Below are 56,379 nucleotides of genomic sequence, written 5' to 3'. Positions count from 1 at the left end.
TTCGGCCCGGGCGACCGGCTGCGGCGCATCGACTGGCGTACCACGTTGCGGACGCGGCAGCTGCACGTCGCGCGTACGCTGTCCGACCGCGACGCCGAGGTGGTGCTGCTGCTGGACGTGCTCACCGAGGCCGGCCGGTCGGGCGGGATCGCGGGCGAGGCGAGCGTGGTCGACACGACGGTGCGGGCCAGCGCCGCCATCGCGGAGCACTACCTGACCCTGGGCGACCGGGTCTCCCTGATCGAGTACGGCGCGAACGACCGGCGGCTGCGCCCGGCGTCCGGCCGGCGGCAGTTCATGATGGTGCTGGAGTGGCTCCTCGACGTCTACCCCCACCAGGTCGTACGCGTCGCGGGCGGGTCAAGGCTGTCCGCCGCGATCTCGCCGAACGCGCTGGTCGTGGTCATGACGCCGCTGCTGGACGCCCGGTCGGCGGACATGATCGCCGGGCTCGCGCGGGCCGGCCGGTTCGTGGTGACCGTCGACACCCTCCCGGCCGGCATCGGTACGCAGACCGCCAACGCCTGGACGCCCGCCGCGTTCGGCATCTGGCGCTTGGAGCGGGCCAACACGATCGGACAGCTGCGCGAGCACGGCGTACCGGTGGTGAGCTGGCAGGGGGCCGGCAGCCTCGACCTGGTGCTGCGGGACGTCGCCCGGATGGCCGGGCGCGCGCAGGGTGCCGGGGTACACCGGTGAGGAGGGCCCGATGACCAAATTCCTGGAGGCGATCAGCCGGATCACGCCGGCGACCGTTCTGGTCCGCGGCCTGGTCTTCGTGTTCACCTTCATCGCCCTCGTCCTGGCGATCCCGTCGTTCATGTTCGGCGTGACCCCGCTGTCGGTCGCCGCGCTCGCCGCCCTCGTGACCGCCCTCGCCCCCGGTACGCGGATGGTCACGATCGTCCTGGCCGCGGGCCTGTTCGGCTGGGTCGCGGGGTGGCTGGGCCGGCTCGGCGAGCTGAGTGCCGTGCAGCTCGTCCTCTTCGGGAGTGTGCTCTTCCTCGCACACTCGTCGGCGTCGCTCGCGGCGCTCATCCCGTTCGATGCGGTGGTCTCGCCGGAGGTTCTGCTGCGGTGGTACCTGCGGGCGTTCGCGATCGCCGGCGGCTCGGCTCTCGTGGGCCTCGTGTTGATCGTGGGGGCGTCGCTGACCTCCGGAATCAACGGCACGGCGCTGGCGTCCCTGGCCGGTCTGGCGGCCGCGGCGGGACTGATCGCCGTCCTCGTACGCCTGCTGCGGCGGCGTACGAACAATTGATCGGACAGCTTGTTCCCAGGTGTGCGCCATCACAAGTTTTCGCATCTGAACCGCCCTGCAAATGTCAACGGGCGAAGATAATGACGTGAAACCTCAGCGCATCCTTGTGGTCGGTGCCGGACATGTCGGGCTTTACGCAGCCCTGCGACTGTCCCGGAAGCTCAGTTCCCGCGAGGCCGAGGTGATCATCGTCGATCCCCAGCCCCATATGACCTATCAGCCGTTCCTCCCCGAGGCGGCGGCCGGAAACATCTCCCCGCGTCACGCTGTCGTGCCCCTGCGGCGAGAGCTCAAGCGCTGCAAGATCGTCGCGGGCGAGGTGACGAAGGTGGCGCACACGGCGAAGACGGCGACCGTGCAGCCTTACGTCGGTCCCGCGCTGGAGATCGAGTACGACCACATCATCGTGGCGCCCGGCAGCGTCTCGCGTACGCTGCCCATCCCCGGGTTGCGGGAGAACGGCGTCGGCTTCAAGACCATCGGCGAAGCCATCTACCTGCGCAACCATGTGCTGGAGCGGCTCGACGTGGCGGCCAGCACCACCGACCCGGCCGTGCGCAGCCGGGCCCTGACCTTCGTGTTCATCGGCGGCGGGTACGCCGGCATCGAGGCGCTCGCCGAGATGGAGGACATGGTCCGCGACGCGATCAACCGGTACTACCCGGAGCTGACCCCGAAGGACACCCGCTGGGTGCTCATCGAGGCCGCCAAGCGGATCCTGCCCGAGGTCGGACCGGAGATGGGCGCGTACACGGTGACGCAGCTGACCAAGCGCGGCATCGACGTACGCCTCGACACCCGCCTGGAGTCCTGCGTCGACGGAGTGGTGAAGGCCTCCGACGGCGACGAGTTCCCGTCCGACACGATCGTGTGGACGGCGGGCGTCAAGCCGAGCCCGATGATCGAGGCGACCGACTTCCCGCGCAGCCAGCGCGGCGCCATCACCTGCCTGCCGACCCTGCAGGTGGTCGACGGCGACCGGATCGTCGAGGGCGCCTGGAGCGCGGGCGACTGCGCGTCGGTCCCGGACATCACCGGCACCCCGGACGTCAACGGCCAGCTGCCGTTCTGCTCGCCGAGCGCCCAGCACGCGGTACGCCAGGCGAAGCGGGCCGCCGACAACATCCGCAACGTCATCCGGGGCCGGGAGGTCCGCCCGTACCGGCACAAGCACGTGGGTTCGGTGGCGAGCCTCGGCCTGCACAAGGGCGTCGCGCACGTCTACGGCGTGAAGCTGCGCGGCTGGCCGGCGTGGATGATGCACCGGACCTACCACATGAGCCGGATCCCGTCGACCAACCGCAAGGTACGCGTCATCGCGGACTGGACGCTCGCGCTGTTCCTGCGCCGCGAGGTCGTGCCGCTGGGCAGCCTGCACACCCCGCGCGAGGCGTTCGACGAGGCCGCGGCCTCGACCCCGCCCCGCAGCTGACACTCAACGAGAAACGGCGGGCCGCGATCGCGGCCCGCCGTTTCCGTATGCACAGCTGTTCTAGCTGATTCGCCAGACGGTCGCGTCGCCGATCGTCTGGCCCGGGCCGAGCAGCCCCTCCAGGGTCGTCTCCAGCGCCGCCCGGTTCGGCGTGTCGGTCAGCGCCACGCAGTCCGCCTGCCACACCGCCAGGTCGTGCTTGGCGATCGCCCGGTCGTCGTCGTTGACGTCGCGTACCTTGCCGGTGCGGGTCACCTCGTCGATCAGGGCCGAGGTCTGCCGCCGCGGGATGCCGATCGACGCGTTGCCCCAGCGCCCGTACGGTCCGATGAAGAAGCCCTCCGGCATCGAGAACGCCACCCGGGTCGCCGCGGCGTACCGCATCGGCTCGGGCTCGGGCGGTGTCGCCATCGGCACGGGCACGATCACCCCGCCCTCCGGCGCGCACTGCCGCCACAGCCCCTCGCTGTAGAACCGCGGGATCTCCGCGCGCTCGACCGTCGGCAGCGGCCGCGGGGTCAGCGGCACCAGAGCCGCGAGCACCAGCACGGGTACGCCGAGAGCCGTGCCCCGGATCGGCCGCGGGGCCGCCGAGCGAGCGTGGTCCCAGGCCAGCACGAGGACGAGGGCGATGAGCGGCACCGACGCCAGCGCGAAGCGCATGGGCAGCGCCCCGTCGACCACGGGCAGGCCCTGGATCAGCCGGTACGGGCCGGGAACGTGGGTGTTGTGGTGGGCTACCACGATCCGCGGGCCGAGCGAGAACAACGCCATCACCAGCGCCCCGATGCCGCTCGCCAGCGCGACCGGGTTGCGTCGCAGCCACACCGTGGCGGCGGTGGTCACCAGCAGCAGCGGCCAGCCGAAGAACGTGTTCAACTCGGTGTACCCGGTCGACAGGCTGGCCGAGTCCGCCGAGCCGGCGATCGACAGCGGCGAGAACGCCGGGAAACTGGCCAGGTCCGCGTAGAAGTAGTACGGGCTGAACGGCCCGTCCGGCACCGCCTGCGGCCCGTGGAACTGCATCCACAGCGGGTACGCGAGCAGCACGACCGCCACCCCGGCGGCCACGCCGATACCGCGTCCGAAGCGGGCGATCAGCGGCCGGCCCGGCTTGGTGACCCACGCGTACGCCCCGGCGACGAACAGCAGCGTCAGGGCGGTCAGGAAGAGGGTCTCCTCGCCGATGAGCACCTGGAGGCAGACGAGCAACGCGAGGGCGACCCCGCTCGTGGCCGTCCGGCGCCGGTCGTCGGCCACGGCGGCCCGCCACATCCGCACGACCGCCCAGACGATCGCGGGCACCAGCCACTGCGCGGTGATGTGCAGGTGCGCGTTGGACTGCGAGATCATCCCCGGGGCGAAGCCGCAGAGCGCCGCCCCGGCGACCGAGGCCGGCCGGCTCGCCCGCAGCGTACGCGTGAACAGGAAGTACCAGGCCGCGGCGGTGGCCGCCAGGTTGACGGCGACGATGACCGCGAACGTCGTGGCCGCCCCGTACGCGAGCGTGACCGGTGTGAAGACCGCGCCCAGCGCGATGACGGTGGTGTTGGCGAGCAGGTTGACCCCGAACGGCGCGTTGAGCCGGTCGGTGACGAGGTGGAAGCCGCCGCTCCAGATCTTGGTGTCGTAGGTCAGGAACCACTCGTAGAGCGTCTGGTCGTCGGGGTTCTGGGCGAGCGCGCGGCCGGTCGGGTCGGCGAGCAGGCCGTGCGTGAGCCAGATGGCGAAGGCGCCGAAGCCGGCAAGGATGAGCAGATCACGCAGCAGCGGTACGCCGACCCACCGCCGGGTACGCGCGCGCAGCCCACCCAGTGGACCGTCACCGGCCTCGGTGATGCCGCTGTCAGCGCCGGAATTTTCCGAGATTTCGACGGAATGCGGTGGTGGCGTGCGGGGCGGAGCAGTGCGCGTCACGGTGCGACCCTATCGTCCCTTCGCTCTCGGCACGCGCGCCGATGGCCGATCCGTGTGAATCCGCACTCGTGATCATCGTTGCGTGGGCCGAATCATGTCCGCCGTCGCGGCGCCCGTGCGATAGCGTGAGACCGCACCGCCGCCGGTCGCGCCCGAATGGCGAAATCGGTATACGCAGGCCACTTAAAATGGCTCGCCGCAAGGCTTGGGGGTTCGAGTCCCCCTTCGGGCACCGACACCGCAGCCCCGGACCGGTCACGGTCCGGGGCTGCGTTTCGTACGTCAGCTCAGGCTCACGCCTTGTGCTGGACGGCCGCCGGAGCGCCCTTCTCGAAGAGCTCGTGGCCGGATCCGCCACGGATGCCCTGGACCGCGATCGTGCCGAGGCTGCCCGCGGTACCCGGGTACAGCCAGTAGCTGCCGACCGCGTCGATGACGACGCCGGTGGTGCCGTTGTTGTTGTAGACGTTGAACTGGCTGCCGGCCAGGAAGGTGAGTCCCTGGTTGGCGGCGACCTGGCCCTTGGCGAGGTTCAGGTTGCTGACCTCGGGCTTGGGCAGGTCGGACGGCCACGCGGTGAGGTAGGTCGCCGCGGTCGGCGTGACGCCCGTGATGTTCAGGGCGAGCGCCTGGGTACCCGCGGGAGCGACCTCAGCCGGAACGGTGACCGCGCCGGTCTGCGCCGTGCCGAGGTTGGCCCCCAGACCCTGGCCGATGCGGCTGTCCACGATCCGCTGCGGAGCCGCCGGGGTGAACCGGAGACCGTCGGAGACCGTTCCGTCGTCGATCAGGCCAACGACATCGATGATGAAGTTGGTGTCCTGCAGGGTGAGGACGGTGATCGACGGCAGGTCGGTGTAGCCGGGGTCGCAGAGGTAGCAGGGGCCGACCGGGACCACGGCCAGGTTCGGCGTGATCTCCTTGGCGAGGTAGTTCACCGTCGAGGTGCTGGGGATGTTGTTCGGGTCCCCGTTCCACGCGGTGAGGTAACCACCCTTGGGGCCGCCGATGGCGGTGATGTTGACGATGACCGCCCGCAGGTGCGAGTTGAAGTCGGCGCCGAAGTTGAACGCGAACTGACCCCACTCGTCGGAGTGGAGCGGCTGGCCCCAGTCCGTGCGGCTGTCGAACTTGCGGTACGGCTCGACGGACTGGAGCTGGCCGCCGACGCTGCTGAGTCCGTTCGCGCCGTACCAGCCGCTCACGTCGGCGATGATGTGCGTCGAGGCGGACGCGTAGATGTCCACCTTCCCGCCGGTGCCGACCTGGACGGTGACGGAGTTGGAACGGGTCCAGCCCTTGGCGAAGTTCAGCGACGACGCGGTCGGACGGACCGCGGCGCCCGACGGGTAGGCCGTCAGGAAGCCGGGGCCGGTGGTGCCGGTGACCGTCAGGTTGAGCACGACCGCCGAAACACCGGTGCTGGGTACGCCGCCGCGGCCGGTCACCTGGAGGTGAACGGTGCCGCCCTTGCCGACGATGCCCTTGGTGACCCCGTTACCCGTACGGGAGTCGAGGATGCGGGCCGGGTTCACCGGGAAGTACGTGCCGCCGCCCTCCTTGACGCCGGTGGCGGTCACGTCGGCCGTGAGGGAACCGGCCGCCGTGTTGGCCACGACGTTTAGGGTGGCGGCCTGCGCGCCCGCCGTGACGGGGTTCGCGGTGACCCGGATGGTGCAGGTCTGCCCGGTCGTCAGGGTGGCGCCCGTGCAGGTGTTGCCCGTGACCGAGAAGGCGGCCGCGTTGGCGCCGGTGAGCGATACCGCTCCCGGGGTCAGCGACGTGTCGCCCGTGCTCGTGACCGTCACGGTCTGAGACGTGGAGTGGCCGATGTTCACCTGGCCGAAGGCCAGGCTGGTGGGGCTGAGGCTCGCCTCGGCGAGACCGTCGGCCGCGTGGGCCGCGGTAGCCGGGATGCTCCCGACGGCCGCGATGAGGATGGCGCCGAAGACGGCGCTGCGAAGGGTGCGCAACAGAACCCCCGATTTTCTTGGCGAGAAGCGCATTCCAGCAGCGGAACCTAAGTCATACCGAGGATCCTTCGCAAGGCAAAAGATCTGCTGTGGACCGAACGGCCCGCCGACTCAGCCGAAAGGGCCGCGTACCGGATCGAGGAGAATGTCACCAACCACATCCGACAAGCCGACAATCGGACGAAATGGAGTGCAGGGTAGATGAGCAAGATCACAGCGCGGCATGCCCTCACCCGGCAGGTGGACCTGCTCGTGGGCCAGGTCGCCCACTGGCCTTCCCCGCGCTGGCGCGATCGTGGCGAGACCGTGTACGCGCTCGTCCAGGACTTCGCCGACGCGGGCGCCGAGGCGGAGGGGCGGCCGCGCCGGGGCGTACCACGGCTGGCCGACGCGAACCTGCCCGACCAGTTGCGGGTGACGGTCGCGGACGCGCTGGCGGCCGGCGTACCGGACGAGGAACTCGCCCGGCTGGCCGGCCGCGTGGAGGCTGTGCGCAGGTCGCTTTAGGTCTGTCGCAGACCCTAGGAGAGCCGTTCCAGGATCATCGCCATGCCCTGGCCGCCGCCGACGCACATCGTCTCGAGGCCGATCGACTTGTCGTTCCACTGAAGATTGTTGATGAGTGTGCCGGTGATCCGGGCGCCGGTCATGCCGAACGGGTGGCCGACGGCGATCGCGCCGCCCATCACGTTGACCTTGTCCAGCGGCAGGCCGAGCTCCCGATAGGACGGGATGACCTGGGCGGCGAACGCCTCGTTGATCTCGGCCAGGTCGATGTCGTCGATCGACATCCCGGCGCGGGCGAGGGCCTGGCGGGTCGCGCCCACCGGGCCGATGCCCATGATCTCGGGGCTCATCGCGGTGACACCGGTCGAGACGATCCGGGCCAGCGGGGTGATGCCCAGCTCGCGGGCTTTCGTGTCGGACATGACGATCACCGCGGCCGCGCCGTCGTTGAGCGGGCAGCAGTTGCCGGCGGTCACCCGGCCGTCCGGGCGGAACACCGGCTTCAGCCCCGCGACCGCCTCCAGGGTCACGCCGGCCCGGGGGCCGTCGTCCGCGCTCACGACCGTGCCGTCGGGCAGCTCGACCGGGGTGATCTCGCGCTGCCAGAAGCCCGCCGCGATGGCCTTCTCCGCGTTGTTCTGGCTGCGTACGCCGAACTCGTCCATGTCGGCCCGGGTCACGCCGTACAGGTCGGCGAGGTTCTCCGCGGTCTGGCCCATCGACATGTAGATGTCGGGCAGCTCGCCGTCCTCGCGCGGGTCGTGCCACGTCGCCGCGCCGCCCTCGGCGCGCTTCGCGGTCCGGGCCACGGCGTCGTCGAACCGGTGGTTGCGCCACGTGCCGCCGACGAGTTCCTGCGCCTCCGGCGGCAGGCCGTCCGCGCTGCCGCGGGCGAACCGCGAGACCATCTCGACACCGGCCGAGATGAAGACGTCGCCCTCGCCGGCCTTGATCGCGTGGTACGCCATCCGCGTCGACTGCAGCGACGAGGCGCAGTAGCGGGTGATGGTCGCGCCGGGCAGCGTGTCGTAGCCCATCAGGGTCGCGACGACCTTGGCCATCTGGTGGCCCTGCTCGCCGCCGGGCATGCCGCACCCGAGATAAAGATCTTCGATGGTACGCGGATCCAGCTGCGGCACCTTGTCCAGAGCCGCCTGGATGATCGTGGCGGTGAGGTCGTCGGCCCGAAGATCCTTCAGCGAACCCTTGACCGCCCGGCCGATGGGCGAGCGCGCGGTGGCGACGATGACGGCTTCAGTCATCCTCCGAGATTACTTATGAGTAACCTGGCCGCGCCAGAGGGTGTGACTTTCTTCGGTGCCGTGTCCGGGCCGGGCGCGATCAGGGCAGTGTCGGGCTGACCCCGGCCGCGTCGGCCACCGCCGGCATCAGCGCGTACGCCCACACCCGATACCCGTCGGCCGACGGGTGGTACCGGTCCGAGCACAGCGTCGCGGGGTCGGCCCGGAACACCGGACCGGTCTCGGTGGCGAGGTCGACGACGGCGCCGCCCGCCGCGCGTACGGCCCGCAGTTGCGCACGGGCGACGCGGCGGCCGAGATAGGCCACGACCTGGCGCAGCGGCGGCGCTATGGCCCGGGCGGCGCCGAGGTCCGGGCAGGTGCCCACGACGACCTCGACCCCGGCCTCGCGCAGGCGCCGGACGGCGGTCCCCAGGTGGCCCGCGGCCTCGCCGGGGGAGCGCAGGCCGATGACGTCGTTGGCGCCGACGAGGATGACCGCGACGTCCGGGCGGTCGCCCAGCAGCGCGCGGGCGACCTGGGTGGCGAGGTCGGCGGAGCGGGAGCCGGAGACGCCGACGCTGGAAAGCTCGACCCGCCGGGCGGCCCCGCCCGGCGCCGCGAGCAGCGCGGCGAGCTGGCCGCCGACGGTGTCCTTGACGGTCTCCACGCCGACGCCGAGCGCCGACGAGTCCCCGAGCATGACCAGGCGCAACGGCGGCGCGTTGTCCTCGCCGTGCCGCGTTCGCAGGTTCAGGCCCAGCGCGGGCTGCGCGTACGTGCGCCGACGCGCGAGGACGGCCTCGGTCGTGAGCAGCACAGCACCGCCCACCGTGCCCGCGACCAGGGCGATCGTCGCGGCCTTGCCCGCCCGCCGGACCAGGCTCATGAGGTCAGTCCCTCCGCTCGCACGTCGGCCGGGCGTACGCCGACCGGGTGGAGACCCGCCCCGGGCCGGACGTGGACGCCGTGTTCCGGGCGCAACGCCTCCCGGACGCGGTGGCGCAGTTCGGCCCAGCGCCCGCGCGGACCGCGTTCGCGGCCGCCGACCTCGACCCCGCTGACCTCCGTACCAGGGCGGCGAACCGCCTCGGCGGCCGCCTCCGGCAGCGACCGTACCCCGGATGTGGCGGTTTGCGCAGCCGGACGATCGTCCTGTCGATGCACCGCGGCCACGGCCGTCGGCAGCAGCACGGCCGCTGCCAGCGCGTACCCGTCCGCAGAGGGGTGGAAGCGGTCGTCGGCGAACAGGCGCTGCGGATCCCGGGCGAACTTCGGCCCCAGCAGATCGCCGAGCGACACCGTCCGGCCGCCGGCCTCGACCACCGCGACCGTCTGGGCCATCGCCATCTGCCGGCTCCAGCGCCGTGCCACCCACCGCAGCGGCGGGCGGATCGGTTGCACCGCACCGAGATCCGGGCACGTGCCGACCACCACCTCGGCCCCGGCCGTACGCAGCGCGCGTACCGCCTCGACGAGATGGCGTACGGCCACGTGCCGGTGACCGGGGCGGGTGACGTCGCGGGTCACGTCGTTGGCGCCGATGAGGATCACGCCCAGGTCCGGCGCCGTCCCTTCGAGCGCGACCTGGACCTGGTGGCGCAGCTCGTCGGAGTGCGCGCCCACCACCGCCAGCACGCGCAGGTCGACCGGCCGGTGCAGGCGGCGGGCCAGCCCGGTCGCGATCAGCGCGGCGAGCGTCTCCCGCGGACGGCGTACGCCGAAGCCGGCCGCCGACGAGTCGCCCAGCACGACGAGCGACAGCGGCCGTCCGGGGAACCGGGGACCGTAGCGGCCGTCGGCCCGGGGCGGCGGCGCCTCGGCCAGCGGAATGATCCGCTTGGCCGCCTCGGCCTGCCCGAACAGTACGCCGACCCCCACGAGGCCGGCCCCGACCAGCAACCCGCCGGTGTACGCGGCGGTCCGTGCGATCTTTCGCCCAGCGGTGCTCATGGACCTTCCCGAGTAACGTGGATGTTCGGAACCTCCACGACCTAGGTTAGCGAGGGCACATGGGACGGACCATGAGGCGTACCGCGGCGCTGACGGCGTTGTGGCGGGCGGTGACCGCCGCCCATCGAGGCGGACCGGGGCTCGGTGCCCGGCTGATGGCCGCGCCGCGGCTCATCTTCCACTCCGTGACCGGGCGTTACGACGGTTTCAGCCGGGTCGCGCTGATGAGCGTGGCCACGCTGTACATCGTGTCGCCGATCGACCTGATCCCGGAGATCCCCTTCGGGCTGATCGGCCTGATCGACGACACCGTGGTGCTGGCCTGGCTGGCCGGGGCCTTCCTGTCCGAGACCGACCGGTTCCTGGAATGGGAGCGGATCGCCAAACCGGACAAGCGGGCACGAAGCCGCGTACACGACACGCCACCGCCCCGGTACGCGCCCGAGGACGTGATCGACGGTCAGGTCGTCGACTAGGCGACGTAATACGCTTACCCGATGCGATATGTCGACAACGTTGTTGATCTGATCGGCGACACCCCGCTGGTCCGGCTGCACAGCGTGACCAAGGGTGTGACGGCGGCCGAGGGGCCGATGGTGCTGGCCAAGGTCGAGTACCTCAACCCGGGCGGTTCGGTGAAGGACCGGATCGCCACCCGCATGATCGACGCCGCCGAGCAGGAGGGCCTGCTGCGCCCGGGCGGCACGATCGTCGAGCCGACCAGTGGCAACACCGGTGTCGGGCTGGCCCTCGTGGCGCAGACCCGCGGCTACCGCTGCGTGTTCGTCTGCCCCGACAAGGTCAGCGAGGACAAGCAGAACGTGATGCGCGCGTACGGGGCCGAGGTCGTGGTCTGCCCGACGGCCGTGGCGCCCGAGGACCCGCGCTCCTACTACTCCGTCTCCGACCGGCTCGTACGCGAGATCCCCGGCGCCTGGAAGCCCGACCAGTACTCGAATCCGCACAACCCGCGGTCGCACTACGAGACGACCGGACCGGAGCTGTGGGCGCAGACCGAGGGGCGGATCACGCACTTCGTGGCGGGTGTCGGCACCGGCGGCACCATCTCGGGCGTCGGCCGCTACCTGAAGGAGGTCTCGGGCGGCGCGGTGAAGATCATCGGCGCCGACCCCGAGGGCTCCGTCTACTCCGGTGGGACCGGCCGGCCGTACCTGGTCGAAGGCGTGGGCGAGGACTTCTGGCCGACCACGTACGACAAGTCCGTCTGCGACGAGATCATCGAGGTCACCGACCGCGAGTCGTTCGAGCTGACCCGGCGGCTCGCCCGCGAGGAGGGCCTGCTCGTCGGCGGTTCCTGCGGGATGGCGGCGGTGGCGGCGCTCAAGGTCGCGGCGAGCGCGCCGGCCGACGCGGTGATCGTGGTCCTGCTGCCCGACGGCGGCCGGGGCTACCTGTCGAAGATCTTCAACGACGACTGGATGTCCCGGTACGGCTTCCTGGCCGCCGAGGGGCCGACCGTGGCGGACGTGCTGCGGGCCAAGTCGGCGGGCATGCCGTCGCTCATCCACGTCCACCCCTCCGAGACCGTCCGCGACGCGATCGACATCATGCGCGAGTACGGCGTCTCCCAGCTGCCCGTCCTCAAGGCGGAGCCGCCGGTGGTGACCGGTGAGGTGGCCGGCTCGATCGCGGAGCGGGACCTGATGGACGCGCTCTTCGCCGGCCAGGCCCACCTGCACGACATGCTGGACAAGCACCTGTCGCCGGCGCTGCCCATGATCGGCGGCGGCCAGCCGGTCGCCGAGGCGGTCGCCCTGCTGGCCAAGGCCGACGCGGCGATGGTCCTCGTCGACGGCAAGCCGACCGGCGTCGTCACCCGGCAGGACCTCCTCACGCACCTCGCCTGAACCTGTACGTCCACGTGGGAGGGTCCGCTGCGGCGGGCCCTCCCACCTGCGTACGGTCACCTTCTCGGGCGACGTGGCGGACGTCGGACAGTTTGTCCGAGTGTGACGCTTGACCAAGGCGTTGACTTCCATGTCAGGAACACCGCTCCACGGGGCGCCGTCGGTGCTCCGCCCGGGGGGAGGAAGTCAGTGATCAGCGTCGCCGATCCGCTGTCCGGCAGCGGCAACGCCGCCGGGGACACCGGCAGCACCGCCGAACCGACGGACGTCCTGGACCGTCTGCTGTGGCAGGACGCGCAGCACCTGCTCGCCCGCCACACCCCGCTCGACGGCCTGGACACGCCCGACGACGCCTGCTCCTGGTGCGGCCACTCCTGGCCGTGCCCGCCGCGACGGCTCGCCGAGCGCGCCGCGGCCGCGTCGACGCGGACCTGGCAGCAGGCCTGGACCGTCCGGCACGACCTGAACAGCCTGCGCGCACTGCCCAGCATGCGTACCGGCGCGTCCCCTGCCCACCGAGGAGCGTTCTTCGACTCATGAGCACGGGTGCCCCGCCGTCCGCCGGACCCGTCCCCCGGATCCGACCGACGACGAGGGAAACCCAGTGAGCGGCGACGTGTACGCGCCCGCCAGCGCTCACGTCCCGCGACACCCGTCCCGCGGTACCGGGTAGGCCGCCTCCGCCGACCCGCACAGCACCTCCGGCCAGGAGCTGACCGCGTAGCGGACGGGTTCGTTGGGCGGGAGTACGCACAGACCGGTTCCCCGCAGTCCGGTCGGCGTACCTCCCGCCCAACTTTTCTTTCAGGTGTTTCCCAGGCGCTATCGACGGGTCACGCACGACTCCTACGTACGGTCGGCGCATGGGACACGATCACGAGGGTCAGCGGGTCAGCCGCCGTGCGGTCTTCGCCGGAATCAGCTCCGTCGGCCTCACCGGCCTGCTCGCCGCCTGCGGCGCGGACGGTCCGGGCTCGGTGACGACGTCCACCGGCGCGACCGTCACCCCGCAGGCGAGCACCGCGGCCGACCTCACCGACCTGTTCGCGGGGGCCGGCACCTGCACCCTGACGAAGACGACGACACAGGGCCCGTACTACTTCGACGCCGACAAGATCCGCAGCGACATCCGCGAGGACCGGCCCGGCACGCGGCTACGGGTGGCCATCAAGGTGCAGGACAGCGAGACCTGCAAGCCGCTGTCCGACGCGGTCGTCGAGATCTGGCACTGCGACGCGGCGGGCGCCTACTCCGGCGCCGAGTCGATGTCGCAGGGCGGCGGCGGTGCTCCCGGCGGCGGTGCTCCTGGTGGCGGTGCTCCTGGTGGCGGGGCTCCCGGTGGTGGCGGGACCCCGCCGTCCGGCGCTCCCCAGGGCGGCGGGATGCAGGGCGGCTCCTCGGAAGACGACGGCTCGATGGACCTCAAGCCGCAGGACGACAAGCGCTACCTCCGCGGTGCCCAGGTCACCAACGCCGACGGGATCGTCGAGTTCACCACGATCTGGCCGGGCTGGTACCGCGGGCGTACCGTGCACATCCACGCGATGGTCCACTTCTCGGACAAACGGGTACTGACCACGCAGATGATGTTCGACGAATCCCTCAACACCACAGTCTTCACGAACGCCCCGTACGCGAGCCACACCGGCCGGGACACGTTCAACGACAAGGATTCGATCTACCAGGACTCGATGCTCATGAAGGTCACGCAGCCGGCCGACGGGTATCTCGGGGTGATCGTCTTCGCCGCCGACTCCGACAAGGACGGCAGCTGATCCGATTCCAGGTCAACCGCCGGCTGTGAATTTCGCCCAAGCGTCGACGGCCTGCTGCAGATCCATCGCGGCAACCTCCTCGCGAGGCAGGCGGACTGTGTGGATCAGTCGCGTCGCCAGCCAGTCCGGCACGGGCTCCGGTGGCGACGGAGGCGGGAAGCCTGCGATACCTTCCGCCTGCCGGCCCAGCCGCTCGATCACGTCGCCGAGCGCGGTCAGCTCGGGCCGTGTCACGGCTGCGGCGCGTACGCGAGCCGACGCTTCCGCGTACACCTCGGCGTCGGCGCGGGCGCCCACGGCCCAGATCTCGCAGATCTCGATCACGTCGGCGTTGACCCGGTAGACGATGCGCCAGGTGTTGTTGCCGACCACGAGTTTGCGGAAGCCGGCCAGCTCGCCACCCAGCGGATATCCGGCGACGACGTTGGTCTCCAGCAGGAGGATCTTCTTCAGGACCCGGGGAACGACCTCCGGGCCGAGACGGCGCAGGTCGTCGATCGCGTCGTTGGTGAACCGGATGTCTGCCACAGTCACTCGTCCGGCAGTTCGGCCAGGGACTCCCGGGTATGGCCGTATGCCCGCAGCACCTCGTCGAAGCTGGTCCGCTCGCCGGTGTCGGAAACCTGCCGCGCCAGCGCCAGGGCGAGATCCCGCAGGTCCTCGGCAGCTTGAGCCAGTTCTTCCAGCCGGTGGTACGCGATCACGGCCGCGACCGGCCTTTTGTGCCGGGTGACCACGACATCCGTACCCTGCTCGGCCTCGGTGACGAGGCCGGCGACGCCTCGCTGTGTGGCCTCGGTGACCGACATCTCCTGAGGATGGACAAGGATCGTCATACCGATAACTGTACAGAATTCTGTATAGAAAAACGCCCCGCTCCGAGAGGGGAGCGGGGCGTTTCATCAGATGGCTAGGCGGTCTTGGCTACGCCGACCGGGCAGGTCATGCCGTTCGGACCGATTCCGCAGTATCCGTCCGGATTCTTGGCCAGGTACTGCTGGTGGTACTCCTCCGCGTAGTAGTACTCCGCGAGCGGCCCGATCTCCGTCGTGATCTCGTCGTACCCGGCGCTCTTGACGATGGGCGCGAACGCCTCGCGGGACGCCTGCGCCTCGGCCAGCTGCTCGGGCGTGGTCGTGTAGACCGCCGAGCGGTACTGCGTACCGACGTCGTTGCCCTGGCGCATGCCCTGGGTCGGGTCGTGGTTCTCCCAGAAGACCTTGAGCAGGTCGCCGTAGCTGATCACGGCCGGGTCGAACACGATCCGCACGGCCTCGGTGTGCCCGGTGAAACCGGAGCAGACCTCGTCGTACGACGGGTTCGGCGTGATGCCGCCGGCGTAGCCGACGGAGGTCGAGTAGACGCCGGGGAGCTTCCAGAAGAGTCGCTCGGCGCCCCAGAAACAGCCCATGCCGACGATCGCGACCTGGGCTCCGTCAGGCTCGGGGCCGGTCAGGGGAGTGCCGAGGACGTAGTGGCCGCCGGCGACTCGCATCGGGGTCTCCCGGCCGGGCAGGGCCTCGGCCGCGGTCGGCAACTCGAGCTTCTTGCGCCACACGAACATGGGATGACACCTCCGGGTGTGCTGGTGCGGCGTAGCGCCGCTGTTCAAAGTCTGCCCGACTAGGCTGAGGTGATGTCTTACGGTTTCGAGACGCTCGCCATCCACGCCGGCCAGGAGCCGGACGGGCGTACCGGCGCGGTGATCCCGCCCATATTCCAGACCTCGACCTTCGCCCAGGATGCTGTCGGGGCGCCGCGGCTGGGTTACGACTACTCGCGGAGCGGCAATCCGACCCGCGACAGCCTTCAGGAATGCCTGGCGGCGCTCGAAGGCGGACGTCACGGGCTGACCTTCGCCAGTGGTCTCGCCGCTGAGGACACCCTCCTTCGCGCTGTGTGCAAGCCGGGTGACCACGTCGTTATTCCCGACGACGCGTACGGCGGGACCTATCGGTTGTTCGCGAAGGTCGCGCAGCCCTGGGGGATCGACTTCACCCCGGCGCGGCTGACCGACGTCGACGCGGTACGCGCGGCCGTCACCGACAAGACCAGGTTGATCTGGGTCGAGACGCCGACGAATCCGCTGCTGGGGATCGCGGACATCGCGGCGCTGGCGCAGGTGGCCCGGGACGCCGGGGCGCTGCTGGTGGTGGACAACACGTTCGCCAGCCCGTACCTGCAGCAGCCGCTGGCGCTGGGGGCGGACGTGGTCGTGCACTCGACGACGAAGTATGTCGGCGGACACTCCGATGTGGTCGGTGGTGCCCTGGTTCTGAACGACGAGACGGTGTTCGAGCAGGCGAAGTTCCACCAGAACTCGATGGGCGCGGTCAACGGCCCGTTCGACGCCTGGCTGACCCTGCGCGGGGTGAAGACCCTGGCCGTACGCATGGACCGGCACTGCGACAACGCCGAGCGGATCACGGAGTACCTGAGCCGGCATCCGAAGGTGGCCAAGGTGCTCTATCCGGGCCTGCCCGATCACCCGAACCACGAGGTGGCGGCCAAGCAGATGCGCCGGTTCGGCGGCATGATCAGCTTCCGTACCGGCGATCCGGCGAGCGCGGAGGCCGTGTGCAACCGGGCGAAGGTGTTCACCCTCGCGGAGTCGCTCGGCGGGGTCGAGTCGCTCATCGAGCACCCCGGCCGGATGACGCACGCGAGTGTCGCGGGTTCCGCCCTGGAGGTGCCGGCCGACCTCGTACGCCTTTCCGTGGGCATCGAGACCGCGGATGACCTGCTCGCGGACCTGGAGCAGGCGCTGGGCTGACCCACCGTCCATGCACGAGCGTTGCGCCCCGGGCCGAAGTTGGCGCGGGGCGCTCGCCGTCTCCGGCGGCCCACCGCGGGTACAGTGGTCCAACGCACTGCTGGGGAGGAGTGGGTCCATGTCGGAGACCTGGGTGGGGGCGACCGGGAAGCAGATAGCCCGCGCCGTGCGGCGGGGCGACATCTCCGCGACCCAGGTCGTCGCCGATCATCTGGACTACATCCATTCCCAGGACGGGCAGATCGGCGCCTTCCGGGCGCTGCGCGAGACCGAGGCCACCCTGGAGGCGGCGAAGGTCGACGATCAGCCGGATCTCGGGCATCTCCCGCTGGCCGGCGTACCGGTGGCGGTCAAGGAGAACACCGCCGTCGCGGGCCTGCCCACATGGAACGGCTCGGCCGCGGCCCGGTCCACTGTGGCCGAATCCGACCACGAGGTCGTCCGCCGCCTGCGCGGCGCCGGCGCGATCATCGTCGGCGTCACGCGCATGCCCGAGCTGGGCCTGTGGGGGACCACCGACGACGCGTCCGGCATCACGCGCAATCCCTGGAACCTCGACCGTACGCCGGGCGGATCGTCGGGCGGCTCCGCCGCCGCCGTCGCGGCCGGGCTCGTGCCGATCGCGCACGGCAACGACGGCATGGGCTCCGTACGCATCCCCGCCGCCTGCTGCGGACTCATCGGGCTCAAGCCCGGGCGCGGGGTCGTGCCGTCCCAGATCGGCCTGGACTCCTGGTTCGGGCTGACCGAGAACGGCGTCTTCGCGACGACCGTCGCCGACGCGGCCGTCGGCTTCCACGTGCTCGCCGGGCGTACGCCGGGGAAGCTGGAGCACCCGCCGCGCCTGCGGGCCGCGATCTCGCTGCTGTCGCCGGTGGCCGGTTCGAGCGCCGACGACGATGCCAAGAATGCGGTCTCGATCGCGACGAAACTGCTGGTGGACGCCGGGCACGACACGGTGTCGGCCGATCCGGGCTACCCGTTCAACCTCGGCCTTCGTGGCCTGGCCACCTGGTTCGGGGCCGCCTGGCGCGACGCCGAGGCGGCCGGCCTGGACCTGTCCACATTGCAGCGGCGTACGCAGCGCCACCTCAAGGTCGGCCGCTGGGCGCTCCAGCGCGGCTACGTACGCGAAGCCGACCGGATCAACTTCCGGGCCCGGTGCGAGGGGTTCTTCAACGACGGCCCCTACGACATCCTGCTCACGCCGGCCCTGGCCCGTACGCCGTTGCGGGCGGCCGAGTGGTCGAGCCGGTCCTGGCTGAGCAACGTGCGCGCCAACATGAAGTACGCGCCGTTCGCCGCCCCGTGGAACATCTCGGGTTTCCCGGCCCTGACCGTCCCCGTGGGCGTACGCGCCGACGGCATGCCGCTCGCCGTTCAGCTCGTCGGGCCGCCGGGCAGCGAACTCGTCCTGCTCGCCGTGGCCGGCCAGTTCGAGATGCAGCAGCCGTGGCGGCGGCACGCACCGGGCTTTCCGCGTACGGTCAAAATGGCCTGATGGTCATCAAGAGCGTGATGAGCGCGAAGGCCAGCAGGACGACGATCCCGGCGCCGTAGACGCGGCCGGTGATCGCGTCGAGCCGCTCCTTGAGCTGGAGGTCGCCGCCGGTGGCGGTGAGCGCGGCCGTGTCGGGGGTGGCCTCCAGGACGCCCTCGGCGACCATGTTCGCGGCCTTGCGTAACGCGGGCACCGCGTAGAAGAAGACGAGTCCGAGCGCGACGACGTAGAGGGTGCTGGAGATGATCACCCACGGGTCGCCGAACTTCACCTTCCCGCCGCTCGCCGACACCGTGAGTACGCCGAGCAGGGCGGTCAGGATCGAGCCGAGGCCGTAGAAGCTCATCTGGTTCGCGGCGGCGCGGACCCCGTCGGCGCTGCGCCGGGCGATGGCCCGGCGGCCCACGAAGGGCGCGCTCATCAGCGGGCCGATCAGCATGACGGCGCTGAGGACGTGCAGTGCCTTGACGAAAGTCATCACGAATCGGATCATAAGTCGCGAATCGCCCGGTACGCCGGAGGCCGCTGTCCCCGGTCTCCCGAAGGGTGGGACGATCAAGCCGTGACGCTGATCAGCCTCGAAGACATCGAAGCCGCGCGGAAGCTGCTGACCGGCGTTGTCCGGACCACGCCGATCGAACCCTGCCGGCCGTTGACCGCCAAGCTCTCCGGCCCGGTGTGGCTGAAGTGCGAGAACCTCCAGCGGGCCGGCGCGTACAAGGTGCGGGGGGCGTACACGCGGATCTACCGGCTCACCCCCGAGGAGCGCGCCCGCGGCGTCGTGGCGGCCAGCGCCGGCAACCACGCCCAGGGCGTCGCCCTCGCGGCCACCGCGTGCGGCGCGCAGTCGACCGTGTTCATGCCGATCAACGCGCCGCTGCCGAAGGTCTCCGCGACCAAGGGCTACGGGGCGCACATCCAGCTGGAAGGGGCCACCGTCGACGAGGCGCTGGTCGCCGCGCAGGAGTTCGCGGAGCGTACCGGGGCGATCTTCATCCATCCGTTCGACCACCCGGACGTGATCGCCGGCCAGGGCACGGTCGGCCTGGAGATCCTCGAACAGGTCCCGGACGTCAAGACGATCATCACCGGCATCGGCGGCGGCGGGCTCATCTCCGGCGTCGCGGTCGCGGTCAAGGCCCTGCGCCCGGAGGTACGCATCGTCGGCGTACAGGCGGCCGGTGCGGCGGCGTTCCCGCTGTCCCTGCGGGCCGGGCAGCCGATCAGGCTGGACACGCTGGCCACGATCGCCGACGGCATCGCGGTCCTGCGCCCGGGCGACATCACGTACGCGCATGTCAGCAAGCTGGTGGACGACGTCGTCACGGTGACCGACGAGGAGATCTCGCGCGCCCTGCTGATGCTGCTCGAACGCTGCAAGCTGGTGGTGGAGCCGGCGGGCGGGGTCGGCGTGGCGGCGCTGCTGAGCGGGGCGGCCGAGGTCGAGACGCCGGCGGTCGCCATCCTGTCCGGCGGCAACATCGACCCGCTGCTGCTCATGCGGGTGATCGAGCACGGACTGGCGCTGGCCGGCCGGTTCCTGCGGTTCACGGTGCGCTGCGACGACCGGCCGGGACAGCTCGCCACGCTGCTCTCCCTGATCGCCGAGCACCGCGCGAACGTCGTGGACGTCGCCCACCAGCGGCACGACGCCAACCTGCGGCTGGGCGAGGTCTCCGTGGCTTTCTCGGTGGAGACCCGGGGATCGGAACACTCCGATCGGCTGCTCGGCGCCCTGCGGTCGGCCGGGTACCTGGTCGTCCTCTGAGCCGGTGCCCGCCCGCGCCGTGGCGGTCTACCATCATCTGCCTCGGCCGGGTGATCGACCGGGGGTGATGCGTCGATCTCAACGATGAGGGCGTGATGAGCACAGCCTCCGCAACGCATTTTCCGCAGGTCAGGCCAGCCACCGAGGGCCGCTCGCCACGGGACTGGATCGCGCCGCTCTTCCCGGACACCCCGGCTGCCGTACCGCACGCGTGGCACTGGCCGGCCGGCGTACTGCTGGTGCTTGGCGGGGCCGCCGCCAGCCTGCTGCGCGTCAACGGGCACGGCGCGTGGGACTCGATCTGGGCGCAGGACGCCAGCGTCTACCTCTCCGACGCGCTCACGCGCTCCCCGGCCGCCGCCCTCACCACGCCCGTCGGCGGCTTCCTCCCGCTCGTCCCGCGGCTGCTGGCCGAGGTCGCCACCCTCTTTCCGGTCGAGTGGGCGGCCGCCGTGGCGAGCACGCTCGCCGCCCTCGTCACGAGCGCCCTCGCGCTGCTCGTCTACGTCGCGAGCAGTGCTCACCTCTCGTGGCGGCTGTCACGCGTACTGGTGGCGGCACCGCTGGTGCTCGCGCCGATCGGGCAGGGCCGCTTCGGCCCTGACAGCGGCTCCGTCATCGACAACCTGGCCACCCTGCAATTCCCTCTCCTGTACGCGACGTTCTGGCTGCTGCTGTGGTCGCCGGTCCGGATCGGGCCGCGGATCGCGGCGGGACTCGTCGTCGCCGGCACCGCCCTCACCACGCCGTACGCGCTGCTGCTGCTCCCGCTGGCCGCACTGCGGATCGCCGTGCGGCGGGACGTGCACGGCATCCTCCTGGCCGGCTACCTGGCCGTCGGAGCGGTGCTCCAGTTCGTCACGTTCGCGCTGGCCGGTGGCGCCGGCGGCACGCTGCGGCCGAATCCCGTCTGGGCCCTCGGGGAGTACGCCCGCTGGCTCGTACCGCACACGCTCTTCGGCGAACGGTGGGAAGCGCAGCGGTCCCCGTGGGGCTACGGGATCGCATCGCTGACGATCCTCGCCCTGGCGCTCGCGGCCGCCCTCGTACGCCTGACGAAGCCCCGGTGGCAACTCGCCATCGCGGCGGCCACCACGAGCGTCGTGCTCGCCTCGGCGGAACTCATGACCTTAGGCGCGACCGCCGACCGCTACCTGTACGCGCCCGGTCTGCTGCTCATCGCCGCCTTGGCGGCCCTGCTGGCGCCCCGGCCCGATCCGCTCGCGCTGGCGCCGGCCGGCGTACTGGCGCTGATCCTGGCGGTCGTGTCGGCGCTCAACTGGTTCGTGCCCAACCACCGCTCCGCGGCCCGGTCCTGGGCGGTCGTCGTCGCCGAGGCGCGGATGGCCTGCGATCACTCGGACGGCGGGCGGCTGCCGGTCGACCTGTCGAAGGTGGCGCCGGTCGGCGTACCGGAGACGGGCGGCGGGGAGGTGTCGGTGAAGACGCACCCGTCGGGCTGGCGCGTCACGATCCCCTGCCGCGACCTGACCTGACCCGCCCGGGTACGCGAAAGGAGCCGGGACGGATCCCGGCTCCTTTGCGTGTTCTTGTCGTGCTCGCGGTCGGCGGGCGCCGATCAGTGGAACGGGTGCTTGTTGTTCGCGCGGACCTGGGCGCGGGTGACCGCCTGCTCCTTGGCCAGCTTCGCCGCACCCTTCACGCTGTTCAGCTCCGCGACGTCGTTCGACTGCGCGACGCTGAACCCGAAGACGTCCAGGATGACGTGCGTGTTGCCGAGCGCCTTGATCGACAGGCCGGTGGTGACCGTCGGTACGCCGTGCGTGTCCGTCCGGAAGCCGGCGCCGACGAAGAACGAGTTCGACGCGTACTGGTTGGCGGCGAAGTTCACGTTGGAGGTCGCGGGCTCGGGAGTGTCCAGCGCGAAGAGCTTCAGCCAGCCGGCGCGGTCCGGGGTGATCGCGGCCAGGTTGCCGAACACGCCCAGCGCCAGGTACGCCAGCGAGCTGAGGTCCAGCTGCAGCGTGGCGCCGCTCTTCAGACGGCCCTGCGTGTCCAGGACGCTCGGGTTCAGCACGAAGTCGAGGACGGCGCTGCTCTTGCGGGTGTCCAGGACGCGTACCGGGGTGCTCAGCGCGATCGGCATCGACGCCCAGCTGGTGTCGTAGACGTACGCGATGTTGTTGTGCGCGATGCCCGAGCCGGTGTCGATCGAGAACGAGTACTGGAGCGGGCCGTCCGGGGTGAAGCCCAGCGAGCCGTCCGGGTAGGTGCCCGAGTTCCAGTCCTTCGGCGGCAGCACGAGCGGCGCCGCGCCGACCTTGTTTTCCAGGGCGAGCGTGCCGGTGGTGTTCGAGCTGGTGATCCCGGTCGTGGCCGTGCCCGAGTCGTTGTCCGCCTTGCCCAGCAGCACGGCATCACCGCTCGCGGCGCTGGCCGGGGTCGCGGCGACGGCCGTGGCCACGCCTGCGGCACCCAGGCCCGCGGCGACGGTTCCGGCCCGGCGGATGAGACGGCGACGGTCGACGGCCGCCGGCTCGAGGGTTTCAGACATACGAGGAATTCCCCTCCGTGGAAGGCTCGCGGTCACAGCGAGCGGCGCAAGCCTTCCAGGAGTTCAGGACGTCCTCAATGGGCCGAAGGGCCGGTATGCATCTCCCCAAGGCCCCTGAAATGCCGCCTATCCGGCGAACGGCTCGAATTTCACGACCGTGACAGTGATCTTGGCCCCGCTCGGTGCGGTGTAGCTCACCGTCTGGCCGGGCCGCGCGTGCAGGATCGCGGCGCCCAGCGCGGACTCGGGGCTGTAGACCGTCAGCTCGGTGGTCGCGGCGATCTCCCGGGAGCCCAGCAGGAACGTCTCGGTGTCGTCCGGGTCGTCGTCGAACTGGATCGTCACGACCATGCCCGGGGCGACCGTGTCGGCCGAGGGAGCGTCGCCCACCACCGCGGTACGCAGGAACTCCTGCAGGTAGCGGATGCGCCCCTCCTGCTTGCCCTGCTCCTCGCGGGCGGCGTGGTAACCGCCGTTCTCCCGCAGGTCGCCCTCCTCGCGGCGGGCGTTGATCTCGGCTGCGACTGCCGGACGGGCCGCGATCAGCTCGTCAAGCTCACCCTGCAGCCGGTCGAACGCCTCCTGAGACAGCCAGGTGGTGGACTCGGTCGATGGCACGGCGGGCTCCTTGGGTAGAGATGGGCGGAAGTTCAAACTTAACAGCGTACGCCAAGAAGCTGGATTATCCGCGCGAGCCGGAATCGGCCGAGGTGGCGGCCGGCGTGCAGGCGACGATCTCGCCGGTGACCGGTCGGGCGGTCGTGGCCAGCCGGTATTCGACCACCGTGTGCGCCGGTTCGGAGCCGGCGGTCACGGCGACGGTGGCCCGGCCGACCTCCAGCCCGTCCGATCCCCGGGCGCGCAGTACGCAGTCCGCCCGCCCGCCGTCCGGCAGGCGCACGAAGAACTGGACGTCGACGGAGCGGTCGGCCGTCGAGAAGCGGGTCACCTCGGCGCTGTAGTCCTGGTCGCCGTACGCTCGGTAGAGGGTGTACCCGATGAATGTGAACACCGCCACCAGCACGATGACGCCGGCGGTCAGCACGCCCCGCGGCGTACGCCGGGCGGTGCGGCGGCGCCCGTAGCGGCCGGGCGGGAATACTGGCTGCTGCTCGCTTGTCACGTTTTCGGGTCCTCCCCACGGAACTGTCGGTGGGCCAGGCAAGAATGGCCGGCGGCGGGCGTTGCCCCGTCGCAGGACCCATCATCGCATTCCACCTCACGGAGGAGACGTCGTGACTGAGCAGCTCAGGCTCATGGCCGTGCACGCACACCCCGACGACGAGTCGAGCAAGGGCGCGGCGACCATGGCCCGCTACGCGCGGGAGGGCGTCGAGGTGCTGGTCGTCACCTGCACCGGCGGCGAGCGTGGCGACGTGCTCAACCCGAAGTTGCAGGGCGACCCGGCCATCCTGGAGAACATCTCCGAGATCCGGCGGGCCGAGATGGAGCGCGCCCGCGAGATCCTCGGGGTCGGGCAGGCCTGGCTGGGCTTCGTCGACTCGGGTTACGTGGAGGATTACGACCCGGCCGACACCTCGAAGCTGCCGGAGGGCTGCTTCGCCCTGGTGGACGTCGAGGAGGCGGCTCGTCCGCTGGTGGCCGTCATGCGTGAGTTCCGCCCGCATGTCGTGATCACCTACGACGAGAACGGCGGCTACCCGCACCCCGACCACATCCAGTGCCACCGGGTGAGCGTCGCGGCCTTCGAGGCCGCCCCGGACCCCGACCGCTACCCCGAAGAGGGCGAGCCCTGGCAGCCGCTGAAGCTGTACTACCACGTGAGCTTCACGCGGCGGCAGTTCGTGGCGATGCACGAGGCGTGCCTGGCCGCCGGCATCGAGAGCCCCTACGCGGAGATGCTCGAGAAGTGGGGCGCCGACGAGGGGCGCGACAACAGCGACCGGATCACCACCCAGGTCGTCTGCGACGAGTACTTCGTGATCCGTGACGAGGCGCTGCGGGCCCACGCGACCCAGATCGACCCGGACGGCTTCTTCTTCCGCGCGCCGCTGGAGCTGCGGCGCAAGGGCTGGCCGACCGAGGACTACCAGCTCGTGCGATCGTTGGTGGACAGCTCCGTCCCGGAGGACGACCTGTTCGCCGGGGTCGCGCAGACCGCCGGCGTCTGAGGAGGATCGGACCATGCTTCACCAGCTCGGCGCGGCCGCGCTCACCACGAGAGTGATCGCCGACAACAACTTCGGGGACACCCGATCGGGCGGCCTCGCCGGGCCGATGGGTCTGCTCCTCATCATCGTGCTCGGCGCGGCGACGGTTCTCTTGATCCGCAACATGGGAAAGCGGATCAAGAGGCTGCCGTCCTCCTTCGACGGTGAGGCGCCCACGGGGCAGGCCACATCGACGGACGTCGGGGCCTTGCCGGGCCGTGACAGCGGCTCCGACGTGCCGATGGACGACTCCGACGCGCGGTGAGAATCTTCCACAATTCCGCTTTTTGGCGCACGGAGACTGTCGCCCACACCAATTAAGCCGTAGCCTTCCACCGGGATTCGCGTCAGCGGAGGTTCAGCCGGGGACCCACAGTGAGGGGGTGCGGTGGCCTGATGAACGACCTGCTCCGTCAGGCTGCCCAAGGTTTGCGCAGCGGCTGGGACCAGGCGGGCGACGCCGTCCGCCGGCTCTACGTGTCCTCCGGCGCCCCCGAACTTCCGCGCCGGGCGCGTACCTTCATCGGGTCGATGCTCGTGGCGGCCCTCGTCGCGTCCGTCGGCGGGCTCGTCCTGTCACCGATCGACGACTGGGCGCGGTTCGGCATCGTGGTCGGCCTGATCTTCGTCAGCCACCTCGGCCGTCTGCGTGTTCGCATCGGCGCCGCCACGTTCGCCACCGCCTGGGGCGACGCGGCCGTCATCGTGGCCGTCTGGATCGGACGCGACGGCTGGCTGCCCGCCGCGACCTTGAGCGGTGTCCTGCTGGCGAACTTCGTGCTGGCCGCGTTCTCCGAGGAGGGCCGGCCGGCGGTCGAGGTGCTCCGGCGCAGCGCGAGCCTGGCCCTCGCGGCCGCGCCCGCCGCCGTCGCGGCCCATCTGCTGCTGGCCGACACCACTCACTTCACGCCCGTCGGCGGTGCGGTCCTCGCCGGCGCCGCGCTCGGCTACTCGCTGCTGACCGTGGTGATCGCGTGCGTCTACGTGATGCTGCGCGACGGCACCCGGTTCGGCCCGCTGATCCGCCGGGCGCTGGCCAGCATCTGGATGATGACCCTCGGCAACCTGCTGATCGGCCTGCTGATCGTCGCCCTGCTGGTGCACGAGTGGCACTGGCTGATCGCGTTGCCCCCGGTGCTGTGGCTGCTGCAGCAGACGTACACGCACCGGCTGCTCGACTCCCAGGAGCGCCAGGGCTGGCACCGGTACGCCGAGGCGATCCGGGCGCTGCGCCGGCACGGGGACCTGCCCGGCATCGCCAACGCGGGTGCCCGCAGCGCGCTGACCCTGTTCCGGGCGACGGAAGTCGTGGTCGAGCTGCTGAACCCGGACGGCCCGACGACCCGCCACACGGCCGGCGTACATCACGGGGGTGTGACGGCCTCGGTCAGCCGGCCGCTGGAGGTGGCCGGTGGCCCCGTCGGCACCTTGACCCTCCACTTCGCCGGGACGACCGGCCTGCGCTCGCGCGACCGGGCCGCCCTGGCCGCGTACGCGGACGCGCTCGGGGTCGCCCTGCACGACGCGGCCACCCACGCGGCCCTGCGGACGGCCACGGAGCGGGCCGTCGACGAGGCCGTCCGCGACCCGCTGACCAAGCTGTTCAACCGGGAAGCGCTGCTGCACCGGGGTGACGAGACGCTGCGCGGGCTGGGCCGCGGTGCCGCGGTCGCGCTGCTGCTGCTCGACGTCGACAACTTCAAGGAAGTCAACAACGCTCTCGGCCACGTCGCCGGCGACCAGCTGCTCCAGGTGGCGGCGGGCCGGCTGGGCGACCTCGTGTCCGATGTGGAGCTACTGGCCCGCCTCGGCGGCGACGAGTTCGGCCTGCTCCTGTTCGACCTGCCCGAGGACGGCACCGAGCCGGCCCTGCGCCAGGCTCAGCGGCAGGCGGTGCGGCGCGCCCGGCGTATCGCGGCCGCCCTCGCCGAGCCGACCGAGATCGCCGGGGTCACCGTCTCGGCCGAGACCTCGATCGGCGTCGTCGTCGCGACCTCCGGCCGGGTCGACATGCCGGAGCTGCTGCGCCGCGCCGACGTGGCGCTCTACCAGGCCAAGGACGGCCGCTCGTCGGTCGTCGCGTACGACCCGACCCAGGACGGGGCCAGCACCGACCGGCTCGCGCTCGTGGCGGAGATGCGTACCGCGCTGCGGGTGGACGACCAGCTCGTACTCGCCCTGCAGCCGGCCGTCGACCTGCACACCGGCGCGCCGACCGGCGTGGAGGCGCTCGCCCGCTGGGAACATCCGCGCCGGGGACGGCTGCACCCCAAGGACTTCGTCCGCGCCGTCGAGGCCAGCGATCTGCTCGCGCCGTTCACCCGCTACGTCATCGACAAGGCGCTCGGCGCGGCCGCGCAGTGGCGTGCCGAGGGCGTCGACGTGCCGGTCTCGGTCAACCTGTCGGCCCGCAACCTGCTCGACTCCGAACTGCCGGGCGACATCCAGAAGCTGCTGGACAAGCACGGCGTACCGCCGCAGCGGCTGGTTCTGGAGATCACCGAGACCGTCGTCATGAGCGACCTGCGGGTCATCGACGAGGTCCTCGGCGATCTGCGGGTGATGGGCGTACAGCTGTCGGTCGACGACTTCGGCACCGGCTACTCGTCGCTGACGTTCCTCACCCGGATCGCGGTCGACGAGGTCAAGGTGGACCGCAGCTTCGTGCGGGCCATGGGCGACTCGCCGCAGGCCGCCGCGATCGTGCGGACCACCGTGGACCTCGGCCGCCAGCTCGGCCTGCGCATCGTCGCCGAGGGCGTCGAGACCAACGAGCAGCGGCGTACGCTGACCGAACTCGGCTGCACGGCCGCGCAGGGCTTCCACTTCTTCCGGCCGATGCCGGAGGAGGAGATCACGGCGGCGCTCCGGAGCCTGCCCGAACCGCCGCCGCCCGCGATGCGCGTCGTGGTGTAGCCGTCACTGCTGAACGTAGGTCCGATAAGCCTGCTGGTGCGGCATCTGACCGGCGCTGACCAGGTAGTCGTACTGCTTCTTGGCGTCGTCGGTGACCGGGGCGACCCAGACCGCCGTGCCGTACGCGCACACCTCGGTCCACTGCTGCATGATCTCGCCGGTGTCGAACCGCATGGCCACGACGGCGTTCGCCCCGCGGTTGTGCGCCTCGGCGAGCATCCGGCCCATCGCCTCGTTGCGGCTCTGCGCCACCAGCTTCGTCATCTCGGGGACCTCACCGCCGCCGATCGAGCGGAAGCCGGCGGTGAAGCTGGCCCCGAAGCGCAGCGAGCGGACGGTCAGCCCGAAGACCTCGCCGTAGACGGCGCGGATCTCGTATCCGGGAACCTCATTGGATGTCACGACCAGCATGCCGACACTGTAGCCACTCGAACAAAGAGCTACTCGAACAAGAGCTACTCGAACAAAGAGTTCAGGGCGTCGTAGTCGAGCGCCGCCGAGACGGCCTGGTAGGTCCCGGACGTGTACGCCTCCCGGGCGGCCCGGGCGGCCACCGCGTACGCGGCTTCGGCGACCGCGGAACCGAGGCTGACCCGGTGTACGCCGACCGAGGCCAGCTCGGCGACGCTCGGCGATCCCGGTCCGACGAGGATGTTCAGCGGGGCCGGGATCTCCTTGACCAGGGCCGCGATCGTGGTCAGGTCGGCCACGCCGGGCACGAAGATCCCGTCCGCCCCCGCCGCCAGGTACGCGGCCGCCCGGCGTACGGCGTCGTCGAAGCCGCCGCCGCGCAGGAACGGGTCCACGCGGGCGTTGATGTACACGTCGGGGTCGGCGGCCCGGGCCGCGGCGATCCGGTCCACCTGGCCGGGCACGTCCCGCAGCGCGGTGGGGCCGCCGTCGCGTACGGAGTCCTCCAGGTTGATGCCGACGGCGCCGGCCGCGACGATCGCCCGGACCGTCTCGCCCACCTCTTCCGGGGTGTCGCCGAAGCCGCTCTCGATGTCGGCCGTGACCGGTACGCGTACCGCGGCCACGATCCGCCGCACGTGCTCGACGGCGAGGTCGCGGGTGAGCCGGTCGCCGTCGGGCGCGCCGAGGCTCCAGGCGACGCCGGCGGAGGTGGTGGCGACGGCGGGGGCGCCGGCGTCCTCCACGACCCGGGCGCTGGCCACGTCCCAGGCGTTCACGAGGACGAGCGGGGTGTCGGCGTGATGCAATGCGCGAAACGTCATGCCCCTGAGTCTGGCCTACGCCGGCGCCCGGCCGAACTGATTCGAATCCGGCTAAAACTTGGGGGCCGGCTAAAACTTGGCGGCCGCCGAGACCAGGTCCCGGCGGCCGATCGTCCACTAGGGACGGCGCAGGCGGACCTCCAGGCCGATGCCCTCCGCGTCGACCTCGCACGAGCCGAACCGGGACGCCTGGGCCAGCCCCCGGAACCGGTCCGCCGTGAACGCCCGGCGCCGCAGCCCGCGCAGCGCGATCCGCGTGAACCAGGCATCCCGTGTGGACAGACCCATCGGCGCCACCTCGGCCGCGATGTCCGCCGCCGTGATGTCGTGGTTCATGTCATGGATGTACGCGGTCCCGCCCGGCCGCAGCACCCGGTGCATCTCGTCGAGCGCGCGTACGGGCTCCTGGAAGTTCTTGAACGCGGCCTGGCAGACGACGACGTCGAAGGCCCGGTCCGGGAACGGCAGCGCGGCCGCGTCGCCGTGCCGGAAGTCCACGGCGACCCCTTCCGAGCGCGCGTACGCCGAGGCGATCCGGACGAACGACGTGCTGATGTCGAGCCCGGTGACCGGGAATCCGAGGTGCGCCAGCTCGACGGCGAAGTAGCCGGGACCGGGTGCGATCTCGAGGATCTCGGCGCCTTCGGGGATCCGGCGGGCGAACGCGGCCGCCTGCGTCCGGTACGCCGCCCGTTGCGGCGCGGAGCCGCGGTTGCGGGCGTACCAGCGGGCGGTCGCGCCTTCCATGGTCGGTACGGGCAGGCGCTTGGTGCCGGGACTGCTCATGGTCTTCCTCCATCGGATGGAGGGTGGTCCCCGGATATCCTGGAGCTGCCGCTTGCCGCCCGGGGTACCACCCGTGTGGTGAGTCGAGTCCCGGTGGCGGTGTTGCCGCACTGCCACCGGGACGTTCCGGTCATCCGCCGTCGGCCGGCGGCACCAGTTCCGGCGGCAGTACGCCGGTGTCGTAGAAGCGGTGCCAGAGGTCCAGGCCGGGCAGGGTTTCGTCGGCGAGCTGCCGGTGCAGTTCGCGTACCCAGCCGAGGTCGGCCTCGCGCAGGGTCAGCCCGTAGTCGGCCTCCATCAGGAAGAACGGGTGCATGCGCTCGCGCAGCGCGGTCAACTCAGCACGTTCCGCGGCGAGCTGCTTCTCCAGCGCCGCCACGCGCAGGCCGAGCAGCCGGGTCGCTTCGCGGGGCCCGACGACTCCCATGATCGACAGGCCCGCCCGGAACCGGGGCTGCTCCTCCTCGGTCGAGGCGAGCAGCTCGCTGACCCAGTCGACCATTTCCTGCCGCCCGGCCTCGGTGATCCGGTAGACCGTCCGCTCCGGCCGGGCGCCCTGCCGATCGCTGTGCACGACCTCCAGGAACCCGTGTTTCTCCAGGTTCTGGACGACCGTGTAGAGCGAACCCCATTTGACGTTCATGTCGCGGTCCTTGCCACGCTCGCGCATGACCGCCGCCATCTCGTACGGGTGCATGGGCTGGAACAGCACCGTCGACAGCACGGCGAGGCCGAGCAGGTTGGTCACCTTCCTGCGTTTCGGCACCTCGTCGCCTCCTTCTACCGATTATTCGTAGACGAGTATACGCGTACGAGCAATGGGTGGCGAGGGCGAATGTGAGCTGAGCCACGGCCGGTCACATCGGCAGGGCGGGGTCCGTCAGCCAGATGACAGATCAACCCCGCTGTGTGGAGGAAAACAGAAATGCAGGCACGTATGAACAACCCGGCCGGCGTACTCGACGCGACCCCGGCGATCAACCTGCTCTACAAGGCGGCGCACTCGGGCGGCGTACCCCAGGGGACGCTTGAGCTCGTGCACCTGCGGGCCAGCCAGATCAACGGCTGCAGCGCGTGCGTCGACTCCGGCGCGCGCAGCGCGAAGAAGAACGGCGAGACCGACGAGCGCCTGTTCGCCGTCGCGGCCTGGCGGGAGTCCACGTACTTCACCGACGCCGAGCGCGCCGCGCTCGCGCTCGCCGAGTGCGCGACCCGCCTGGCCGACCGCACCGACCCGGTCCCGGACGCCGTCTGGGACGAGGCCGCGCGGCACTACGACGAGAAGCAGCTCGCGGCCCTCGTGCTGTGGGTCGCCACGACCAACTTCTTCAACCGGCTCAACGCGACGACCCGCCAGCCCGCGCCCCAGACCTGGGGCTGACCCAGCCGCCGGCTTGCGGTTTGCCGCTTCGGCAAACTTCTTCGCCGGTACGCGTCGGCCGGGTCATCGTGGACGCATGACTTCGCACCAGCACCACCAGCACGGCCACGGTCCCCAGGACGGGCACGACCACGATCTGGCGACGATGTTCACCGCGGAATATTGGGACGACCGGTACGGCTCGGCCGACTCGGTCTGGAGTGGCAACCCGAACCCACGCCTCGTCGCCACGGTCGAGGCCCTGCCGCCCGGCGACGCGCTCGACGTCGGCGCGGGGGAGGGCGCGGACGCGATCTGGCTGGCCGGCCGCGGCTGGAAGGTGACCGGGGTCGACATCTCCCAGGTCGCCCTCGACCGGGCCGCCGATGTCGCCGCCACCCAGGCCGGTCCCGAGGTCGCCGCCCGGATCACGTGGCGGCAGGCCGACGTCCTCGCCTGGACGCCCGAGCGGGAGGCGTACGACCTGGTGTCCGCGCAGTTCATGCACCTGCCGTGGGAGGACCTGCAGACGTTGCACCGCAAGCTCGCCGCCGCGGTACGCCCCGGCGGCACCCTCCTGATCGTCGGCCACCATCCGTCCGATGTGGAGGCGTTCGACCGGCCGGCGCACCTGGCCGCCCTGATGTACCCGGCCGAGCGCATGGCGGGCACCCTCGACCCGGCGGACTGGGAGATCGAGGCGTCCAACCCGGGGCGCGCGTACACGGATGGTGAAGGGCGGACGGTGACCCTCCACGACGCGATCGTCCGCGCGGTACGCCGATGACCGCTGCCCCGCGGTTCGCGCTTCAAGATCCCGCTTGGATCAGGGAAATCACCCGAATCTTGGGCCAAGATTACGTGCGAAAACCTGATCCAATCGGGATCTTGGGGGTGGGTCAGCGGGTGAGCCGGCGGGTACGCAGGCCGCCCAGCAGGCAGAGGACGACGCCGAGGGCGAGCCAGCCCGCGAGCACCGCGATGGGCTGGGCGACGGCGTGGCCGTGGAAGAAGGCGACCGAGCGCAGCAGCGTGACCGCCGCACCCGGGGGCAGGAATCGGCCGACCTCCCCGGACCAGCCCGGCAGCATCTCCGGCGCGCTCGTGGCGCCCGACAGCGGATTGCCGAGCAGGAAGATCGCCAGGCCGCCGAGCGCGAAACCGGCCGTACCGAGCAGCGATTCGAGTCCCAGCACGGTCAGCGAGGTCGCGGCCAGGGACAACGCCATCACGCCCGCGTTGGCGGCATAGTTCCCGCTGATCGACCCCAGCCAGAACTGGAGGATCGCCGCCATCGCCAACCCGCCGGCCACCGCGTACGCGACGGCTCCGGCGACCCGGCGGCCGGTTCCGCGTACGCGGACGGTGAACAGGACGGCCGCGATCATGCCGCCGAGGACGAGCGGGAGCGCCCCGGCGGCCAGCCCGGCACCGCGGGGGTCGCCGGACGGGAGCGGGACGAGGTCGCGTACGCCGACGGTGGACTGGGCCGGTTGGGCGAGTCCCGCGGCGACCCCCTGCAGCGCCTGAGCCACCACCGGCCCGGCCGCCGACGCGACGATGACCTGAGGCCGCCCGGAGCTCAGATCGATCGCCCCGTACGCCTCCCGGTGCAGTACCGAGCTCTCGGCGGCGGCCGTGTCCGCGACGGCCGTCACCGTGAAGGCGCCGGGCTGATGCTGGTCAAGGGCGGCCGTGACCTGGGCGACCGCGGCCGGCGGCCCGGCAACCACGATCGGTACGCCGTGCACCGACGAGCGGGCCGCCGGCCAGGCGAACGCGGTCAGCAACGCGGAAATGATCACGGTGAGCAGCGCCGCGGTAGCGGCAACCCGTGACCAGGGAGAGTTCGGTTCGGCCCGGTCGGGCAGGGCCGTCGTGGCCGTGCCGGTCGCCGTGTCCGCGGTCATCGCGGCCTCCTAAAGAAGAACGGTCATTCGTTTTTCAGCCTAGGAAGCGTGCCCAGGCTCGTCAAGAACGAACGTTCGCTTTATTGTGGTGACATGCCTCGCGTCACCGACGAGTACCTGGTCCAGCGCCGGGCCGAGATCCTCCGCGCGGCCGCCCGCTGTTTCGCCCGGGACGGCTTCCACGCGACCTCGATGGCCGCGATCATCGCCGAGGCAGGACTGTCGGCGGGCGCCGTCTACCGGTACTTCCGCAGCAAGGACGAGATCATCGTCGCCGCCGCGGAGTGGTGGTTGGCTGCGGTCGACGAATGGCTCGGCGACCTGCTCGCCGACGGCGCCGCCCCGTCGCCGGAGGAGGCCGTCGCGCAGATGGCCGGCGGCATCATGAACCGGACGATCATCGACTCGGCCGGCGGCGTCGACCTCACCCGGATCGCGCTGCAGGTCTGGTCCGAGGCGCTGCGCCAGCCCGCACTCGCGGCTCAGGTCGACGTCGCGTACCGGCGGCTGCGGGGGCACTGCGCGGAGGTCGCCCGGCGCTGGCAGGCGGCGGGGAACCTGTCGCCGGAGGCGGTCCCGGAGCAGGTGGGCGCGGCCATGTTCGGGCTGCTGCAAGGGTTCATCGTCCAGCGCCTGCTCGTCTCGGACACGACTCCGGAGGGCTACCTGGCCGGGGTGCACGATCTCCTCGCCGGAAGCGGCCGCCGGTCGGAAGCCTGAGCGCGATCGGCCCGCCTCAGCCCGTTCGATCCTCGCGGGAACACGGTGAACGCGGCCGGGCTGATCCGCCCGGCCGCGTTCCTCTTCACCTACTGATCGTCAGGACAGCGTCCAGCTCTGGTTGGCCGAGCCCCCGCAGGTCCAGATCTGCAGTCGCGTACCGTCGGCGGAGCTGGGTCCGGTGGCGTCCAGGCACTTGCCGGAGCCCGTGTTCACCAGGCTGTTGTTGGCGCCCACGGTCCACGCCTGCGCCGCGGTGCCGTTGCAGTCGTACAGCTGCACCTTGGTGCCGTTGGCGGTGCCGGCCGCGGTCACGTCCATGCACTTGCCGAGCGCCTGGAACGTGTTGCCGGTGTGGGTCCAGTTCTGGGCGGTCGTGCCGTTGCAGGTCCACAGCTGGATCGCGGTCCCGTTGGCGGAGCTGGCCCCCGAGACGTCGACGCACTTGCCGCCGTAGCCGTGGATCGGCGTACCGCCGCCACCGCCTCCGCCGCCCCCGCCGGTGGTACCGCCGGTGATGGCCTTGAACGTGTTCGTGAACTGGTAGGTGCTCTGCGAAGTGCCGCTGGAGCCCTGGTTGTCCCGGCCGAGCGACCAGAACGACAGCTGCTGGATGCCGTTGGACGCGGCGAAACTCTCCAGTGTGGACGCGTTGCCGGTGGTGAACACCTCGCTGGTGGTGTCGTTGACACCGATCATCGGGGTGTTGCCCTCCATCGCCCACAGCTGCGCGGACGTCTTCGTGGTCCAGATCGAGCCGAGCTGGCTGTGCAGGGCATTCGCCGCGTTGATGGCGGCCTGGCCCATGTCGGTCGCGTACCCGTAGTCCATCGTCATGATGTTGACGAGATTGACGTTCAGGTTGTGGCTCTTCGCGTTGTTGAGCAGGCTCAGCGAGTCACTGAGCAGGCCGGACGGCAGCACCGGCAGGGTGTAGTCGACGGCCAGTGTCTTGCCGGCGGCGGCGTACTGCGACTGCAGGTTCGCCAGCGCCTGGTTGCGGCGGTCGTTGGCGGCCGTGTTGTCGAGGGGCGCGCCTTCGATGTCGAAGTCGACCCGGTTCAGGTTGAGCTGGTCGATCACGCTCTTGTACGCGGCCTGCAGCGAAGCCACCGACGTACAGGCGACGCCGAGTTCGGTGCCGGACGCGCCGCCGAACGACGCGATGACGTCACCGCCCGCGGCGCGGATCGTGTTGATCGCGCTGGTCCAACCGGCGTCGTTGATCGGCGTGTCCCCGTTGAGCAGCGGGGTGCAGGAGCCGTTGCTGATCACGAATGCGAGCGTGTAGTACTTGTTCCCCGTCGCGTTCATGGCGTTGACCATCGTGCTGGGGGAGAGCCACATCTCGACGTACGGTGCGGCGTAATGGGCGGGGAAGCCGGGGCCGGGGTTCGCCGCCGCGGAGGCCGGCGCGGCGGTGCCGACGAGCCAGCCGGCGGTGGCGAGACCGACGGCGGCGGCCGCGGCGAGGAGGCGTTTCGGGGGTGACCAAGACATTGCTGTCCTCCGATACGGGCGGATGGGACTGCGGGGGTGCGGGGTCCTTCCGGGGCGGCGGAAGGATTGTAAAGAAAGTTTCCTAACTTTCTTTGAGTCAAGAATTTAGCCTTATCACTAACTCTCGTCAAGCGCTCCGAGGGATCGAGATTCCCCGCTGCGCCCGAGCGGCCGTCGGCGGCGAAAACGAACGGTGGCCCCGGCACATCGCGTGCCAGGGCCACCACCGTCCGAGCGATGCTCAGTGCCGGCCGTGCTCCCGCGCCGGGTGGTCCGACCGGGGGCCGATCGGCGTATCGGCCGCGCTGACCCGCCGGCTGCCGGCGATCGTCTGGAAGCCGCGGGCGTAGACCGGGCGCACGCCGGCAGCCACCCGCGGGTCCGGCAGGCTGTCCGTCGGCGTCGGCGTCAGAAAGAAATCCGCCTGTACGCGCTCCGGAGTGACGTCGATCAACGCGTACCCGTGGCCGACGCCGTCGAGGTAGCGAACCCACGGATTCGTGGCGGCGACGGCGCCCGTCACCCTGGCCGTGGCGGCGAGAGCGACGGCTGTCGGCGTACCGGCGGGCAGCGACGCCCGGACGAGTTCGAAGAAGCCGTCGCTGGTGACGGACGGGCAGACGAACTCGACACCGGCCGGCTCGTATCCACCCGGGCCCCGATCGGCGGGCAGGTCGGCCGCCCAGGACGAATGGATGTCACCGGTCAGCACGACGACGTCGCCGCTGCGCGCGGGCCGGGACGCGAAATGCCCGAGCAGGGCGTTCTGGTCGGCCTGGTAGCCGTCCCACTGATCGGAGTTCAGCAGCGTCAGGTTCCCCGGTACGCCGAGCGCCGCGCCCGGCCAGCGTACGGGGGTCATCATCACCTGATTGCCGACGAGGTGCCACTGCCGATGGTGGTCGGACACGTTGTCCTGCAGCCAGGCGAGCTGCTCCGGCTCCGGCAGGTGACGGCTGGGGTCGGCGAGCGCGGCGTCGACCGCCGGAACACCGACCGGGATGAACCCGCCGCCGCTGGTGGTGAAGCCGGGCACGTCGATCTGCCGGCTGCGGTTCTGACGGGTCTCGAGGACCGACAGATCGCCCAGCGGGCCGAAGGTGAACCGCTTGAAGAACCGGGTGCCCTGGTGCGGCACGGTGTGCTGGTCGGGCAGCCGGAACGGCATCCACTCCAGATACGCCTGGTACGCGGCGCGCCGGCGGGCGTCGAACTCGCCCTCGGTGCCCGGCGTGTGGTTCTCTGCGCCGGTCGCCCAGGCGTTGTTGGCGACCTCGTGATCGTCGAAGATCGTGATCCACGGGTGCCGCCGGTGCGCGTGGGCGAGATCCGCGTCGGCCTTGTGCAGCGCGTGCCGCAGCCGGTATCCGGCGAGGTCGATCGTCTCCGTCGGCGGCTCGGCGTCACGGGTGCCGATGAGGGCGGCCGGGCCGTAGCGGTCGGCGCCGTTGCCGTACTCGTAGATGTAATCGCCGACGTGCAGCACGAAGTCCAGGTCGTCACGGTCGCCGAGAGCCGCGTACGCGCCGAAGTAGCCGCCGGTGTAGTTGCTGCACGACACCAGCCCGAACCGCAGCGCGTGTACGCGATGCGCCTCGTCCGGCGACGTCTGCGTACGCCCGACCGGGCTGGTCTCGCCCTCGGCCCGGAACCGGTAGTAATACCGGGTGTAGGGGTGCAGCCCGCCGACATCGATCTTGACGGTGTGATCGGAAGCCGCGCTCGTACGCACGCGGCCGCGCCGCACGACGGCCTGGAACGCGCGGTCGCGGGCCAGTTCCCACTCGACCTCGACGGGTTTGCCGAGCCCGCTGCCGGGTACGGCGACCGGATCGCCGGGGCGGCGCCGGGGTGGCGTGGCCCGCGTCCAGATCACGATGGAGTCGGCGGTGGGGTCGCCGCTGGCCACCCCGTATCCGAAAATGCCCCGGCTGGCGGGTGCGGCCGCGGCCGCGGCGTCGAAGGCCCGCAGCGTGGTGGCTCCCACGACGGCGGCTGCGGTGAGCGCGGCACCCTGGAGAACGGTGCGCCGCGAATGCACGGTTGGCTCGGTCACGGCAAGCACGCTCGACGACGAAGATGAACAGTGCCCGGCCCCAGGCCGACGACGACGAGTCCGCCGACCATCCGGCGGGCGGCGAACCGGTCGGCCGTCGTGGCGGGTCCGGTGTGTGGAAAGGTGGAGGTATGAACCGGCTTGGCAGCGCGACCTCGCCCTATCTCCTGCAGCACGCCACGAACCCGGTCGACTGGTGGCCCTGGGGAGACGAAGCCCTCGCCGAGGCGAAGCGCCGCGACGTGCCGCTGCTGATCTCCGTCGGCTACGCCGCCTGCCATTGGTGCCATGTCATGGCGCACGAATCCTTCGAGGACGACGTCATCGCCGCGAAGCTCAACAACGCCTTCCTCCCCGTGAAGGTCGATCGCGAGGAGCATCCCGACGTCGACGCCGTCTACATGGCCGCGACGCAGGCGATGACCGGGCAGGGCGGCTGGCCGATGACCGTCTTCGCGACCCCGGAGGGCGAGCCGTTCCTGTGCGGGACGTACTTCCCGCCGCAGCAGTTCGGCAAGCTGCTGGACGCGGTCGGCACCGCGTGGGCCGAGCAGCGGGAGGCGATTGTCAGCCAGGGTGCGGCCGTCGTCGAGGCGATCGCGCCGCCGGCCCCGGCCGGGCGGGCTCCGGTGACGAAGGAGCAGTTGGACGCGGCGGCCGATCGGCTGGTGGGCCTGCACGACGAGGAGTTCGGCGGGTTCGGCGCCGGCGGCCCGAAGTTCCCGCCGCATCTCGCGATGCTGTTCATGCTGAGGAACTACCAGCGTACGGGGGATGGCGCGGTCCTCGAGGCGGTACGCCACACGGCCGAGCGGATGGCCCGTGGCGGACTGTACGACCAGGTCGACGGCGGCTTCCACCGGTACACCGTGGATGGTCAGTGGGTCGTGCCGCACTTCGAGAAGATGTTGTACGACAACGCTTTGCTGTTGCGGGTCTACACCCAGCTGTGGCGGCTGACCGGCGACGCGCTGGCCGGCCGGATCGCGGGGGAGACGTACGCGTACCTGGTCAACGACATGATGACGGGCGAGGGCGGGTTCGCGTCGGCGTACGACGCCGACAGCGAAGGGGTCGAGGGGCTCACCTACGTGTGGACGCCCTCGCAGCTGATCACCACCCTGGGCGACGAGGACGCGGCGTTCGCGGCGGACCTGTTCGGGGTGACCGAGGACGGCAACTTCGAGGAGCGGCAGACCGTCCTCACGCTGGCCCGGGACATCGACGATGCGGCGCCCGAGGTCAAGGCCCGCTGGCTGAGCGTACGCAGGAGGCTGTCCCTGGCCCGCGCGGACCGGCCGCAGCCGGGGCTGGACGACAAGGTGGTGACGGCGTGGAACGCGCTGGCGATCACCGCGATGTGCGAGTACGTGCAGCTCGAAGGGGCGCTCGGCGGGCCGCACGGGTTGACCGGGCCCGACGTCGTCGCGCCGGTACGCGCCGCGCACCTGCTCGATCTCGTGCACTTCGTCGACGGGCGGCTGCGCCGGGTGTCGCGGGACGGCCGGGTGGGCGAGCCGCGCGGGGTGCTGGAGGACTACGGCTGCTTGGCGGAGGCGTACCTGGCGGTGCATCAGCTGACCGGCGATCCGGAGTGGATGGCGAAGGCGAAGGTGCTGCTCGACACCGCGACCGAGCTGTTCACCGAGGACGGGCGGGTGTTCGACACCGCTTCCGACGCGCAGCGGCTGGTCACCCGGCCGGCGGACCCGACCGACAACGCCACGCCGAGCGGGCTGTCCGCGTACGCGCAGGCGATGGTCGCGTACGCGGCGTTGAGCGGGGAGCCCGGGTACCGCGAACGGGCCGAGGCCGTGCTGGCGACCGTCGGTGCCGTGATCGAACAGCACCCGCGGTTCGCCGGGTACGCCGCGTCGGCCGCCGAGGCGCTGGCCGGTGGGCCGGTCGAGGTGGCCATCGCGACCGACGATCCCGGTGACGAGCTGGTGGCGACCGCGATCCGGCGGCTGCCGCCCGGTGCCGTGATCGTCGTCGGCGAGCCGGACAAGCCGGGCGTGCCGTTGCTGGCCCAGCGGCCGATGATCGACGGGCGCCCGACGGCGTACGTGTGCCGGGGGTTCGTCTGCGAGCGACCGGTGACGGATCCTGTCGAGTTGTCGACAATGCTCACCGCATAGGGTCATTTGCCCGGCCATTCGGACATGGGCCGATAGCATCGGGCGCATGGCCGGCCTCGCCGCAACGCTCCACTGTCCGCAGCCCACCGCCGACGCCCTCGCAGATGCCCTCGCCCCACGCGGCGCCGATGTCGCCCGTCAGCGGGTCGGCGCGGTCACCCTCGTGGTCCGCGCGGCGCTCCCCATGATTCACGAAGTTGATGGTGTCCGAGCGGTCGTCGACGGGTTCGCCGAGCTCGGAGCACTGCTCTCGGCGTACCGGGAAAAGGGTCTGCCGGGCTTGCTGGGCGGCGCGGAACCCTACGCGGTGATCGTGCACGACGGGCGCGGGCTGCTGCTGGCCTGCAACGGCGACGGGCCGTCGCTCTACTTCGCGCGGACGGCGCGCGGCACGATGGTGGCCTCCGAGCCGGAGGCGCTGCTCATGGCGGGGGTGCCGGCCGATCCGGACCCGGCGGTGGTGGCGGCCTTCATCGCCACCGGCGAGTGCGACGAGACCGACGCGACCTTCTTCGCCGCCATCCGCCGGGTCCGCCCGGGTCAGGTGATCCGGCTCGGCGGTGGCGAGATCGAGGAGATGCAGGCGCGGCCGCCCGCGCGTCGCCCGGTCTCCGCGCGCGTCGCGCTCCGCCGGTCCGTTCCAGGCCGAGCGGGAGTACGCGCGGCCTCGGACCCGGACGCCGCTGACCTGGTGGACGCCGTACTGGGCCTCGCGGACCTGCCGGTCTACGCCGATCCCGTGCCGGTCGGCCTGGACCTCGACACGTTCCTGGCGGACGTGGGGGAGCCGATGCCGAGCCTGGACGACTATCGCTTATGGATGGTCGCGCGCGGGTGCGCCGGTGAGATCGACGCGCTGATCGACGGCGCGCCACCGGCCGCGCACCTCGCCCGCCTGGCCGACCGTATCGGCAGCCGCTACGGAGTGGAGCTGCGGTTCCCCCGGATCCTCGCCCCGGACGAGCCCTGGCCCGGCTCCGGTACGCGTACCCGGCCGGTTGTGGACGTGTTGCGCCGCAACGCGACCGAGGCGGCGGCCACGCTGCTGCACGATCAGCCGGCCGGGCACGCCACGCCCGCGATCGCCGAACTGGCCGCGTTCCACGCCGGTCGCGAGGGCCTGGCCGACGTTCTCTACCGCCGGCTGGTGCTGGGCCGCTGGCTGCGCCGGTACGCCGCCGCCCCGGTCCCGCCGCCCGTACCCGTCGCGCGCGTCGAGATCGACGGGACGGACTGGCGGCGGGTGCCGTTGCGTACCGATGTGCTGCGCCCCGGCGACCCGTTGGCGGAGAAGCTCGCGTGGTACGTCGCCGAGGCGGTGGCCAGCCCGGTCGCCTGGTACGTGCTCGTCGCCGCCAAGGCCGTCGCGGTCGCCCAGGGCGGCGTACGCGGGGTGTGGGAGATCCGGCCGCGGGCCCTGGCCCGGCTGTCGGCCCGATTGCGGGCCGCCGAAGGCGGGATCGGCCGGGACGCCTGGGCCGAGCAGGCGCTGATCGACCACGGTGGAGCGGTGCGGACGCTCGCCGTCGCCCTCTGTGAACGCCTCGGCCTGCACGGTCCGGCCCTGCGGCTGACCACCCCCGCGATGCGCGCGGTACGCCCGCCCCGCCGCGAGGCGACCGCGCCGGCCGACGTCAGCGTGGTGACCGGTCCCCGGCGCGGTGACGAGGCGGCCGCCGAGCTGTTCGCGACCCTGGCCAAGGTGCTCACCGGCGACCAGTTCGCCCGGCTGGCCGGCTGCGCGGTCGTCGGCGCCGACGGGGAGGGCGTACGCCTCGTCGGCTTCGCCGGACCCGGGGACCCGGCGGCCGCGGTGGCGCTCGCGAAGGGCAACCCGTTCGGCCAGGACGACCGGCGTACGCCGGTGGTGCTCGGGCTGGCCGAACCGGCCCGCACGGCCGCGATCCGGCCCCGCGCCGGCGGCCGCAAGCGCACGGCCCGGGCGGGGCGGCGGTGAGGGCTGCGTCTCCCCGGGCGGTGTCCCCGCAGCGTGCGGCCGACCGGCCTCGGTAGGCTTGCGCGCGATGGACACCAGGACCGGACTGCCCACGGTCGGCATGGTCGGCGGCGGCCAGCTCGCCCGCATGACCCACCAGGCCGCGATCGCCCTCGGCCAGTCGCTGCGCGTACTCGCCACCTCGCCCGACGACGGTGCCGCCCTGGTCGCGGCCGACGTCCGGCTCGGCTCCCACCTCGACCTCGACGCCCTGCGCTCGTTCGCCGAGGGCTGCGACGTGGTCACCTTCGACCACGAACACGTGCCCGGCGACTTCATCCGCACGCTCGCCGCCGAAGGGGTCACGCTGTACCCGTCGGCCGACGCGCTGCACTTCGCGCAGAACAAGCGGGCGATGCGCGTACGCCTGGGGGAGCTCGGCGCGCCGATGCCCCGCTGGACGCCGGTCGACTCGCCCGAGGACCTGAAGGCGTTCGGCGACGAGGTCGGCTGGCCGGTCATCGGCAAGGCGGTCACCGGCGGCTACGACGGCAAGGGCGTCTGGGTGCTGCACTCGCCGGAGGACGCCCGGGCGCTGCTCGACGGCGGCGTCGACCTCATGGCCGAGGAGAAGGTCGACCTCGACCGCGAACTCGCCGTGCAGGTCGCCCGGTCGCCGTTCGGACAGGTCGCCGCGTACCCGGTGGTGGAGACCGTCCAGCAGGACGGCATCTGTGTCGAGGTGCTCGCGCCCGCGCCCGATCTGCCGGAGCAGCAGGCGGCGGAGATCCAGGAACTGGGCATCCGGATCGCCACCGAGCTCGGCGTGGTGGGCATGCTCGCCGTCGAGCTGTTCGTCGACAAGCAGGGCCGCGTCAGCGTCAACGAGCTGGCGATGCGCCCGCACAACAGCGGCCACTGGACCATCGAGGGCGCCCGGACGAGCCAGTTCGAGCAGCACGTACGCGCGGTCCTCGACTACCCGATGGGCGACACGTCGATGTCCGCCCCGGTCGTCGTGATGGCCAACGTCCTCGGCGGCCCCGACGGCGGCATGGCGATCGACGAGCGGGTGCACCACCTGTTCGCCGCCGAACCGGGCGTCAAGGTGCACCTCTACGGCAAGCAGACCCGGCCCGGCCGCAAGATCGGGCATGTCACCGCGCTGGGCGTGGACCTCGGCGACACCCGCCGGCGGGCGGCCCGGGCGGCGCACTGGCTCACCTACGGCAGCGAACCGAGCGCGGAATCCGGGGAGGGGACGGCATGACCGTCGGCGTGATCATGGGCAGCGACTCCGACTGGCCGACCATGAAGGCCGCCGCCGAGGCGCTCGCCGAGTTCGGCGTGGACTACGAGGTCAGCGTGGTCTCGGCCCACCGTACGCCGGTCGCGATGATCGAGTACGGGCAGCAGGCGGCCGGCCGCGGCCTCAAGGTGATCATCGCGGGCGCGGGGGGCGCGGCGGCCCTGCCGGGCATGGTCGCGTCGGTGACGCCGCTGCCGGTGATCGGCGTACCGGTGCCGTTGAAGTACCTGGACGGCATGGACTCGCTGATGTCGATCGTGCAGATGCCGGCCGGCATCCCGGTCGCCACGGTGGCCATCGGCAACGCCCGCAACGCCGGCCTGCTCGCGGTACGCATCCTCGCCGCGTCCGACCCCGAACTGCAGGCGAAGCTCGTCGCGTACGCCGGGAATCTGATCGACGTCGTGGCCGAGAAGAACGCGGCGCTGCAGGCGAGCCTCTAGCTACGGGGTTCGCGGCGGTGGGCCGCGATGGCCCGGCGCCGGGCGAGCCGGTGCTCGCGCCGGATGAGCGCCTCGGCGAAGCGGCGCTCATCGGTGGCGTTCTCCAGGGTGACCGGGGGGACCTCGCGCGGCTTGCCGTTCTCGTCGATCCCGACGAACGCGAGGTACGCCGTGGCGACCCGCTCAGGCGTGCGGCCGCCCTCGTTCCAGCGCTCGGCGAGGACCGTCACACCGATCTCCAGCGACGTCGTGCCGACCCAGTTGACCTGGGACTTCGCGTGCACCAGGTCGCCGACCCGGACGGGGACGATCAGCTCGATCTCGTCGATCGCGACGGTGACGGCGTTGAACCCGCAGTGCCGGGCGGCCACCGCGCCGGCCGCGTCGTCGACGAACTTCATGATGACGCCGCCGTGGACCGTGCCGTAGAGATTGACGTCCAGCGCGGTCATGATCCGGCTCAACGTGATCCGCGAGTACGCGGTCGGCCTGGGCGTCGTGTCGTTCACGATGTCAGATTACGGCCATCCGCCGATGGGTTGCGCTGCGGCGGGAACTCTATAAGGTCCCTCACATGCGTCATTTATGGAGCCTGCTGGCTGGAGTGGTGATCGCTCCGGTGGCCTGGGCGCTCATCGCGTACGGCGCGGCGGTCACCGCCGATGTGCAGAAGTCGGGGCCGGTCACGGCCTACGACTCGAAGCTGCTCGTCGCGGCCGCCGTGTTCGTGGGCGCGGGCCTGCTCGCCGGCCTCATCGGCAGCCTGCGCGTCTCACCCCTCGGTCCGCTCGTCGCGGGCGTCGTCTATGTCGCGAGCGCGGCGGTTCTCGTCTTCGTGCCGAAGACCGCCGACGACATCTTCAACCGGCAGTCGGACGTGGCCGGGCACACGGTCAACCTGCTGCCCCCGCTGGCGAACGGGATCATCCCGGTGGTCGGCGCGATGCTGCTGGTGAGCATCGTGAGCGCGGGCCGGTGGCGCCGGTGGCCGAAGGACGAGGAGCCGCTCGGCGCGGCCGTGGCGCCGGTGTCCCCGGAGCCCTACCGGCCGGCGGACGGTCCCACCGAGGAGGTCACGGCGACCACGCCGGCCGCCTCCGCGTGGCCGTCGGACTCGACGGCGTCCGAGAGCAAGGACGACACTTCGCCCTGGGGTCCGCCGCCGGCGCGGTGAGCCCGCACATCCCTTGTAGCACAACGGTTTCACACCGCCGCGAGCTCCGGTAGCTCGCGGCGGTCGTACAACCCGCTCAGTTTCATCGCCCGCACGACCCGCGGGTCCAGCAGCAGCGCCAGCCCCTCGCTCCCGCCCGCGTACAGGGTGAACACGCGTAACGGCGTACCGGCGGCGGCGAGCAGGTCGTTGACGATCGCGAGCGGCCGGACGGTCGCCGCGCGCCCCTGCTCCCCGGCCGTCCGGATCCGGCAGAACCGGCCGTTCACGTCGATCACGTAGTCGTGCTCGTCGCGGCGCAACCGGCGTACGCGCAACGCCAGCCCGTGTTCGGCGAGCGCGGGAGTCATCGCGTCGAGCAGCTTCTCCACACCGCCCTCGGTGAGCGCCTCCCCGTCGGCCGGGAAGGTCACGTCGTCGAAGACCGGCAGGTTCAAGGGATAGTCGCCGGACAGGACGGCCGCGAACTGCCGCTCGCGTTCCTCGGGGTCGGCCGAGCGCCAGACTCCCGCCTCCGCGAGGGCGAGGGCCAGACGCCCGCGTCTGCCAGCCATGCTCCGAGTCTGGCCAACCGGGCGGCTCCCTGTCGAGGGGTCAATCCGTACCGAATTCGTCAATAGCGTCCGCGACCTTCGGCCGCCGCGCCGCGAACAGCAGCGTGCCGGCGGTGCCGACGAGCGCGTACCCGGCCAGGACCAGGAGCGGGAAGCCGATCTTCGCGTTTCCGAAGTAGACGATCCCGCGGAACGCCGACATGCCCGCGCCCGGCGGCAGCCACGGCCCGATCGCCCGCCAGAATCCGGGCAGCAGCGGACTCGGGTACGCCCCGCCCGCGCTCGGATTGCCGAGGATGACGAACAGCAGCACGGCCAGGCCGATGCCGAGGATGCTGGAGACGACCTGCAACGCCATGGTAGTCGCGCCGACCCCGAAGACGAGCAGCGCGCCCATGGCCGCGAGCGGGACGTAGTGGTGCGGCATTCCGCCGACGATCCAGTAGCTGACGGCGGTCCCGGCGATCCCCGAGACGACCGAGTAGATCGCGAGCGCGGCCAGGCGTACGCCGGCCCGCTTGCTGTTGGCCGGGCGCGATCCGACGCTGATGCTGAGCGCCGAGGCGACCAGGTAGCCGCCGACGGTCCAGCCGACGATCAGGTAGAAGCCGGACAGGCCGCGGGGGTCCCCGTTCGGCAGCGGCTTGATGTCGGTCACCACCAGCGGCCGACCGGTCTGCTTGTTGACCTGCGTGAAGATGTCCGCCAGGGCGAGGGACAGCGTCGAGCCGTTGGCGCCCGCCACGAGCAGGGTGTCCGACTGCGCCCCGTTCAGGTACGCCCCGTACGCGTTCCGGTCCTCGATCGCCTGCCGGGCGGCCGCGTCGGTCGCGTACACCTCGGCTTTGACGGGATCGCCGGGCAGGGCGTTGAGCTGGGTCGCGGTCTGGGCGCTGGTGACCGCGACGGCGATCTCGTGCGGCTTCGGCTCGTGGAAGGCGGCCAGGTAGCTCGCGATGAACCCGAGCTGCAGAAGCAGTACGCCGATCACGAGCCCGGCCGAGCGGGTGGAGACGCCGTTGTCGGCCAGCCACCGGGTCCACCGCCAGCGCTGCCAGGGTCGCTGGGTCACCGTCTCGTGTCGCCCCGTCATGATCTGAGGGTAATGAGGCGGAGAGGCCCGTGTGTCCGGTTCAGGGGATCCACCGGATGCCGCTCGCTGCGGCGTGTTCGATGATGAGCCCATGACTGCTACGTATCCGGACCTGCGCGACCGGACGGTCGTGATCACCGGTGGCTCCCGCGGTATCGGCGCCGGGGTCGCCAGGGCGTTCGCCGATCAGGGCGCCCGCGTCTGCGTGGTCGGCCGGGACCGGGAGGCCCTCGACAAGGTCGCCGCCGAGACGGGCGGTACGCCCTACGTCGCCGACGTGACCGACTTCGCCGCGATCTCCGCGATCGCCGATCAGGCCGGTCCGGTCGACGTCCTGTGCGCCTTCGCCGGGGGGCAGGGCCGGCCCGAGCCAGCCGCCGCGATGAGCCCGGAACGCTGGCGCGAGATCATCGACGCCGACCTGACCTCGGCCTTCCTGACCATCCGCGCCTTCCTGCCGGCCATGATCGACCGCGGCCGGGGCTCGATCATCGCGATGTCCTCGACCTCGGGGCGGCAGCCGAGCAAGGCGAACGTCGCGTACGGGGCGGCCAACGCGGGGCTCGTCATGCTGGTCCGGCACCTCGCGACGGAGATCGGCCCGGCCGGCGTACGCGTGAACTGCATCGCACCGTCGTCCATCCTCACCGAGCGGGTGGCGGCGATGATGCCGCCGCAGGTCCAGGAACAGGTCGCGCAGGGCCATCCCCTCCAACGCCTCGGTACGCCGGCCGACGTCGCCTCGGCCGCGTTGTTCCTGGCCTCCGACTCGGCGTCCTGGCTGACGGGCGTCACGATCGACCTGTCGGGCGGCCGCGTCACGGGGTGAGGTCCCGTAAGGCTTTCCCGGCGCGCGGGAGTTGATCTGTTCTGCCATCATGGCGGCCATGTCCGCCACCCCCTCCGCAGTCGTGCGTCCTTCCCTTTTCATCCGTTCCGATCTGGTGATCCTCATAGGATCTGGGGTGGCGATAGGCTTCGCGGCCCTGTGCCACTACGCCGGCCTGCCCGTGGTGGTCGCGTTCGTCGCCGCCGCGCTGGCGGTCGCGCTCCTCGCCTCGCTCGTCGGCCGATCCGTGGAGCAACTGGGCGACCGGCTGGGCGCCGGCGCGACGGGCGTGCTGCAGAGCGCGCTGGGCAACCTGCCGGAGCTGTTCATCGGCTTCTTCGCCCTGAAAGCGGGGCTCATCGGGGTCGTGCAGGCCTCGATCATCGGCTCGATCCTGTCCAACGCCCTGCTGGTGCTGGGGGCGGCCTTCCTCGTCGGCGGGTTGAAGCACGGGTCGCAGAAGTTCGACTCGGCGCAGATCCGCTCGACGGTCGTCCTGCTGTTCCTGGCGACCTCGGCCATGGTCCTGCCGGCGCTCGCCGACCTCCTGCACGCGCCGGTGGCCCAGCATGAGCGGGCACTGTCCATCGTGATCTCCATCGTGCTGCTGGGGATCTTCGCGCTGTCGCTGCCCGCCTCGCTGCGCCGGCGCAAGGGGGCCGAGCCCGCCGACACCGCCGGGCACGAGCCGCCGCGGTGGCCGCTGTGGCTCGCGGTCACGCTGCTGGCTGCCGCGAGCGTGGGGGCGGCCTTCGTCTCGGACTGGTTCGTCGCCGCCCTTACCCCGGCCATGGATCAGCTCGGCATCTCGCAGGCGTTCGCGGGCCTCGTCATCGTGGCCATCGCGGGCAACGCCATCGAGAACGTCGTCGGCATCCAGCTCGCCGCCCGCAACCAGATGAACTACGCGGTCAGCGTCATCATCAACAGCCCGCTGCAGATCGCGCTGGTCATGGCGCCGGCCCTGGTCCTGCTCAGCCTCCTCACCGCGACCACGCTCACGCTGGTCTTCGCCCCGCTGCTGGTGGCGGCGGTGCTGCTGACGGTGGTCATCCTCGCGCTCGCGATGTTCGACGGGGAGAGCAACTGGCTCGAAGGGGCGGTCATGATCGCGCTCTACGCGGTCATCGCCACGCTCTTCTGGTGGGGGTGATTTTTCGATCAAGTTCAAGATCTTTTTTAGGATCAAGTTCATGTCCCGGGTTCGTCGATCTCACCTCCGCTCCTCGCGCGGGAGACCGTTCGGCGCTGGGGCGCCTCACTGCCAGGTGAGTGGGGCGACGCATCCTTCGCCGTCGTTCGCCGCCGGCGCGCGGGTGGGTGGATCTTGATAGTCATACCCCCTGGGGGTATCTTTGCTGTATGGATCACGAGCACATGCAGCACGGGCATATGGATCATCAGGGGCATCAGGGGCAAGGTGCCGGAGGTCTGTGGCGGATGGCGGCTCAGGCCACGTTGCACTGCCTGACCGGGTGTGCGATCGGTGAAGTGCTGGGGATGGTGCTGGGGACCGCTTTCGGGTGGCACAACGCCACGACCGTGGTGGTCTCGATCATCCTCGCGTTCGTCTTCGGCTACGCCCTGACGATGCGCGGTGTGCTGAAGGCCGGCCTCGGTTTCGCGGCCGCGGCCAAGGTGGCGCTGGCCGCCGACACGGTGTCGATCGCGGTCATGGAGCTGATCGACAACACGGTGATGGTGGGGGTTCCCGGCGCGATGGACGCCGGCCTCGGCGACCTGCTCTTCTGGGGGTCGCTGGCGTTCTCGCTGGCGCTCGCGTTCGTCGTGACCTGGCCGGTCAACCGGTGGATGATCGGGCGGGGCAGGGGTCACGCCGTGGTGCACCAGTATCACTGATCCCGGCCGGGCCCCCTACTGGACCGGAATGATTCGTTCCGCTTATGCTTCCGAGTATGACGGCACTCTCCGGGCGGCGCGTACAGGCCGCGCGCAATGACGGCGTGATCCTGACGGCCGCCCGGGAGGTGTTCCTGGCGGACCCGAAGGCGCCGATCGCGGCCGTGGCCGAGCGGGCCGGCGTCGGCATCAGCGCCCTCTACCGGCGGTACGCGAACAAGGAAGACCTGCTGCGCCGGCTGTGCCACGACGGGCTGCGCCGGTTCAACGAGATAGCGGAGGCAGCCGCGGCCGAGCCGGACGGGTGGGCGGCGTTCACCGGGTTCCTGGCCGACGTCGTGGACGCCGACGTGCACTCGCTGACGGTCCATCTCGCGGGGACGTTCACCCCGACGGAGGACATGGCCGCGGACGCGCGCCGGTCGGGCGTACTCGTGGCGGGCATCGTCGAGCGGGCGCGGCACAGCGGACGGCTGCGGCCCGGCGCCGACGTCAACGACATCGGGTTCGTGCTGGAGGCGTGCGCGGCGATCCGCGTACCGGATGCCGACCGGACCCGGGTGCTGCGCCGGCGCTACCTCGCGGTGATCGTCGACGGCCTCGCCGCCCCCGCCGGTACGCTTCCCGGCCCGCCGCCGGCCGAAGCCGAGGCGAACTGGCGGTGGCGTCGCCCGCGCTAGGTACGCCGTCCGGACCGCTGTGTCGGCGATCCGATATACGACAATCCGATATAGACGGCCGGGCGTTCCACTTCGGGATGTCGGGCCTGCTGTTGATCTCCGTTCGCTGGCATGATGGGAGCCACTGTCGAAGCGGGCGAAGATGATTCACGCGCTTTGATGTTTCGGGGGTGCCGAACGGTCGGATACCATCGGTGACCAGACGGCTTCGATAAGCAGCATCGATATGCATGGGGAATGAGTGCCCGTGTCGGAAACGATTCTCGGCTCCAGCCGGCTCGACAGTCTGCTCGAAGCGCTCCTGCGGCTCGACAGCCTGCGCGACTCCGACGTGCGCGACCAGTGCATGGAGGAGTTGGAGGCGAGCCTGCGCCGGCCGCTGGACGCCACCCGGTTCGCCGATGCCCGGCGCGATCTCAACGCCATCGTGCGGGCCTGCGCGTTCTTCAGCGGTGGCCTGCCCGCGCTGGCGCAGATCGTGCGGACGCACTCGCCGGGCGAGGATCTGTCGGCCGTCAGCGCCCTCGCCGAGGACAGCGGCGACGCGCTGCTGTCCACACAGGACCGGGAGGCGCTCGCCGCGCACCTGGCCGCGATTCCGCTGCCGCTGGTCGCCGACGCCGTGAACAACCTCGTCGACGCCGACGACCTGCGCTCGCTGCGCGCCTGGCTCGACCTGTCCGAGGCGATCCGGATGCTCGAGGCGCTGCCGCTGCCGGACGACGGCGTACCCCAGCTGCTGACCTTCATCGACCGGCTGGCCCACATGGTCGGCGGGACGAAGGGCGCAGACCTGCGGCGCTGGACCGACCTGGTGGCCGGCGGCCTGGGCGTCAGCCAGTCCGACCTGTCCGCGTTGCGGACCGTCAGCGAGCGCGGCGCCGGCCGCCCGCCGGTGGCGCCCACGCAGCGCGAGGAGCGGCCCGTGCCGCCGACGGTCGCGGCCCGGCCGAGCCGCGACGACTTCCCGCCGATCCGCGGCGGCGTACCGCTGCGGAACCGGAACTTCACCGGCCGCGCGGTGCTGCTCGACCGGCTGAGCGACGCGCTGCGCATCGGCTCCAAGGCGTCCGTGCTCCCGCAGACCCTGCACGGCCTCGGCGGTGTCGGCAAGACGCAGCTCGTCATCGAGTACGTGTACCGGCACCTCGACGAATACAACATCGTGTGGTGGATCGCGGCGGAGCAGACCTCGACGGTCCTGTCCTCGCTGGCGCAGCTCGCCGAGCGGCTCGACCTGCCCGTGCTGGAAGACCGGCAGCAGACCGCGCGCACGGTGCTCGACGCGCTGGCCACGGGAGACCGGTCGTGGCTGCTCATCTACGACAACGCCGACGACCCGGCCGACCTGGACCAGCTGCTGCCGTCCACGGGCGGCCACGTGATCATCACGACCCGGAACCTCGACTGGTCCACCGTCGGCGAGGCGATCGAGGTCAACGTCTTCGAGCGGGCCGAGAGCGTCGAGCTGCTGCAGCGGCGTACGCAGGGCGACGACGGCACGCCGCGCATCTCCTCGGTCGAGGCCGGCGAGCTCGCCGACAAGCTGGGCGACCTGCCGCTCGCGCTCGAGCAGGCGGCCGCCTGGTACCTGGCCACCGCGATGCCCATCAAGGAGTACATCGCGCTGCTCGACAACCACATCCGCGACCTGCTCTCCGAGGGCAAGCCGGCGAGCTATCCGCTGACCGTCGCCGCGTTCGTCACGGTCGCCGTGCAGACGCTGCGGGAGAGCGCGCTGGCCACGGCCCAGCTGTTCGAGCTGCTGTCCTATCTCGGCGGCGAGCCGGTCTCGCTGTCGCTGCTGCGGTTCGGCAAGGACGCGGACATCAGCAGCCCGCTGCGCGAGACGCTCGGCTCCTCGATCGCCATGAGCCGGATCGTGCGCGACCTCAGCCGGTACGGGCTGGCCAAGATCGACGCCGAGCGGCGCGTACAGGTCCACCGGCTCGTGCAGTTGGTGCTGCGCGACAGCCTCCCCGAGGAGCTGGCCGAGCGTACGCGGCGCAACGCGCAGAACCTACTCACCGCGGCGAACCCCGGCGACCCGGACGACCAGGACAACGTCGAGGCCCTGCAGCGCGAGATCGGCCCGCACCTCGAACCGTCGGACATGATCCACGCCCAGAACGTCGAAGGCCGCCAGGTCGTCCTCGACCACGTCCGGACCCTGTTCGTCACCGGCGACTACGAGAACAGCCGCCGGCTCGCCCGGCTGGCGTGGGAGGCCTGGCGCGTCGACACGTCGAGCCCCCGACTGGGTCCGCACGGCGAGATGACGCAGATCATGCGCGGTCACCTGGCCAACGCGATGCGTACGCTCGGCCAGGCGACCCAGGCCGCCGAGCACACCGCCGAGGCGTACCGGGAGCTCAGCGAGAACCCGGCGATCGGACCCACCCACGAGGTCACGCTGATCCTGGCCAACCAGATCGGCGCCGACCTGCGTATCCAGGGCCGGTACAAGGAGGCGCTCGAGTTCGACACCAACCTGGTCGCCCAGCACCGGTCGGTGTTCCCCGAAGGGTCGCACTACACCCTGCGCGCCCAGTCCAACCTCGCCGTCGACCACCGCATGGTGGGCCGCTTCCCGGACGCGGTCCGGCTCGACGAGGAGGTCCGCCAGCACTGGCTGGACATCAGCCGCGACGACGGCCGGGCGCTCGCCGCCACGATCAACGTCGCGCGCAGCTACTACGGCATGGGCGCCTACGAGGCCGGTCTGGAGATCGTCGTCGACACCCGGCCCAAGCTGGAGCGCCTGTTCGGTGCCTCGCACAGCCAGGTCATCCTGGCCGAGCGGACGCACGCCACCCTGCTGCGCAAGGTCGGCCAGCTCGAAGAGGCCGTCGAGATGATGCAGATCAACCAGAGCCGGGTCACGGCCCGGTTCGGGCTGGCGCACGAGTTCTCGGTCGCCGCCACGGTCAGCCTCGCCAACGCCCTGCGCCAGGTGAACGACCTGGACGAGGCCGAACGGCAGATCGGCGACGCCCTGACGCGGTACGAGGCGGACTTCGGCCCGCGCAACCCGCTGACCCTCGTCGCGCTGGTGAACCAGGGGATCATCCTGCGGGCGGTCGGCGACATGGACCGGGCCGCCGAGGTCGACGAGCGCTGCTACACCGAACTGGCCGACGTCCTCGGCGCCGACCACCCGTACACGATCTGTGCCGGCGCCTCGCTGGCCACGGACTACTCGCGCCTGGGCCGGCACGCCGAGGCGGTCGCCCTGTCGGAGCAGATGCTGGAACTCACCCGCGAGGTGGCCGGCGGCCGGCACGAGGCCCGCGGCAACTCCGAGCACCCGTACCTGCTGATGCGGGCGATCAACCTCTCGCACGACCTGCGGGCGATCGGCGAGGAGGCGCGGGCGGACGTACTCTTCGACGAGTCGCTGTCCGGCCTGCGCGACGCGCTCTCCGACGGTCATCCCGAGGTCGTGGCGGCGGCGGAGGGCAAGCGTACCGAGGGCGACATCGAGGCGCCGCCGACGTAAGGCGTACCGACGTGAAAGAAGCCCCCGTCCGGTCTCCGGATCGGGGGCTTCTTTCGGGATTGGGTCAGGAATCGTCAGGCGGTGGCGAGCTGCCGGTCGAGCCAGCGCTGCCGGTTCTCCGCCAACGAGGCTTCGGCCGCCTGGGCGGTCTGCGCCGGGATCGGCACCGCGAGCAGCCCGTCGGTGACCCGGCGCAGATGCGCCGCGAGGTTCTCCCCGGCCGGGGTGAGCGCGCCGGACTCCTCGACCGAGGTCAGTCCCAGATCGACCTGGATCCGGGCCTCGGCGAACTGCTCCTCGGCGAACTGCCCGATGCCGGGCACGTCGCGCAGCGCACACCAGGTTTCGGCGACGCCGACGAAGGCGTACACGCCCTGGAGCAGGCCGGCGAGCGGGCGCGGGTCGAGCCGCCAGGGCGCGAAGAACCGGCGCCCGTCGTTCGGGTCGCTCATCGGGACCAGATCGAGCAGCGCGCTCAGCTTCGAGTGCTGGAACTCGTGCACCAGCGTGACCGCGAAGTCCGCCACCGACGGCGGCCGGGTCAGGCCGAAGACGCCGAAAGCGTGCCGGATCGTCGCGCTGCGGGCCGCCCGCGCGTCGGTCTGTGCCAGCGGCACCAGTACGCGCAGCCCCGCGGCCAGCTCGGCGGCCCGCCCCGGGAGCCGGGAGTCGAGCATCCGCCAGGCGTCGGCGAAGTTCTCCCGCCACAGGTCCAGCTCGGCCGGGGCGAGCCGGCTCGCGGGCGGGGCGTGGTGGCCGTGCCGGTACGGGTCGAGGTCGTCGAGTTCGATGCGGGCCGGGATGCCCGCGTCGGCCGCGTTGGCCAGGATCCACACCGGAAGCCAGCCGGCGGCCGGTCGGCTCGGGTCGGCGGGGACCTCGACGACGGCGCCGCCGCCCCGGACCGTCAACCGGCTGTCCTCGACCGTCACGAGCGCTTCGTCGGCCCCCGGCAACAGGGCCACGCCGAGGCCGGGCAGGCTCGCCTCGCCGTCGCGTACCGGAATGGTGGTCTGCGCGTCGACTCCCGCGGCGGCGCAGGCGACCATGGTGAAGCCGCCGAGGTGCGCGAAGTCGGCGGGCGTGGCCTGGCCCTGACGGTGGGCGCGGACCGTGATGCCGGTCCACGCGCCGACCAGCGGCGCGGTGAAGACCTCGGCGAAGGCGGCGGGGTCCTGGCGCTGCGCCCGGTCGAGGGCGTCGACCAGGCCGTCGCGCTGGGCGGGATCCCCGGGCCAGGCCGACAGCAGCAGGCCGATGAGCTGGCGGTGCCGACTGAGCTGGGCCCGCCGCAGGTACGCGATCGCGTCCGCTCCGCCGCCGCCCGTGGCGAGCCGGTCGAAGACGTCCGAGGGCAGTTCGTGGTAGATGCTCATGCCTTCCCCCACACCGCGAGCCGGCGGACGTCGGCGTCGAGGCGTTTCCAGATGTAGTTGATCAGCTTCTGCATGTCGGCGCAGTACGCCGAGGTGTTGCGGAACCCCGTGACCGGGGCGTACCGGTGGGCGTAGTGGCCGCCACCGCAGACCCGGTGGATCGGGCAGGCGAGGCAGTCGTCGGACAGCGCCTGTACGCCGATCTGCCGCGCGATCACCCCGGGGTGCTCCAGCAGCCGGTCGAGGTCGTCGGTGAGGACGTTGAGGCCGGTGGCACAGGCGCCGGCGTACGTGGACTTGAGGGCGTCGACCTGTTCCAGGGCCCCGTCCGATTCGACGACGCAGATCGCGGCCGGGCTCAGTCCCGCCTGCTCGGAGCGGCTGGGCCCGCCGAGCAGCAGGTTGATCACGTCTTCGAAGATCCGTACGCGCATCGGCCCGCCCGCGTCGTACCAGCGATCGAAGACGGCGATGAGCCAGTCCGCGTACGCGGTCGGCGACCCGGCCGGCCGCGACGGCGGGTACGCCCAGTTGGCGTGCGGCAGCAGGAAATCGATGAGCGGCGGCGCGAACGCCAGCAGCTGCTCGTAGCAGGCGATCGGATCGCTCTCGGGCGAGACCGTGCACAGCAGCCCGCCGTAGACGGCCTGGTACTCGGGCGACCGGAGCAGGCCGAGCGCGCGCGAGACGGACGCGAAGCTGCCCTTGCCGGCCCGGGTCACCCGGTGCCGGTCGTGGTCGGCCTCGACCCCGTCGACCGAGACGCCGACGACGACACCCAGCTCCCGCAGGCGTACCAGGGCCGGGGCGGTGAGCAGGACGGCGTTCGTCTGCATGCCGAACTCCACCGCGCAGGTCGCCGGTACGCCCGCGCGTACCTCCGCGATCAGTGCGGCGATCCGGTCCAGGCCGTAGAGCAGCGGCTCGCCGCCGTGCAGGACGATCCGGATCCGGGTCAGCTCGTGCCGGCGTACGTGGGTGCCGATCGCCGCGACCGCCGCCTGGCGTACTTCGACGGGCATCGCCGCCGGGCGGTCGCGCCAGCTCTGGTCCGCCGACTCGTACACGTAGCAGTAGTCGCAGGCCAGATTGCACCGTTGATGGATCTTGAGAATGAACTCCCGCACCGGGGTGGGCCGCCAGCCCGACGCCCGGAGCGCCGCTATGTCCAACTCCGCATAGGGCCACGCCGCGGCGCGGCGGTGACCCTCGTCGACAGACCCGGCGGCCACACCGAGAGCGGGAGCCGGCACCGGGCCGCCCGCATCGATCATGACCGCCGGATCGATCATGATGCGGACGTGAACGACTGGAAGGCGGAAATGATCCCGTCAGGGTCGTCGAGGCTGTCGGCGAGCCGCTGGACGGACTTGGCCAGGACCGAGTCGGAGTTGCCGATCAGGTCGCTCATGGACATGGTGGATACGTCGACCAGAGGTGCCCACTCCGGTCTGCCCGTCGCCGGTGCGTTCAACGATGGACCTCCATATATTGTGGCCGGGATCTGGCGATCACGACACGGGAAGCGAGCACACCCCCGCTCTTGAGCGGGGGTGTGCTCACCTGTCACGTGTATGATGGCTTCCACGAAGCCGTCGCGCGACGGGTGAAACCCGTCTTGACGATTCTTGACGAATGGCCTGCGGAAAAGTACGGAATCAGCTGTCAGGCAGGCGACGCGGGCTCATGTCGCCGGCGGTTCTATATCGCATTCGATGCGTATTCCACTCGCGACAGCCGTGATCATCGGATGGTCCGTGCTCAGTGTCCGCCGCAGCCGGCCGAGCACGTGTTCCAGCAGTTCCTCGGCGCTCTCGGTGGCGCCGGCGGCGATCCGGTCGAGGACCAGGTTCGCGCCCGCCGCGAGGGTGTGCGGGTGGCTGGGACCGCGGCCCTCGGCGGCCTTGCGGAAGGCCTCCTCGGACAGCTCCAGGGCGCCCTTGCGGTCACCCGCCAGGGACAGGTCGGTGGCCCGGTTCACGGCGGTCGCGATCGTGTACGGGTGCCGCTCGCCGAGCGCGTCCCGCAGTGCTTCGTACGCGAGTGCGTCCAGTTGCCGGGCCCGCTGGCGTTCCCCCTCGGCGCGCAGGATGGCGGCCAGGTTCACCTCGGCGACCAGGGTGAGCGGATTGCGGGGTTCGAAGATGCGCTGGTAGGTGCTGGCGGCCTCCTCGGCGAGCAGGTGCGCCTGGGTGAGGTCGGAGCGGCTGCCCCGTTCGCGCAGTGTGTTCGCGTACGACATGCGGGCGGCGAGGGTGTACTCGTGATCGGCGCCGAAGGAGTCCACGCAGTCGTAGAAGTGGTCGCGCAGCGCGTCGACGGCCCGGGCGAGCTGCCCCACCCCCCGGTA

54 protein-coding genes and 1 tRNA gene (1 of these 55 only partly in view) are annotated in these 56,379 nt (G+C 71.3%); 29 read left to right on the top strand and 26 right to left on the bottom strand.

The genetic code is table 11. The features are described from left to right. From G401_RS0105325 to G401_RS0105315, 3 genes are all read left to right on the top strand, one after another. Positions 1–699, top strand: partial view of a DUF58 domain-containing protein gene (locus G401_RS0105325; RefSeq protein WP_084556906.1) — the 3' portion only. It extends 672 nt beyond the left edge of the window; the window shows 699 of its 1,371 coding nt (coding positions 673–1,371); its start codon lies beyond the left edge, outside the window; it ends in the stop codon at positions 697–699. 10 nt (positions 700–709) lie between these two features. Beyond that, entirely contained in the window at positions 710–1,261 is a 552-nt protein-coding gene (locus G401_RS52395; protein ID WP_157545358.1) for a hypothetical protein, read from the top strand. A gap of 85 nt (positions 1,262–1,346) precedes the next feature. Further along, entirely contained in the window at positions 1,347–2,693 is a 1,347-nt protein-coding gene (locus G401_RS0105315; RefSeq protein WP_027341681.1) for an NAD(P)/FAD-dependent oxidoreductase, read from the top strand. Between the two features lie 60 nt (positions 2,694–2,753). Here the strand turns inward: G401_RS0105315 and G401_RS0105310 are convergent, their stop codons facing one another. After that, positions 2,754–4,610, bottom strand: a complete 1,857-nt coding sequence (locus tag G401_RS0105310) for a hypothetical protein (RefSeq protein WP_245601624.1) — start codon at positions 4,608–4,610, stop codon at positions 2,754–2,756. Between the two features lie 150 nt (positions 4,611–4,760). On the opposite strand from G401_RS0105310, the gene G401_RS0105305 reads away from it, so the two are divergent. Further along, positions 4,761–4,842: transfer RNA gene (locus G401_RS0105305), tRNA-Leu, on the top strand. 61 nt (positions 4,843–4,903) lie between these two features. Here G401_RS0105305 and G401_RS0105300 read toward each other — a convergent pair. Next, positions 4,904–6,583 (bottom strand): choice-of-anchor D domain-containing protein, encoded by a 1,680-nt coding sequence (locus G401_RS0105300; protein WP_027341679.1) that lies wholly within the window; start codon positions 6,581–6,583, stop codon positions 4,904–4,906. A gap of 201 nt (positions 6,584–6,784) precedes the next feature. Between G401_RS0105300 and G401_RS0105295 the strand changes: the two genes are divergently transcribed. Further along, positions 6,785–7,090 (top strand): hypothetical protein, encoded by a 306-nt coding sequence (locus tag G401_RS0105295; RefSeq protein WP_034590848.1) that lies wholly within the window; start codon positions 6,785–6,787, stop codon positions 7,088–7,090. Between the two features lie 14 nt (positions 7,091–7,104). Here G401_RS0105295 and G401_RS0105290 read toward each other — a convergent pair whose 3' ends face one another. The 3 genes from G401_RS0105290 to G401_RS43640 form a co-directional block, all read right to left on the bottom strand. Continuing rightward, positions 7,105–8,352, bottom strand: coding sequence for an acetyl-CoA C-acetyltransferase (locus G401_RS0105290; RefSeq protein ID WP_027341677.1), 1,248 nt, complete (start codon positions 8,350–8,352; stop codon positions 7,105–7,107). 79 nt (positions 8,353–8,431) lie between these two features. Continuing rightward, the gene (locus G401_RS0105285; RefSeq protein ID WP_034590847.1) at positions 8,432–9,220 is read right to left on the bottom strand and encodes an SGNH/GDSL hydrolase family protein; all 789 of its coding nucleotides are present in this window, start codon (positions 9,218–9,220) and stop codon (positions 8,432–8,434) included. After that, the gene (locus tag G401_RS43640; RefSeq protein WP_064741694.1) at positions 9,217–10,284 is read right to left on the bottom strand and encodes an SGNH/GDSL hydrolase family protein; all 1,068 of its coding nucleotides are present in this window, start codon (positions 10,282–10,284) and stop codon (positions 9,217–9,219) included. The genes G401_RS0105285 and G401_RS43640 overlap by 4 nt, the downstream gene beginning before the upstream one ends. Positions 10,285–10,343: 59 nt before the next feature. Here G401_RS43640 and G401_RS43635 point away from each other — a divergent pair, with 59 nt between their 5' ends. From G401_RS43635 to G401_RS0105260, 4 genes are all read left to right on the top strand, one after another. Next, on the top strand, positions 10,344–10,760 hold the full coding sequence (locus G401_RS43635) for a YkvA family protein (protein WP_084556843.1): 417 nt from the start codon (positions 10,344–10,346) through the stop codon (positions 10,758–10,760). 21 nt (positions 10,761–10,781) lie between these two features. After that, positions 10,782–12,152 carry a cystathionine beta-synthase gene (locus G401_RS0105270; protein WP_027341675.1) on the top strand — a complete coding sequence of 457 codons (1,371 nt, stop codon included), beginning with the start codon at positions 10,782–10,784 and terminating at the stop codon, positions 12,150–12,152. A 189-nt stretch (positions 12,153–12,341) separates the two neighbouring features. Then, positions 12,342–12,692, top strand: a complete 351-nt coding sequence (locus tag G401_RS43630; protein WP_245601623.1) for a hypothetical protein — start codon at positions 12,342–12,344, stop codon at positions 12,690–12,692. 323 nt (positions 12,693–13,015) lie between these two features. Continuing rightward, positions 13,016–13,927 carry a dioxygenase family protein gene (locus G401_RS0105260; protein ID WP_027341674.1) on the top strand — a complete coding sequence of 304 codons (912 nt, stop codon included), beginning with the start codon at positions 13,016–13,018 and terminating at the stop codon, positions 13,925–13,927. 12 nt (positions 13,928–13,939) lie between these two features. Here the strand turns inward: G401_RS0105260 and G401_RS0105255 are convergent, their stop codons facing one another. From G401_RS0105255 to msrA, 3 genes are all read right to left on the bottom strand, one after another. Then, positions 13,940–14,455 (bottom strand): type II toxin-antitoxin system RelE family toxin, encoded by a 516-nt coding sequence (locus G401_RS0105255; RefSeq protein WP_027341673.1) that lies wholly within the window; start codon positions 14,453–14,455, stop codon positions 13,940–13,942. A gap of 2 nt (positions 14,456–14,457) precedes the next feature. Next, the gene (locus G401_RS0105250) at positions 14,458–14,763 is read right to left on the bottom strand and encodes a type II toxin-antitoxin system prevent-host-death family antitoxin (protein WP_027341672.1); all 306 of its coding nucleotides are present in this window, start codon (positions 14,761–14,763) and stop codon (positions 14,458–14,460) included. A gap of 74 nt (positions 14,764–14,837) precedes the next feature. Next, positions 14,838–15,491 carry a peptide-methionine (S)-S-oxide reductase MsrA gene (gene msrA / locus G401_RS0105245; protein ID WP_027341671.1) on the bottom strand — a complete coding sequence of 218 codons (654 nt, stop codon included), beginning with the start codon at positions 15,489–15,491 and terminating at the stop codon, positions 14,838–14,840. Positions 15,492–15,563: 72 nt separating this feature from the next. Here msrA and G401_RS0105240 point away from each other — a divergent pair, with 72 nt between their 5' ends. Both G401_RS0105240 and G401_RS0105235 read left to right on the top strand, forming a co-directional pair. Continuing rightward, on the top strand, positions 15,564–16,700 hold the full coding sequence (locus tag G401_RS0105240) for a cystathionine gamma-synthase (RefSeq protein ID WP_027341670.1): 1,137 nt from the start codon (positions 15,564–15,566) through the stop codon (positions 16,698–16,700). Between the two features lie 118 nt (positions 16,701–16,818). Then, positions 16,819–18,201, top strand: a complete 1,383-nt coding sequence (locus tag G401_RS0105235; RefSeq protein WP_027341669.1) for an amidase — start codon at positions 16,819–16,821, stop codon at positions 18,199–18,201. Here the strand turns inward: G401_RS0105235 and G401_RS52390 are convergent. After that, positions 18,188–18,679 carry a DUF2269 family protein gene (locus G401_RS52390; protein WP_245601643.1) on the bottom strand — a complete coding sequence of 164 codons (492 nt, stop codon included), beginning with the start codon at positions 18,677–18,679 and terminating at the stop codon, positions 18,188–18,190. The two genes, G401_RS0105235 and G401_RS52390, sit on opposite strands and share 14 nt — an antisense overlap. Before the next feature lie 84 nt (positions 18,680–18,763). Here G401_RS52390 and ilvA point away from each other — a divergent pair, with 84 nt between their 5' ends. After that, positions 18,764–19,969, top strand: coding sequence for a threonine ammonia-lyase (gene ilvA, locus G401_RS0105225; RefSeq protein ID WP_027341667.1), 1,206 nt, complete (start codon positions 18,764–18,766; stop codon positions 19,967–19,969). Between the two features lie 95 nt (positions 19,970–20,064). Next, positions 20,065–21,465, top strand: a complete 1,401-nt coding sequence (locus G401_RS0105220; RefSeq protein ID WP_027341666.1) for a hypothetical protein — start codon at positions 20,065–20,067, stop codon at positions 21,463–21,465. 83 nt (positions 21,466–21,548) lie between these two features. Here the strand turns inward: G401_RS0105220 and G401_RS0105215 are convergent, their stop codons facing one another. From G401_RS0105215 to G401_RS43620, 3 genes are all read right to left on the bottom strand, one after another. Further along, positions 21,549–22,484 (bottom strand): hypothetical protein, encoded by a 936-nt coding sequence (locus tag G401_RS0105215; protein WP_027341665.1) that lies wholly within the window; start codon positions 22,482–22,484, stop codon positions 21,549–21,551. 126 nt (positions 22,485–22,610) lie between these two features. Next, positions 22,611–23,102, bottom strand: a complete 492-nt coding sequence (greA, locus tag G401_RS0105210) for a transcription elongation factor GreA (protein WP_027341664.1) — start codon at positions 23,100–23,102, stop codon at positions 22,611–22,613. A gap of 64 nt (positions 23,103–23,166) precedes the next feature. Beyond that, positions 23,167–23,607: a DUF4307 domain-containing protein gene (locus tag G401_RS43620; protein WP_034590846.1), complete on the bottom strand. Its 441-nt coding sequence runs from the start codon at positions 23,605–23,607 to the stop codon at positions 23,167–23,169. A gap of 112 nt (positions 23,608–23,719) precedes the next feature. Between G401_RS43620 and mca the strand changes: the two genes are divergently transcribed. The 3 genes from mca (at position 23,720) to G401_RS43615 (ending at position 27,571) form a co-directional block, all read left to right on the top strand. Then, complete coding sequence (gene mca, locus G401_RS0105200) at positions 23,720–24,616, top strand: mycothiol conjugate amidase Mca (protein WP_027341663.1); 897 nt, start codon at positions 23,720–23,722, stop codon at positions 24,614–24,616. Positions 24,617–24,629: 13 nt separating this feature from the next. Further along, on the top strand, positions 24,630–24,920 hold the full coding sequence (locus G401_RS0105195) for a hypothetical protein (RefSeq protein WP_051366178.1): 291 nt from the start codon (positions 24,630–24,632) through the stop codon (positions 24,918–24,920). Between the two features lie 266 nt (positions 24,921–25,186). After that, a complete protein-coding gene (locus G401_RS43615) occupies positions 25,187–27,571 on the top strand; it encodes a putative bifunctional diguanylate cyclase/phosphodiesterase (RefSeq protein WP_051366313.1) in 2,385 nt (794 codons plus the stop codon). A 3-nt stretch (positions 27,572–27,574) separates the two neighbouring features. Here the strand turns inward: G401_RS43615 and G401_RS0105185 are convergent, their stop codons facing one another. The 4 genes from G401_RS0105185 to G401_RS0105170 all read right to left on the bottom strand — a co-directional run bounded on the left by G401_RS0105185 (position 27,575) and on the right by G401_RS0105170 (position 30,358). Next, positions 27,575–27,982, bottom strand: a complete 408-nt coding sequence (locus G401_RS0105185; protein ID WP_027341661.1) for a YbjQ family protein — start codon at positions 27,980–27,982, stop codon at positions 27,575–27,577. A gap of 44 nt (positions 27,983–28,026) precedes the next feature. Next, positions 28,027–28,806, bottom strand: coding sequence for an isocitrate lyase/PEP mutase family protein (locus G401_RS0105180; protein WP_027341660.1), 780 nt, complete (start codon positions 28,804–28,806; stop codon positions 28,027–28,029). 117 nt (positions 28,807–28,923) lie between these two features. Beyond that, positions 28,924–29,592, bottom strand: coding sequence for a class I SAM-dependent methyltransferase (locus G401_RS0105175; protein WP_027341659.1), 669 nt, complete (start codon positions 29,590–29,592; stop codon positions 28,924–28,926). A 130-nt stretch (positions 29,593–29,722) separates the two neighbouring features. After that, positions 29,723–30,358, bottom strand: a complete 636-nt coding sequence (locus G401_RS0105170) for a PadR family transcriptional regulator (protein ID WP_027341658.1) — start codon at positions 30,356–30,358, stop codon at positions 29,723–29,725. Positions 30,359–30,517: 159 nt separating this feature from the next. Here G401_RS0105170 and G401_RS0105165 point away from each other — a divergent pair, with 159 nt between their 5' ends. Further along, a complete protein-coding gene (locus tag G401_RS0105165) occupies positions 30,518–30,973 on the top strand; it encodes a carboxymuconolactone decarboxylase family protein (protein WP_027341657.1) in 456 nt (151 codons plus the stop codon). A 76-nt stretch (positions 30,974–31,049) separates the two neighbouring features. Further along, complete coding sequence (locus G401_RS0105160) at positions 31,050–31,739, top strand: class I SAM-dependent methyltransferase (RefSeq protein WP_084556839.1); 690 nt, start codon at positions 31,050–31,052, stop codon at positions 31,737–31,739. Positions 31,740–31,851: 112 nt separating this feature from the next. Here the strand turns inward: G401_RS0105160 and G401_RS0105155 are convergent, their stop codons facing one another. Continuing rightward, positions 31,852–32,862: a hypothetical protein gene (locus G401_RS0105155; RefSeq protein ID WP_027341655.1), complete on the bottom strand. Its 1,011-nt coding sequence runs from the start codon at positions 32,860–32,862 to the stop codon at positions 31,852–31,854. Between the two features lie 93 nt (positions 32,863–32,955). On the opposite strand from G401_RS0105155, the gene G401_RS0105150 reads away from it, so the two are divergent. Next, on the top strand, positions 32,956–33,582 hold the full coding sequence (locus G401_RS0105150; protein ID WP_027341654.1) for a TetR/AcrR family transcriptional regulator: 627 nt from the start codon (positions 32,956–32,958) through the stop codon (positions 33,580–33,582). Positions 33,583–33,681: 99 nt separating this feature from the next. Here the strand turns inward: G401_RS0105150 and G401_RS57535 are convergent, their stop codons facing one another. Both G401_RS57535 and G401_RS0105140 read right to left on the bottom strand, forming a co-directional pair. Beyond that, the gene (locus tag G401_RS57535; RefSeq protein WP_027341653.1) at positions 33,682–35,082 is read right to left on the bottom strand and encodes a chitinase; all 1,401 of its coding nucleotides are present in this window, start codon (positions 35,080–35,082) and stop codon (positions 33,682–33,684) included. 241 nt (positions 35,083–35,323) lie between these two features. Beyond that, entirely contained in the window at positions 35,324–37,138 is a 1,815-nt protein-coding gene (locus tag G401_RS0105140) for an alkaline phosphatase D family protein (protein ID WP_027341652.1), read from the bottom strand. A gap of 131 nt (positions 37,139–37,269) precedes the next feature. Between G401_RS0105140 and G401_RS0105135 the strand changes: the two genes are divergently transcribed. From G401_RS0105135 to purE, 4 genes are all read left to right on the top strand, one after another. Next, positions 37,270–39,276, top strand: coding sequence for a thioredoxin domain-containing protein (locus tag G401_RS0105135; protein ID WP_027341651.1), 2,007 nt, complete (start codon positions 37,270–37,272; stop codon positions 39,274–39,276). Between the two features lie 46 nt (positions 39,277–39,322). Beyond that, positions 39,323–41,233 (top strand): hypothetical protein, encoded by a 1,911-nt coding sequence (locus G401_RS0105130; protein ID WP_027341650.1) that lies wholly within the window; start codon positions 39,323–39,325, stop codon positions 41,231–41,233. A gap of 67 nt (positions 41,234–41,300) precedes the next feature. Beyond that, complete coding sequence (locus tag G401_RS43610) at positions 41,301–42,482, top strand: 5-(carboxyamino)imidazole ribonucleotide synthase (protein WP_034590845.1); 1,182 nt, start codon at positions 41,301–41,303, stop codon at positions 42,480–42,482. Further along, complete coding sequence (purE, locus tag G401_RS0105120; protein ID WP_034590844.1) at positions 42,479–42,964, top strand: 5-(carboxyamino)imidazole ribonucleotide mutase; 486 nt, start codon at positions 42,479–42,481, stop codon at positions 42,962–42,964. The genes G401_RS43610 and purE overlap by 4 nt, the downstream gene beginning before the upstream one ends. Here the strand turns inward: purE and G401_RS0105115 are convergent. Next, entirely contained in the window at positions 42,961–43,416 is a 456-nt protein-coding gene (locus tag G401_RS0105115; RefSeq protein WP_084556905.1) for an acyl-CoA thioesterase, read from the bottom strand. The two genes, purE and G401_RS0105115, sit on opposite strands and share 4 nt — an antisense overlap. 122 nt (positions 43,417–43,538) lie before the next feature. On the opposite strand from G401_RS0105115, the gene G401_RS43605 reads away from it, so the two are divergent. Beyond that, positions 43,539–44,138 carry a hypothetical protein gene (locus G401_RS43605; RefSeq protein ID WP_157545356.1) on the top strand — a complete coding sequence of 200 codons (600 nt, stop codon included), beginning with the start codon at positions 43,539–43,541 and terminating at the stop codon, positions 44,136–44,138. A gap of 29 nt (positions 44,139–44,167) precedes the next feature. Here G401_RS43605 and G401_RS43600 read toward each other — a convergent pair whose 3' ends face one another. Continuing rightward, positions 44,168–44,692, bottom strand: a complete 525-nt coding sequence (locus tag G401_RS43600; protein ID WP_051366174.1) for a hypothetical protein — start codon at positions 44,690–44,692, stop codon at positions 44,168–44,170. 40 nt (positions 44,693–44,732) lie between these two features. Next, positions 44,733–45,785, bottom strand: coding sequence for an ABC-2 transporter permease (locus G401_RS43595; protein ID WP_157545354.1), 1,053 nt, complete (start codon positions 45,783–45,785; stop codon positions 44,733–44,735). A 91-nt stretch (positions 45,786–45,876) separates the two neighbouring features. Between G401_RS43595 and G401_RS0105095 the strand changes: the two genes are divergently transcribed. The 5 genes from G401_RS0105095 to fxsT all read left to right on the top strand — a co-directional run bounded on the left by G401_RS0105095 (position 45,877) and on the right by fxsT (position 52,653). After that, positions 45,877–46,614, top strand: a complete 738-nt coding sequence (locus G401_RS0105095; RefSeq protein ID WP_027341648.1) for an SDR family NAD(P)-dependent oxidoreductase — start codon at positions 45,877–45,879, stop codon at positions 46,612–46,614. A gap of 136 nt (positions 46,615–46,750) precedes the next feature. Next, the gene (gene cax / locus G401_RS0105090; protein WP_245601621.1) at positions 46,751–47,767 is read left to right on the top strand and encodes a calcium/proton exchanger; all 1,017 of its coding nucleotides are present in this window, start codon (positions 46,751–46,753) and stop codon (positions 47,765–47,767) included. Between the two features lie 287 nt (positions 47,768–48,054). Then, positions 48,055–48,474 (top strand): DUF4396 domain-containing protein, encoded by a 420-nt coding sequence (locus G401_RS0105080; RefSeq protein WP_027341646.1) that lies wholly within the window; start codon positions 48,055–48,057, stop codon positions 48,472–48,474. Between the two features lie 56 nt (positions 48,475–48,530). Beyond that, positions 48,531–49,154, top strand: coding sequence for a TetR/AcrR family transcriptional regulator (locus tag G401_RS0105075; RefSeq protein WP_211240685.1), 624 nt, complete (start codon positions 48,531–48,533; stop codon positions 49,152–49,154). 247 nt (positions 49,155–49,401) lie between these two features. Beyond that, positions 49,402–52,653, top strand: coding sequence for an FxSxx-COOH system tetratricopeptide repeat protein (fxsT, locus tag G401_RS0105070; RefSeq protein ID WP_027341644.1), 3,252 nt, complete (start codon positions 49,402–49,404; stop codon positions 52,651–52,653). 74 nt (positions 52,654–52,727) lie between these two features. Here fxsT and G401_RS43590 read toward each other — a convergent pair whose 3' ends face one another. From G401_RS43590 to G401_RS43585, 4 genes are all read right to left on the bottom strand, one after another. After that, entirely contained in the window at positions 52,728–54,029 is a 1,302-nt protein-coding gene (locus G401_RS43590) for an HEXXH motif domain-containing protein (RefSeq protein WP_034590842.1), read from the bottom strand. Next, the gene (locus G401_RS0105060) at positions 54,026–55,321 is read right to left on the bottom strand and encodes an FxsB family cyclophane-forming radical SAM/SPASM peptide maturase (protein ID WP_245601620.1); all 1,296 of its coding nucleotides are present in this window, start codon (positions 55,319–55,321) and stop codon (positions 54,026–54,028) included. The genes G401_RS43590 and G401_RS0105060 overlap by 4 nt, the downstream gene beginning before the upstream one ends. Continuing rightward, a complete protein-coding gene (locus G401_RS58250; RefSeq protein WP_281174139.1) occupies positions 55,318–55,440 on the bottom strand; it encodes a hypothetical protein in 123 nt (40 codons plus the stop codon). Before G401_RS58250 ends, G401_RS0105060 begins: the two co-directional genes overlap by 4 nt. 273 nt (positions 55,441–55,713) lie before the next feature. Continuing rightward, positions 55,714–56,379 (bottom strand): tetratricopeptide repeat protein (locus G401_RS43585; RefSeq protein ID WP_034590841.1); only part of this gene is annotated, 666 nt, incomplete at its 5' end.

Origin of the sequence: Hamadaea tsunoensis DSM 44101, assembly GCF_000428945.1 — a bacterium.
In the GTDB taxonomy this organism is placed as follows: domain Bacteria; phylum Actinomycetota; class Actinomycetes; order Mycobacteriales; family Micromonosporaceae; genus Hamadaea; species Hamadaea tsunoensis.
This window is presented reverse-complemented; position numbering and strand designations above follow the sequence as displayed.

Coding starts and splice junctions, on each gene's coding strand:
- G401_RS52395 (WP_157545358.1), top strand. CDS start 710: ATGACCAAATTCCTGGAGGCGATCAGCCGGATCACGCCGGCGACCGTT.
- G401_RS0105295 (WP_034590848.1), top strand. CDS start 6,785: ATGAGCAAGATCACAGCGCGGCATGCCCTCACCCGGCAGGTGGACCTG.
- G401_RS0105290 (WP_027341677.1), bottom strand. CDS start 8,352: ATGACTGAAGCCGTCATCGTCGCCACCGCGCGCTCGCCCATCGGCCGG.
- G401_RS0105285 (WP_034590847.1), bottom strand. CDS start 9,220: ATGAGCCTGGTCCGGCGGGCGGGCAAGGCCGCGACGATCGCCCTGGTC.
- G401_RS43640 (WP_064741694.1), bottom strand. CDS start 10,284: ATGAGCACCGCTGGGCGAAAGATCGCACGGACCGCCGCGTACACCGGC.
- G401_RS43635 (WP_084556843.1), top strand. CDS start 10,344: ATGGGACGGACCATGAGGCGTACCGCGGCGCTGACGGCGTTGTGGCGG.
- G401_RS0105270 (WP_027341675.1), top strand. CDS start 10,782: ATGCGATATGTCGACAACGTTGTTGATCTGATCGGCGACACCCCGCTG.
- G401_RS0105260 (WP_027341674.1), top strand. CDS start 13,016: ATGGGACACGATCACGAGGGTCAGCGGGTCAGCCGCCGTGCGGTCTTC.
- G401_RS0105250 (WP_027341672.1), bottom strand. CDS start 14,763: ATGACGATCCTTGTCCATCCTCAGGAGATGTCGGTCACCGAGGCCACA.
- msrA (WP_027341671.1), bottom strand. CDS start 15,491: ATGTTCGTGTGGCGCAAGAAGCTCGAGTTGCCGACCGCGGCCGAGGCC.
- G401_RS0105240 (WP_027341670.1), top strand. CDS start 15,564: ATGTCTTACGGTTTCGAGACGCTCGCCATCCACGCCGGCCAGGAGCCG.
- G401_RS0105235 (WP_027341669.1), top strand. CDS start 16,819: ATGTCGGAGACCTGGGTGGGGGCGACCGGGAAGCAGATAGCCCGCGCC.
- G401_RS52390 (WP_245601643.1), bottom strand. CDS start 18,679: ATGACTTTCGTCAAGGCACTGCACGTCCTCAGCGCCGTCATGCTGATC.
- G401_RS0105220 (WP_027341666.1), top strand. CDS start 20,065: ATGAGCACAGCCTCCGCAACGCATTTTCCGCAGGTCAGGCCAGCCACC.
- G401_RS0105215 (WP_027341665.1), bottom strand. CDS start 22,484: ATGTCTGAAACCCTCGAGCCGGCGGCCGTCGACCGTCGCCGTCTCATC.
- G401_RS0105195 (WP_051366178.1), top strand. CDS start 24,630: ATGCTTCACCAGCTCGGCGCGGCCGCGCTCACCACGAGAGTGATCGCC.
- G401_RS43615 (WP_051366313.1), top strand. CDS start 25,187: ATGCTCGTGGCGGCCCTCGTCGCGTCCGTCGGCGGGCTCGTCCTGTCA.
- G401_RS0105185 (WP_027341661.1), bottom strand. CDS start 27,982: ATGCTGGTCGTGACATCCAATGAGGTTCCCGGATACGAGATCCGCGCC.
- G401_RS0105180 (WP_027341660.1), bottom strand. CDS start 28,806: ATGACGTTTCGCGCATTGCATCACGCCGACACCCCGCTCGTCCTCGTG.
- G401_RS0105175 (WP_027341659.1), bottom strand. CDS start 29,592: ATGAGCAGTCCCGGCACCAAGCGCCTGCCCGTACCGACCATGGAAGGC.
- G401_RS0105165 (WP_027341657.1), top strand. CDS start 30,518: ATGCAGGCACGTATGAACAACCCGGCCGGCGTACTCGACGCGACCCCG.
- G401_RS0105160 (WP_084556839.1), top strand. CDS start 31,050: ATGACTTCGCACCAGCACCACCAGCACGGCCACGGTCCCCAGGACGGG.
- G401_RS0105155 (WP_027341655.1), bottom strand. CDS start 32,862: ATGACCGCGGACACGGCGACCGGCACGGCCACGACGGCCCTGCCCGAC.
- G401_RS0105150 (WP_027341654.1), top strand. CDS start 32,956: ATGCCTCGCGTCACCGACGAGTACCTGGTCCAGCGCCGGGCCGAGATC.
- G401_RS57535 (WP_027341653.1), bottom strand. CDS start 35,082: ATGTCTTGGTCACCCCCGAAACGCCTCCTCGCCGCGGCCGCCGCCGTC.
- G401_RS0105135 (WP_027341651.1), top strand. CDS start 37,270: ATGAACCGGCTTGGCAGCGCGACCTCGCCCTATCTCCTGCAGCACGCC.
- G401_RS0105130 (WP_027341650.1), top strand. CDS start 39,323: ATGGCCGGCCTCGCCGCAACGCTCCACTGTCCGCAGCCCACCGCCGAC.
- G401_RS43610 (WP_034590845.1), top strand. CDS start 41,301: ATGGACACCAGGACCGGACTGCCCACGGTCGGCATGGTCGGCGGCGGC.
- purE (WP_034590844.1), top strand. CDS start 42,479: ATGACCGTCGGCGTGATCATGGGCAGCGACTCCGACTGGCCGACCATG.
- G401_RS0105115 (WP_084556905.1), bottom strand. CDS start 43,416: ATGACCGCGCTGGACGTCAATCTCTACGGCACGGTCCACGGCGGCGTC.
- G401_RS43605 (WP_157545356.1), top strand. CDS start 43,539: ATGCGTCATTTATGGAGCCTGCTGGCTGGAGTGGTGATCGCTCCGGTG.
- G401_RS43600 (WP_051366174.1), bottom strand. CDS start 44,692: ATGGCTGGCAGACGCGGGCGTCTGGCCCTCGCCCTCGCGGAGGCGGGA.
- G401_RS43595 (WP_157545354.1), bottom strand. CDS start 45,785: ATGACGGGGCGACACGAGACGGTGACCCAGCGACCCTGGCAGCGCTGG.
- G401_RS0105095 (WP_027341648.1), top strand. CDS start 45,877: ATGACTGCTACGTATCCGGACCTGCGCGACCGGACGGTCGTGATCACC.
- G401_RS0105080 (WP_027341646.1), top strand. CDS start 48,055: ATGGCGGCTCAGGCCACGTTGCACTGCCTGACCGGGTGTGCGATCGGT.
- G401_RS0105075 (WP_211240685.1), top strand. CDS start 48,531: ATGACGGCACTCTCCGGGCGGCGCGTACAGGCCGCGCGCAATGACGGC.
- G401_RS43590 (WP_034590842.1), bottom strand. CDS start 54,029: ATGAGCATCTACCACGAACTGCCCTCGGACGTCTTCGACCGGCTCGCC.
- G401_RS0105060 (WP_245601620.1), bottom strand. CDS start 55,321: ATGATCGATCCGGCGGTCATGATCGATGCGGGCGGCCCGGTGCCGGCT.
- G401_RS58250 (WP_281174139.1), bottom strand. CDS start 55,440: ATGAGCGACCTGATCGGCAACTCCGACTCGGTCCTGGCCAAGTCCGTC.